General features: G+C 36.8%; 58 protein-coding genes (2 of these 58 cut by a window edge). 19 read left to right on the top strand and 39 right to left on the bottom strand.

Annotated elements, in window-relative coordinates; all coding sequences use genetic code 11:
* A protein-coding gene (gene serA, locus AADJ06_RS14330) for a phosphoglycerate dehydrogenase (RefSeq protein ID WP_341227160.1) crosses the window boundary here: on the top strand, positions 1-443 show its 3' end. 1,459 nt of this gene lie to the left of the window's left edge; the window shows 443 of its 1,902 coding nt (coding positions 1,460-1,902); the start codon falls outside the window, past its left edge; it ends in the stop codon at positions 441-443.
* Positions 444-477: 34 nt separating this feature from the next.
* The gene (locus AADJ06_RS14325; protein ID WP_341227159.1) at positions 478-1,296 is read left to right on the top strand and encodes an ion transporter; all 819 of its coding nucleotides are present in this window, start codon (positions 478-480) and stop codon (positions 1,294-1,296) included.
* A gap of 107 nt (positions 1,297-1,403) precedes the next feature.
* On the opposite strand, the gene AADJ06_RS14320 is transcribed toward AADJ06_RS14325, so the two are convergent.
* From AADJ06_RS14320 to AADJ06_RS14295, 6 genes are all read right to left on the bottom strand, one after another.
* Positions 1,404-2,645, bottom strand: a complete 1,242-nt coding sequence (locus AADJ06_RS14320; RefSeq protein ID WP_341227158.1) for an OmpA family protein — start codon at positions 2,643-2,645, stop codon at positions 1,404-1,406.
* A gap of 253 nt (positions 2,646-2,898) precedes the next feature.
* Positions 2,899-3,726: a purine-nucleoside phosphorylase gene (locus AADJ06_RS14315; RefSeq protein WP_341227157.1), complete on the bottom strand. Its 828-nt coding sequence runs from the start codon at positions 3,724-3,726 to the stop codon at positions 2,899-2,901.
* Between the two features lie 88 nt (positions 3,727-3,814).
* Positions 3,815-4,054, bottom strand: a complete 240-nt coding sequence (gene rpmB / locus AADJ06_RS14310; protein ID WP_111372246.1) for a 50S ribosomal protein L28 — start codon at positions 4,052-4,054, stop codon at positions 3,815-3,817.
* Between the two features lie 326 nt (positions 4,055-4,380).
* Positions 4,381-5,649: a hypothetical protein gene (locus AADJ06_RS14305; RefSeq protein WP_341227156.1), complete on the bottom strand. Its 1,269-nt coding sequence runs from the start codon at positions 5,647-5,649 to the stop codon at positions 4,381-4,383.
* A 42-nt stretch (positions 5,650-5,691) separates the two neighbouring features.
* Complete coding sequence (locus AADJ06_RS14300) at positions 5,692-5,991, bottom strand: type II toxin-antitoxin system RelE/ParE family toxin (RefSeq protein ID WP_341227155.1); 300 nt, start codon at positions 5,989-5,991, stop codon at positions 5,692-5,694.
* Positions 5,984-6,235, bottom strand: a complete 252-nt coding sequence (locus tag AADJ06_RS14295; RefSeq protein ID WP_341227154.1) for a type II toxin-antitoxin system ParD family antitoxin — start codon at positions 6,233-6,235, stop codon at positions 5,984-5,986. Before AADJ06_RS14295 ends, AADJ06_RS14300 begins: the two co-directional genes overlap by 8 nt.
* A gap of 166 nt (positions 6,236-6,401) precedes the next feature.
* On the opposite strand from AADJ06_RS14295, the gene AADJ06_RS14290 reads away from it, so the two are divergent.
* On the top strand, positions 6,402-7,769 hold the full coding sequence (locus AADJ06_RS14290; protein WP_341227153.1) for a hypothetical protein: 1,368 nt from the start codon (positions 6,402-6,404) through the stop codon (positions 7,767-7,769).
* A 201-nt stretch (positions 7,770-7,970) separates the two neighbouring features.
* On the opposite strand, the gene AADJ06_RS14285 is transcribed toward AADJ06_RS14290, so the two are convergent.
* Positions 7,971-8,486 (bottom strand): hypothetical protein, encoded by a 516-nt coding sequence (locus AADJ06_RS14285; protein WP_341227152.1) that lies wholly within the window; start codon positions 8,484-8,486, stop codon positions 7,971-7,973.
* A gap of 151 nt (positions 8,487-8,637) precedes the next feature.
* On the opposite strand from AADJ06_RS14285, the gene AADJ06_RS14280 reads away from it, so the two are divergent.
* The gene (locus AADJ06_RS14280; protein WP_341227151.1) at positions 8,638-10,920 is read left to right on the top strand and encodes a TonB-dependent receptor; all 2,283 of its coding nucleotides are present in this window, start codon (positions 8,638-8,640) and stop codon (positions 10,918-10,920) included.
* A 214-nt stretch (positions 10,921-11,134) separates the two neighbouring features.
* Here the strand turns inward: AADJ06_RS14280 and AADJ06_RS14275 are convergent, their stop codons facing one another.
* From AADJ06_RS14275 to AADJ06_RS14240, 8 genes are all read right to left on the bottom strand, one after another.
* Positions 11,135-12,406, bottom strand: a complete 1,272-nt coding sequence (locus AADJ06_RS14275) for an OmpA family protein (RefSeq protein ID WP_341227150.1) — start codon at positions 12,404-12,406, stop codon at positions 11,135-11,137.
* A gap of 266 nt (positions 12,407-12,672) precedes the next feature.
* Entirely contained in the window at positions 12,673-13,062 is a 390-nt protein-coding gene (locus AADJ06_RS14270; protein WP_341227149.1) for a VOC family protein, read from the bottom strand.
* Positions 13,062-13,754 carry a DUF4145 domain-containing protein gene (locus AADJ06_RS14265; RefSeq protein WP_341227148.1) on the bottom strand — a complete coding sequence of 231 codons (693 nt, stop codon included), beginning with the start codon at positions 13,752-13,754 and terminating at the stop codon, positions 13,062-13,064. Before AADJ06_RS14265 ends, AADJ06_RS14270 begins: the two co-directional genes overlap by 1 nt.
* A gap of 25 nt (positions 13,755-13,779) precedes the next feature.
* Positions 13,780-14,472 (bottom strand): TrkA family potassium uptake protein, encoded by a 693-nt coding sequence (locus tag AADJ06_RS14260; RefSeq protein ID WP_341227147.1) that lies wholly within the window; start codon positions 14,470-14,472, stop codon positions 13,780-13,782.
* A gap of 113 nt (positions 14,473-14,585) precedes the next feature.
* Complete coding sequence (locus AADJ06_RS14255; RefSeq protein WP_341227146.1) at positions 14,586-16,388, bottom strand: potassium transporter TrkG; 1,803 nt, start codon at positions 16,386-16,388, stop codon at positions 14,586-14,588.
* A gap of 40 nt (positions 16,389-16,428) precedes the next feature.
* Positions 16,429-17,697, bottom strand: a complete 1,269-nt coding sequence (locus AADJ06_RS14250) for an FAD-dependent oxidoreductase (protein WP_341227145.1) — start codon at positions 17,695-17,697, stop codon at positions 16,429-16,431.
* 251 nt (positions 17,698-17,948) lie between these two features.
* Entirely contained in the window at positions 17,949-19,013 is a 1,065-nt protein-coding gene (locus tag AADJ06_RS14245) for a 4-hydroxyproline epimerase (protein WP_341227144.1), read from the bottom strand.
* A 2-nt stretch (positions 19,014-19,015) separates the two neighbouring features.
* Positions 19,016-19,921, bottom strand: coding sequence for a dihydrodipicolinate synthase family protein (locus tag AADJ06_RS14240; protein WP_341227143.1), 906 nt, complete (start codon positions 19,919-19,921; stop codon positions 19,016-19,018).
* 91 nt (positions 19,922-20,012) lie between these two features.
* Here AADJ06_RS14240 and AADJ06_RS14235 point away from each other — a divergent pair, with 91 nt between their 5' ends.
* Positions 20,013-20,378, top strand: coding sequence for a CoA-binding protein (locus AADJ06_RS14235; protein ID WP_341227142.1), 366 nt, complete (start codon positions 20,013-20,015; stop codon positions 20,376-20,378).
* A 3-nt stretch (positions 20,379-20,381) separates the two neighbouring features.
* Here AADJ06_RS14235 and AADJ06_RS14230 read toward each other — a convergent pair whose 3' ends face one another.
* A complete protein-coding gene (locus AADJ06_RS14230) occupies positions 20,382-21,344 on the bottom strand; it encodes an NAD(P)-dependent alcohol dehydrogenase (protein WP_341227141.1) in 963 nt (320 codons plus the stop codon).
* A 174-nt stretch (positions 21,345-21,518) separates the two neighbouring features.
* On the opposite strand from AADJ06_RS14230, the gene AADJ06_RS14225 reads away from it, so the two are divergent.
* A complete protein-coding gene (locus tag AADJ06_RS14225; RefSeq protein WP_341227140.1) occupies positions 21,519-23,924 on the top strand; it encodes a Smr/MutS family protein in 2,406 nt (801 codons plus the stop codon).
* Positions 23,925-23,926: 2 nt separating this feature from the next.
* Positions 23,927-24,490 (top strand): hypothetical protein, encoded by a 564-nt coding sequence (locus tag AADJ06_RS14220; protein WP_341227139.1) that lies wholly within the window; start codon positions 23,927-23,929, stop codon positions 24,488-24,490.
* On the opposite strand, the gene AADJ06_RS14215 is transcribed toward AADJ06_RS14220, so the two are convergent.
* Positions 24,487-24,915, bottom strand: coding sequence for a DUF4783 domain-containing protein (locus AADJ06_RS14215; protein WP_341227138.1), 429 nt, complete (start codon positions 24,913-24,915; stop codon positions 24,487-24,489). The genes AADJ06_RS14220 and AADJ06_RS14215 overlap by 4 nt on opposite strands.
* A gap of 91 nt (positions 24,916-25,006) precedes the next feature.
* On the opposite strand from AADJ06_RS14215, the gene AADJ06_RS14210 reads away from it, so the two are divergent.
* From AADJ06_RS14210 to AADJ06_RS14200, 3 genes are read left to right on the top strand one after another with little or no spacing between them, the layout of a single operon-like run.
* The gene (locus tag AADJ06_RS14210; RefSeq protein ID WP_341227137.1) at positions 25,007-25,522 is read left to right on the top strand and encodes a phosphoribosyltransferase family protein; all 516 of its coding nucleotides are present in this window, start codon (positions 25,007-25,009) and stop codon (positions 25,520-25,522) included.
* Positions 25,523-25,534: 12 nt separating this feature from the next.
* Positions 25,535-26,059 (top strand): hypothetical protein, encoded by a 525-nt coding sequence (locus AADJ06_RS14205; RefSeq protein ID WP_341227136.1) that lies wholly within the window; start codon positions 25,535-25,537, stop codon positions 26,057-26,059.
* Positions 26,060-26,078: 19 nt separating this feature from the next.
* Positions 26,079-27,110, top strand: coding sequence for a hypothetical protein (locus AADJ06_RS14200; protein ID WP_341227135.1), 1,032 nt, complete (start codon positions 26,079-26,081; stop codon positions 27,108-27,110).
* Between the two features lie 3 nt (positions 27,111-27,113).
* On the opposite strand, the gene aroC is transcribed toward AADJ06_RS14200, so the two are convergent.
* Positions 27,114-28,190, bottom strand: coding sequence for a chorismate synthase (aroC, locus tag AADJ06_RS14195; protein WP_341227134.1), 1,077 nt, complete (start codon positions 28,188-28,190; stop codon positions 27,114-27,116).
* Positions 28,191-28,203: 13 nt separating this feature from the next.
* Positions 28,204-29,580 carry a hypothetical protein gene (locus tag AADJ06_RS14190; protein ID WP_341227133.1) on the bottom strand — a complete coding sequence of 459 codons (1,377 nt, stop codon included), beginning with the start codon at positions 29,578-29,580 and terminating at the stop codon, positions 28,204-28,206.
* A 102-nt stretch (positions 29,581-29,682) separates the two neighbouring features.
* On the opposite strand from AADJ06_RS14190, the gene AADJ06_RS14185 reads away from it, so the two are divergent.
* Entirely contained in the window at positions 29,683-30,681 is a 999-nt protein-coding gene (locus tag AADJ06_RS14185) for a YCF48-related protein (protein WP_341227132.1), read from the top strand.
* 61 nt (positions 30,682-30,742) lie between these two features.
* On the opposite strand, the gene AADJ06_RS14180 is transcribed toward AADJ06_RS14185, so the two are convergent.
* Positions 30,743-31,630 carry a dienelactone hydrolase family protein gene (locus AADJ06_RS14180; RefSeq protein ID WP_341227131.1) on the bottom strand — a complete coding sequence of 296 codons (888 nt, stop codon included), beginning with the start codon at positions 31,628-31,630 and terminating at the stop codon, positions 30,743-30,745.
* A 170-nt stretch (positions 31,631-31,800) separates the two neighbouring features.
* On the opposite strand from AADJ06_RS14180, the gene AADJ06_RS14175 reads away from it, so the two are divergent.
* Genes AADJ06_RS14175 through AADJ06_RS14165 form a run of 3 tightly spaced genes read left to right on the top strand, consistent with a single transcriptional unit; the run spans position 31,801 to position 33,798 of the window.
* Positions 31,801-32,814, top strand: a complete 1,014-nt coding sequence (locus AADJ06_RS14175; RefSeq protein ID WP_341227130.1) for a YHYH protein — start codon at positions 31,801-31,803, stop codon at positions 32,812-32,814.
* 1 nt (position 32,815) lies between these two features.
* Positions 32,816-33,481, top strand: a complete 666-nt coding sequence (locus AADJ06_RS14170) for a DUF6702 family protein (protein WP_341227129.1) — start codon at positions 32,816-32,818, stop codon at positions 33,479-33,481.
* Between the two features lie 17 nt (positions 33,482-33,498).
* Positions 33,499-33,798 (top strand): EF-hand domain-containing protein, encoded by a 300-nt coding sequence (locus AADJ06_RS14165; RefSeq protein WP_341227128.1) that lies wholly within the window; start codon positions 33,499-33,501, stop codon positions 33,796-33,798.
* Between the two features lie 320 nt (positions 33,799-34,118).
* On the opposite strand, the gene AADJ06_RS14160 is transcribed toward AADJ06_RS14165, so the two are convergent.
* Both AADJ06_RS14160 and AADJ06_RS14155 read right to left on the bottom strand, forming a co-directional pair.
* Positions 34,119-34,826: a DUF4386 domain-containing protein gene (locus AADJ06_RS14160; protein WP_341227127.1), complete on the bottom strand. Its 708-nt coding sequence runs from the start codon at positions 34,824-34,826 to the stop codon at positions 34,119-34,121.
* Positions 34,827-34,967: 141 nt separating this feature from the next.
* Positions 34,968-36,155: a phosphoglycerate kinase gene (locus AADJ06_RS14155; protein ID WP_341227126.1), complete on the bottom strand. Its 1,188-nt coding sequence runs from the start codon at positions 36,153-36,155 to the stop codon at positions 34,968-34,970.
* A gap of 282 nt (positions 36,156-36,437) precedes the next feature.
* On the opposite strand from AADJ06_RS14155, the gene rpsF reads away from it, so the two are divergent.
* The 3 genes from rpsF (at position 36,438) to rplI (ending at position 37,594) form a co-directional block, all read left to right on the top strand.
* Positions 36,438-36,815 (top strand): 30S ribosomal protein S6, encoded by a 378-nt coding sequence (gene rpsF / locus AADJ06_RS14150; RefSeq protein ID WP_341227125.1) that lies wholly within the window; start codon positions 36,438-36,440, stop codon positions 36,813-36,815.
* A 5-nt stretch (positions 36,816-36,820) separates the two neighbouring features.
* The gene (gene rpsR / locus AADJ06_RS14145) at positions 36,821-37,075 is read left to right on the top strand and encodes a 30S ribosomal protein S18 (protein ID WP_341227124.1); all 255 of its coding nucleotides are present in this window, start codon (positions 36,821-36,823) and stop codon (positions 37,073-37,075) included.
* Positions 37,076-37,138: 63 nt separating this feature from the next.
* Complete coding sequence (gene rplI, locus AADJ06_RS14140; protein WP_341227123.1) at positions 37,139-37,594, top strand: 50S ribosomal protein L9; 456 nt, start codon at positions 37,139-37,141, stop codon at positions 37,592-37,594.
* Positions 37,595-37,647: 53 nt separating this feature from the next.
* Here the strand turns inward: rplI and AADJ06_RS14135 are convergent, their stop codons facing one another.
* The 10 genes from AADJ06_RS14135 to AADJ06_RS14090 all read right to left on the bottom strand — a co-directional run bounded on the left by AADJ06_RS14135 (position 37,648) and on the right by AADJ06_RS14090 (position 47,216).
* The gene (locus AADJ06_RS14135) at positions 37,648-38,022 is read right to left on the bottom strand and encodes a hypothetical protein (protein WP_341227122.1); all 375 of its coding nucleotides are present in this window, start codon (positions 38,020-38,022) and stop codon (positions 37,648-37,650) included.
* Between the two features lie 115 nt (positions 38,023-38,137).
* Entirely contained in the window at positions 38,138-38,458 is a 321-nt protein-coding gene (locus AADJ06_RS14130) for a c-type cytochrome (RefSeq protein ID WP_341227121.1), read from the bottom strand.
* Between the two features lie 155 nt (positions 38,459-38,613).
* Positions 38,614-39,111, bottom strand: coding sequence for a GNAT family N-acetyltransferase (locus tag AADJ06_RS14125; RefSeq protein WP_341227120.1), 498 nt, complete (start codon positions 39,109-39,111; stop codon positions 38,614-38,616).
* 14 nt (positions 39,112-39,125) lie between these two features.
* Entirely contained in the window at positions 39,126-40,052 is a 927-nt protein-coding gene (locus tag AADJ06_RS14120) for a class I SAM-dependent methyltransferase (RefSeq protein WP_341227119.1), read from the bottom strand.
* Between the two features lie 22 nt (positions 40,053-40,074).
* Complete coding sequence (locus AADJ06_RS14115; RefSeq protein ID WP_341227118.1) at positions 40,075-40,815, bottom strand: DUF2625 domain-containing protein; 741 nt, start codon at positions 40,813-40,815, stop codon at positions 40,075-40,077.
* A 218-nt stretch (positions 40,816-41,033) separates the two neighbouring features.
* On the bottom strand, positions 41,034-41,567 hold the full coding sequence (locus AADJ06_RS14110) for a hypothetical protein (protein WP_341227117.1): 534 nt from the start codon (positions 41,565-41,567) through the stop codon (positions 41,034-41,036).
* 48 nt (positions 41,568-41,615) lie between these two features.
* On the bottom strand, positions 41,616-43,277 hold the full coding sequence (locus AADJ06_RS14105; protein WP_341227116.1) for a VRR-NUC domain-containing protein: 1,662 nt from the start codon (positions 43,275-43,277) through the stop codon (positions 41,616-41,618).
* A 221-nt stretch (positions 43,278-43,498) separates the two neighbouring features.
* Positions 43,499-45,883: an outer membrane beta-barrel family protein gene (locus AADJ06_RS14100; protein ID WP_341227115.1), complete on the bottom strand. Its 2,385-nt coding sequence runs from the start codon at positions 45,881-45,883 to the stop codon at positions 43,499-43,501.
* A 178-nt stretch (positions 45,884-46,061) separates the two neighbouring features.
* On the bottom strand, positions 46,062-46,826 hold the full coding sequence (locus AADJ06_RS14095; protein ID WP_341227114.1) for an MBL fold metallo-hydrolase: 765 nt from the start codon (positions 46,824-46,826) through the stop codon (positions 46,062-46,064).
* A gap of 15 nt (positions 46,827-46,841) precedes the next feature.
* On the bottom strand, positions 46,842-47,216 hold the full coding sequence (locus AADJ06_RS14090) for a response regulator (protein WP_341227113.1): 375 nt from the start codon (positions 47,214-47,216) through the stop codon (positions 46,842-46,844).
* Between the two features lie 313 nt (positions 47,217-47,529).
* On the opposite strand from AADJ06_RS14090, the gene AADJ06_RS14085 reads away from it, so the two are divergent.
* Positions 47,530-48,024, top strand: a complete 495-nt coding sequence (locus tag AADJ06_RS14085) for a YcxB family protein (protein WP_341227112.1) — start codon at positions 47,530-47,532, stop codon at positions 48,022-48,024.
* Positions 48,025-48,067: 43 nt separating this feature from the next.
* Here the strand turns inward: AADJ06_RS14085 and AADJ06_RS14080 are convergent, their stop codons facing one another.
* The 7 genes from AADJ06_RS14080 to AADJ06_RS14050 form a co-directional block, all read right to left on the bottom strand.
* Positions 48,068-48,250, bottom strand: coding sequence for a hypothetical protein (locus AADJ06_RS14080; protein WP_341227111.1), 183 nt, complete (start codon positions 48,248-48,250; stop codon positions 48,068-48,070).
* Between the two features lie 675 nt (positions 48,251-48,925).
* Positions 48,926-50,434 (bottom strand): response regulator, encoded by a 1,509-nt coding sequence (locus tag AADJ06_RS14075; RefSeq protein ID WP_341227110.1) that lies wholly within the window; start codon positions 50,432-50,434, stop codon positions 48,926-48,928.
* A 1-nt stretch (position 50,435) separates the two neighbouring features.
* Positions 50,436-51,572: an FIST N-terminal domain-containing protein gene (locus AADJ06_RS14070; protein WP_341227109.1), complete on the bottom strand. Its 1,137-nt coding sequence runs from the start codon at positions 51,570-51,572 to the stop codon at positions 50,436-50,438.
* Positions 51,573-51,576: 4 nt separating this feature from the next.
* Complete coding sequence (locus AADJ06_RS14065) at positions 51,577-54,063, bottom strand: PAS domain S-box protein (RefSeq protein ID WP_341227108.1); 2,487 nt, start codon at positions 54,061-54,063, stop codon at positions 51,577-51,579.
* Between the two features lie 7 nt (positions 54,064-54,070).
* Positions 54,071-54,607, bottom strand: a complete 537-nt coding sequence (locus AADJ06_RS14060) for a heme NO-binding domain-containing protein (protein WP_341227107.1) — start codon at positions 54,605-54,607, stop codon at positions 54,071-54,073.
* Between the two features lie 62 nt (positions 54,608-54,669).
* Positions 54,670-56,706: a tetratricopeptide repeat protein gene (locus tag AADJ06_RS14055; protein WP_341227106.1), complete on the bottom strand. Its 2,037-nt coding sequence runs from the start codon at positions 56,704-56,706 to the stop codon at positions 54,670-54,672.
* Positions 56,693-57,436 (bottom strand): DUF4184 family protein, encoded by a 744-nt coding sequence (locus AADJ06_RS14050; RefSeq protein ID WP_341227105.1) that lies wholly within the window; start codon positions 57,434-57,436, stop codon positions 56,693-56,695. Before AADJ06_RS14050 ends, AADJ06_RS14055 begins: the two co-directional genes overlap by 14 nt.
* Before the next feature lie 53 nt (positions 57,437-57,489).
* Here AADJ06_RS14050 and AADJ06_RS14045 point away from each other — a divergent pair, with 53 nt between their 5' ends.
* On the top strand, positions 57,490-57,671 hold the start of the coding sequence (locus tag AADJ06_RS14045; protein WP_341227104.1) for a response regulator. It continues 961 nt past the right edge of the window; 182 of the gene's 1,143 nt are visible here — the first part of the coding sequence; the start codon lies at positions 57,490-57,492; the stop codon falls past the right edge of the window.

The following is a 57,671-nucleotide window of genomic DNA, read 5'->3' as shown; positions in this document are numbered from 1 at the left end:
TTGATGTATTCCCTAAGGAGCCTAAAACCAATAAAGAACCTTTTGAGAGTGAATTAATGGGAATGGAGAACGTTATATTATCTCCCCACATTGGAGGAAGTACGGAAGAGGCTCAAGAGATGATAGGCCATTATGTGCCTGAAAGACTCTTAGAATATATGAATAACGGAAGTACTACAGGGAGTGTAAACTTCCCTGAGGTGCAGCTACCAATGCTCGGTGAAAGCCACAGACTGATGCATATTCATAAGAATGTACCTGGTATTATGGCAAAAATAAACAGCCTATGTGCCAAACATGACATTAATGTTTCTGGTCAATATCTGAAGACTAATGAGACCATAGGTTATGTAATTATGGATGTAAATAGGTCTTACTCGCCTGAGTTCTTAGATGAACTTAGAGAGATAGATAACACTATCAAGTTCAGAAAGCTCTTTTAGAGCATAATCGTCATCTTTCATTACATTTATGTTTATGAAAAGAGATTGGCGAGATAAAATGCATGAAATTATTTACGAAGCCGACACCAAAGAGGGTAAACTCTTTGATGTGGCTTTGTTGTGGTTAATACTCGCATCTGTAGTATTAGTGATGCTGGGTAGTGTTAAAAGCCTTGATACCAAATACCATAGCTTTTTTAATATTACAGAGTGGATTGTCACCATTTTATTTTCCATAGAATACATTTGCCGTATTATATGTATTAGGAAGCCTTGGAATTATGTCTTTAGCTTTTATGGAATTATTGACCTCTTTTCTACCATTCCCAAATACATCTCCTTCTTTCTTCTTAGTTCTTCAGGTGCATTATTAGCATTTCGTTCACTCCGATTGCTAAGGATTTTCAGGATTTTAAAGCTCGCGAAATATGTAGGAGAATCTAATAAGCTCAAAAAGGCCCTATTGGCATCTAGAACGAAAATACTTGTATTCTTATTTGCGATAGTTATACTCTGTACCATACTAGGTACCGTTATGTTTTTGATTGAAGATGAGACCTCTGGCTTCACCAGCATTCCAAAAAGCATTTATTGGGCTATAGTTACCATGACCACGGTAGGCTATGGAGATATTGCTCCACAAACAGTCCTTGGACAGTTTATCGCTAGCATTGTTATGATTTTAGGATATGGGATTATCGCCATACCTACTGGAATAGTAAGTTCCGAAATAACTCGTCAGAGCTTAAAAAGTGAGGATATTAAAACCGTTTCTTGTACAAATTGCTCTGCAGGAAATCACGCTAGGAATGCTACTTTCTGCTATAAATGTGGAGAGAAGTTAAACTCTTAAAGTTCAACCAAAGAAACACTTCACAAATAATTGTATTTTCAATAATTACTGAATTTACCATAAGAAACAAAACCCATCAAAATGGAGTTTTATGACATAAGCGTTTCCTATTTCTGAGTAACTCTAACTGCTATCCTTCTATTCTGAGTTTTACCTTCTTGGCTTTCATTACTAGCCACCGGATGAGCGGAACCATATCCTTCAGCCTCTAATCTTGATGCGTATATACCATTGGCCAAAATTGCAACCATAACTTTGTTCGCTCTATCCTGAGAAAGTTTCATATTTCCTTCTTCGCTTCCAGAATTATCTGTGTAACCTCCTACCTTCAAATTTACCTCTGGATAGGCATCCAGAATGACGGCAATATTCTTCACTTGCTCTGATGACTCCGCTGTTAAATTAGAGCTTCCTGACTCAAAATTTATTCTATCTAAATTAAACCAGCTGGTTTCATCCACCGTTCCATCCGATATGAAATTCAATAGATTAGCTTCCATACCTTCCGTAGGGATATTCAATTCAACACCGTTTGGTAATTTCACATTGAAAAATTCACTTAATTTCTTTATTTCCTTATCAGCAGCCGCAACACCGTCATCTACTGCACCACTTACATCCTCTCTAATTACATCTGCTGTATTTACGTCTACTTTAGAATAATTCTTATAGGCCCAAATTCCTATAATTATAATCAGAAGAGCCAATAGTACCTTCATCATGCTCTCTCCTCCAAAAATGCCTGCACCAATGTTCTTTATACCAGCCATAGCTGTGAAACTTCTCCCTTGAGCGTTTCCTAGCTGTTCAAAATTTAGCGAACTCGCCAAAGAAGATAAACCTGCCGGCATTTCAGCCTTAACATACTCTTTTTGTCCCATCAATAAACTTGCTAAACCAGAAAGGCTCAAACCGTCTAGTTTCACTTGCTTGCCTATCACACTCATTAACAATGGCGTCACAATGCTTAAAAGGGACGAGGTTGATGATTTTTTCAAACCACTAAAAGAAGCAATACTATCTATTACTGAACCAGTATTATTTCCCAAAACGGAAGAAACTAAACCTGAGCCATTATCCAACAAACCTTGAGACTGCGACTTATTTGTCAATAAACCTTCCAGATTACCCAAAACCCCTGAATTACTACCCAAGTTAATCAGCCCCATTAAGGAGGCTAAACCTTCTTCTGTAGATATTTTGTTAATTATTCCACCAAGAAGAATTGGTAATACTCCGCTAAGACCTCTACTTATTAAAGATGAGTTTTCTCCTAAAAATTCTGAGACTTGGTCGACAGCTTCATTTGATAGATAACCCTTGGTTAACTCCAGCAAATTGGTTGACATATAAATGGGGTTTTATTATTGAATAACCTATGCCAATAAAGGCAAAGTGGATGTTGATTGACTACGTAGGTTAGACTTAATAAATCAACAAAGTCACAAAAATATCCTATTTATCCAAATAACAAAACAGCTAATAGACTTATTTAAAAGCAATTAATAATAATCTCTTTTTCAATGAGGTTTAAGGTGTTGTTTAGCCGAACTGAGCCAGCTAAAAGGTTTTTCAGAATTTCTATTTAGTAAGCAAAAAATACTAGCCTATTCGCTCAAGTATCCCTTTAATAATAGTAGTCATTTGAGGCTCTGCCGCATAAGCTGCCTTCAAAATATCTTCAATATTTGCTTTGGTCAACGTTTCTGGAATACCCATGTCTGTAATTACAGAAATAGCAAAAACTTTTAAACCTATCTGAATGGCAACCAAAGCTTCTGGTACGGTGCTCATTCCTACGGCGTCTGCTCCCACTAACCTTAGTAGTCTATATTCTGCCTTACTTTCTAAAGCTGGACCACTTACGCTAACGTAAACACCTTGCTGTACTCGGTCAAAAGAGTTTTCAGCTGCTATCTCATGAGCCAACTGAATCATTTCTGCATCATACGGTGCCGACATGTCAGGAAACCTGTCGCCTTTTATGCACTCCCCTACCAGCGGATTCTCTGGTAAGAACAAAGAGATGTGATCGTCTATTATCATTAAATCAGATACCGCATAGTCAGGATTCATCCCTCCAGCAGCATTCGAAATAATAAGCCTATCAATACCCAAACTGTCCATCACTCGTACAGGAAAAGTAACCTGTTCCATGCTGTAGCCCTCATAGTAATGAAACCTACCCGACATGCATACCACTTTTTTACCTGAAAGCGTACCGAAAACAAGTTTTCCAGAATGAAACTCTACGGTAGCCTCCACGAAACCTGGGATATCTGAATAGGCTATTTCGTAAGCTACTTTAATGTCTTTCAGTAAGCCTCCAAGGCCCGTTCCCAAGATAACTCCAATTTCAGGAGTAAAACCGTTTGTTTTTTCTTTTAAGAAGTCGGTGGTGCTGATAATTTTTTCAGATAAGTTCATCATGGAAGTTTTAAAAAAATAAGGAGAATCTTAAACAACAAAAAAAGGGTCAAACCTTTCGGTCGACCCTTCATTTCTTACAAAATATCTTTTACAAAGAAAGAGTACCTTTTTTAGCTGCTTGTATTAAAGTAGCTTCAAGACCTTTCTTGTTAATAGTACGCATAGCTTGTGTAGAAACTTTAAGCTCTACCCAAATACCTTCTGACTCCAAGAAGAATTTCTGCTTCTGAAGATTAGGATAAAATTTTCTCTTCGTTCTATTATTTGCGTGAGAAACGTTGTTACCAACTCTTGTTCTCTTACCGGTGATTTGACAAACCTTTGACATAATCTCTTTCGTTTAGTATAATTCTGCTGCTTTCACGAAGCAACTCCTCAATTGGGGTGCAAATATCCTAAATCTTTTATTCAATTGCAAGAGGGGCTTTTCTTTTTTATCTGGAATTTAAACACTTACCATTTAGCCTTATAATTGACATAAATGACTTTAATATATGCTGTTAAACACATTGGATTAATATATTCCTTAAAACATTTGTCATAATTTTGGCTTTTAAGACCAAAATAACGCCAAACGAATTGGCCTTTTATCTCCAATTTCCTATTAACCTTTCGCTCCTCTGGAGCTTTTACACTGAATAACATCTAGTAATCCTAGTCAAACACTACCTCCATACCTCCAGACCTTAAAACCGTATTTCTAATACTTCCTGGTCCTTCAAACCTCGCATGAACACCCACAATTTCATTTACAGGGTTTTGTGTGGTGGCCTTGTAGGCCAAATTTCCATTTACAAAAAACTGTACCTCACGGTCTATACAAACCACTTTTATCTTTGTCCATTCGTGTAAGTCTGCACCAAACCCGCTTAGGTCTGCCGACTTGCTATCTGTACCAAAACCGTAGGCCGCCAAATACATATTACCGACACAGGCGGGCTGAGCTAGCGGAATTATCAATATATCATCTTTTGCTTGAAGCATGATTTGCATATTTTGACAAGCCGCTTTCCCTTCGGAAAAACTTGATTTCACTTCTATCTCAAACTCAAAATTATCCGTCTTAAAACCTTCCAAATCTTTTTGATTTGAAAACCAAATTAAAGGCAAGTCTGGAGTGAGCCCAATATCATACTTCTCCAAAAGTTCTTTACTGGCTACTACCGCATCTTTCTCATAAACCTCCTCCTTGCTAAAATAAAGCGGCATATCATTAGTGGTATTAGCTAAAACGCCAAGCCAACCATCCGTGATTATCTGAATATCATGTTCTTTTAATATATAATCGCCAGCCATTAGCTTTGCTCTATAATACCCAGGATAGTAATAAATGGAAGAATGATGCCTCTTATTTCTATCTACGGCAAACTTTCTCCTGACATCCCAATTTTGACTGATAAAGACAGTATCATTTTCATTTGCTGCCGTGGCATCGTAATCAAAAACTACCGAATTAGGCAAACCTTTACTCAGCATAGTTTTAGACGAAAACTGGAAGTCTTCTAGATTATATTTTGGCTTAGATTTTAAATAAAGAAAAAGTGCTGCCACTAAAAGCAAGACCAAACTAGAATACAGATAGGGTTTTAATTCAAAAGCCCTCTTTTCTACTGGCTTCTCTTCTTTTAAAGAAGGAATTATTTCTTCCGAGTTCTCTGAAGCAGCTTCCGTTTCAAAGCTTCGCCAATCTTCATAACCCACAAAAGCTGCCAGGGTGTTTAGTGTGGTAAAGGAAGGTTTATTTTGATATTTTACTTTGCCGAAAAAACGCTTTAAGGTAGAAACACTCAAACTAACCTCTGTGACTTCCAGAATCTCATCACTTAGTTTTTCAAAGTCATAATTACTCCAGCCTTCCGCAGCACCCCAATTCAGCCGAGCTTCAATTGCTTTTTTTAGTATTTGGATGGTTGGGTTTTTCATGATCATTTCTCTTCAACGCTTACTCGTCGAAACTCCTTTAATTTAATCCTTCAGCCTATTCTTTAAATCCATTCTTTCATGGAGAATTCTAGTCACTTCAATATAATCCTCACTCAAAATTCGATAGAAAATAATATGGTGATTCACTTTCATCCCGAAAAGCGATTCAGTAATACCCTCATAGCTTTTACCTATTCTTGGATTAATCGCAATCTCATTACATGTCGAAATGAAAGACTTATAATAAATATCTGCCTGCCGCTCCGACCATTCGTCAAAAGTATAATCCCAAATCTTACCTAAATCTTCAACTGCCTTATTTGTAAGATTAAACTTAGCCATTTGAGTGTTTTCTTGCTTTTAACTCTTTTAAATGTTTTGTAGCATCAAAGTCTTCTGCAATTCCACTGTCCATTCCTTCTTGAATAGCATTCCGTAAAGCAATAGCCCGACTTTCTTCTTCTTCCAAAAGTCTTAAGCCTGCCCTAATAACCTCACTAACATTTTTAAAGCGACCTTCGCTAATACTGCTTTGAACAAACTGGTCAAAATAATTACCTAAGGATACTGATGTGTTTTTACTCATTATCTAATTCAATAAACTATTCAAATATACCAAAAATTGGTACTATTTAAAGCAACTCTTTATAAAACAATCACTGAAACCACCTTGAACCAAAAATGAACAAATCCTGAACAGGCTATATAAGGCTGAATAGCCAATTTTGCGATACATTAAACATACAAGCAAAATGAAAAAGCTAATTACCTTAACCCTATTAGTCGCTGTGGTTTTCAGTGGCGTGGCACAGTCCATTGACCTAAAACCTGAGAACTTTGACTTTAAAGAGGGCAGCGTGGAATTCCTTAATTACAAGGGGAGACAGAGCATGAAGATTGCTCCTAATGCTAATCCTATTGAAATCAAAAATCTTAATTTCAAAAACGGAACCATTGAGTACGACATGGAACCAATTACCGGAGGTTTTTCTAGTAGCGTTTATTTCCATAGACAAGATGACAAAGAGCAGGAGATTGTTTACCTGCGAGTTTTTAAAATGAATGATAAACTTGCGAATGAGGCCATTCAATATGCTCCCTATATTGATGGGGTAAACATGTGGGATATGCTACCGCAATATCAGGCCGCTTCCGAGATTAAACCAGACTGGAATCATATAAAATTGGTCATTTCTGGTAAGCGAATGAAAGTGTACTGCAATAAGAAAGAAGTGCTGAACATTCCAGAACTGGAAGGAAGAATGGCTGAAGGTAAGATTGCTTTTGATGGTAATTCTTATATCTCAAACCTAATAGTAAAGCCTAATGCCACAGAAGGATTACACCCAGAGGCTCTTCCAGACCTAACAGACCATCAGTCTAATTTTATACGAAACTGGGCCATGACCTCTCCTATGCTCTTACCTAAAGGCACAGATATCACAACAGATAATTTACCAGACAATGGTCTTTTTGAAAAATCCATTTCGGCTGAAAGAATGGGACTTATTAACCTAACCAAAGTTTACGGTAAAAGTACAGAGAGACGTGTTATTTGGTTAAAGGCGGTGGTAGAAAGCAGTATAGCCAAATCGGTAGAACTAGAATTGGGCTTTAGCGATGAGTTATGGGTTTTCTTAAATAACAAAATGGTGTATGTAGACAAAAACCTTTACATGCAAGACATGAAGAAATACCCAAGGGGGCGTATTTCTACAGAAAATGGTTCTGTTAGATTAAATCTTAAAGAAGGTAAAAACGAAATAACCATGGCGGTAGCAAACGACTTTTATGGTTGGGGCATTATAGCTCGACTAAAAACGGTGGACGACCTTCTTTCTATTGAGAAGTTTACACCTATAGCAGAAGTGTCCATTGAGAACATTAAGCAGTATTTAGGCACTTACACTACCAAAGACATGCCCATCAAAATTAGTATTACGGAAACGGAGGGTAAGTTGATAGCTCAAGCCACGAATCAAGAGCCTCTAGATTTTAAGTATATCGGCAACCACGTTTTTGTAAATGAGAAGGAGAACATCAAATTGACTTTTAATATGGCTGAGAGCAAAGTTATATTGACCGAAGGTGGAAATGATTATTCTTTTTTGAAGAAATAGAACTTTCGATAGTCTTTAAATTACAAATTCTCACTTTTTAGAAAGGTGAGAATTTGTCTTTTATGGGGAGTATTGTTTGTCATGATTTTGGCTTTTTGAACCAAAATAACGCCAAACGAGCTAAAAATTCAATCTCGTTTCTATTAACATTTCGCTTCTCTGGAGCTTTCAAAAATAATGTTCTAATAAATTAAGAATAAGCTACTTCGTACTAAACTGATGGTCTTTGTCTTTGAAAAGGACATTGAAAGAGGTCATGGAGCCGTAGCATCGGGTAATGTATTGTTGGCAATCAACCTTGGCTTCGTCAGTTAAATCGCTGGCATTTACCTTTTGTTCTAGCACACGTAGTTTGTCACGCATCATCACTATTTTATGAAAGAATGTCTCTATTGGCATTTCCTTCGCAGCTAATCCTTCGGCTCCAGGTTTTAGAATCATGGTTCCTCCCTTCCATCTGTCACCTAAAGGCACAGTTTCGGTTTGCCCATTCCATTTTTGAAGAAGTTTAGTAAGTGTGAGTTCCACTTCATACATAGACACCATATCACTCTCGGTTTCTACATATTCAATTATTTCTAGTGGTTCTTCCAGCTCCACTTTTTCACTCCCTTGGTTATAAAATGTAATGTCATAATAGGTAGAATGCACATTCATTACCACGCCTAAGCCATATTCCTCATGTTTTACTCTGCTTCCTACTCCTAAAAATTTCATATTCGTCGGTTTTGTTTATTAGCTAATTTCAAAGGCTGTGCCAGTTTAATTTAACTGCTTCGAAAAGTTTATTTTAATTTTTTTAGACAAGCCTAAACTTTATTTTATATTTGTACGTAATTAAAAACATATATATAACTAATTTAATTATTTGAAACATCTACTTTACATACTGATAACCCTCGTTACCAACACTTTAGTATTGGCTCAGAATAATTCACTGACAGGTAAAATTCTCTCAGAAGAAGGTGAAAGCGTATCGTTTGCTACAATTTTACCTAACAATAGCGGTCAGGGCACCCAAGCTGATGAAAATGGAAAATTCACCTTGAACAATTTAGAGCCTGGGAAACTAAGTCTTAGTATCAGCTCTGTTGGTTTTGAAAACAAGAAGCTCAATACTGAAATAAGAGACGGAGAAACCAACTATTTAGAAATAATACTGCGTGAAAGTTCCTCTTCTTTAGATGAAGTAGTAGTAACTGGCACCATGAAAGAAGTAAGTCGATTAGAAACCCCCGTACCAGTAGAAATTTATACGCCAGCGTTTTTCAAAAGAAATCCTACACCTAACGTTTTCGAAGCTTTGCAAAACGTAAACGGAGTAAGACCGCAGCTAAACTGTAATGTGTGTAATACTGGTGATATTCACATAAATGGCCTGGAGGGCCCTTATACCATGGTTTTGTTAGACGGCATGCCTATAGTGAGTGGCTTGTCCACGGTATATGGTTTATCCGGAATTCCGAATTCTTTGATTGAACGTGTAGAGGTGGTTAAAGGACCAGCCTCTTCTTTATATGGCAGCGAGGCCGTGGGTGGTCTCATTAATATCATCACCAAATCGCCGCTAAAAGCTCCTAAATTATCTGCCGATGTAATGATGACCAGCTGGCAAGAATTAAATGTGGACTTAGGTTTCAAACAAGCCATAGGCTCAAAAATCCAAACTTTGACTGGCGTCAATTATTATAACTATCAGAACCCGATTGATAATAATGGAGACAACTTCACAGACGTAACTCTGCAACATCGTGTTTCATTATTTCATAAATGGAGTGTAAAACATAGCGGCGACAAATACTTTAATGTGGCCGCCAGGTACTTTTATGAAAACAGGTGGGGTGGTGAAATGGACTGGACAAGTGCCTTCAGAGGTGGAACAGAAAAATACGGTGAAAGCATCTACACCAAAAGGTGGGAAGTACTAGGAAGATATGAACTCCCTACTAAAGAAAAACTAGCTTTGACTTTCTCTTATAATAATCACGACCAAGATTCTTACTATGGAGACCTACCTTACTTTGCGAAGCAAAACATCGGTTTTGTTCAAATGACCTGGGATAAATCTCTAAAAAATCATGATTTACTTACGGGAATAGCGGCTCGTCACACATTTTATGATGACAATACTCCAGCCACCGCAAGCCCTGAAAACCTTGACATTACTGCTCCTGAAAATAGTTTACTGCCTGGTGTTTTTGTTCAAGATGAAATCACCTTAGACCAAAAACAAAAAATACTCTTAGGTTATAGATTTGATTATCATCAAGAGCATGGTGGCATTCACACACCGCGAATAGCTTACAAATACAATTTGAACAAATTCAATATTCTTAGACTTAATGTAGGTACAGGTTTTAGGGTAGTAAACCTTTTTACAGAAGACCATGCCGCACTTACAGGAGCTAGAACAGTAGATATATTAAGTGAGCTTGAGCCTGAGAAAAGCATCAATGCCAACCTTAATTATATGGCCAAAATCATTACAAAAAACAACGGTTTTATCGGCGTAGATTTCACGGCTTTTTACACTCATTTCAACAACCGAATAGTGCCTGATTATGACACAGACCCTCAAAAAATTATTTATGACAACCTAGATGGGTATTCGGTTTCAAAGGGTATATCTGCCAATGTGGATTTCAATTTTGCGAATAGCCTAAAACTTTCGACAGGTGCCACTCTTATGGATAACACTTTAATAGAAAATGGCGAAACCGAAAGGCCTTTACTGACCGAGCAATTCAGTGGAACTTGGTCTGCCTCGTACACCATTCCTCGTATAAATATTATGGTAGATTATACTGGAAACCTCTACGGGCCAATGAAACTGCCAGTGTTGGGTGACTTAGACCCAAGACCTGACACCTCGCCTTGGTGGAGTATTCAGAATATTCAGTTGACTTATTCGCCAAATAAAGGTTCAATACAAGTATATGGTGGCGTTAAAAACCTTTTAAACTTTACACCTGCGGCAAATAGCATTGCACGTTCTTTTGACCCATTTGATAGAGAAGTGACCTTTAATGATGCTGGAGATGTGGTTCCTACCGCAAACAACCCTTACGCCTTAACTTTTGACCCGAGTTATGTTTATGCTCCAAATCAAGGAATTAGAGGTTTTTTAGGGGTGAGATGGTCATTGGATTAATGAATTTACTCATAGGGAAAACGATTTATGAATTGTCAATAAAAACTACATATCACCCCTACGGGGTTTGTTAATTCTTTGCCAATATTATTTATCTACCAATGTTTCGCCCCGATGGGGCTTTGCATAAAGATGAAGTTGCTTTATACAGGGCCGATATGAAAGTAGGATTGGGTCATGACCCAATCCTACTTATTAACGACAAAAACAAAGCTTATTCGTTTATTATGACAATTTCTACACGACGATTTTTTTGACGCTCTTCTTTTGATTGATTTTTCTCAATAGGCTTTGTATCTCCCCATCCTTTGAAAGTAATACGCTTAGCTTCAATACCTTCGGCTATCAAATAATCTCTTACATTCTTAGCTCTATCCATGCTTAAAATCATATTAAGTCGGCTATCGCCTTGATTGTCCGTATGACCATCTACTCTGATTTCCATTTCTGGGTTTTCGTTCATCATCCTAACTACCTTTGCCAGTTCTTTATGAGACTCTTCCAATATATCTGCTTTACCAAGCGGGAAATAAACATTCTTCAATCGGAAGGTATTTTCATCAACCTCTTCTAACTCTTCCTCTTTAACAGGCTCTTCTATCACTTCAGCTATTTCCTCTTGTGGTGTTTCTTCCACCAAAGGCTCTAAAAATATGTCTCTATCAAACGATTTGGTCACCTTGCTCAAGTTCATATTTTCCGTAGTTAAAGCGTAACCATCTGCTTCTATTTTATAAACATAGGAATCAGGTTTTACTAAAAACTCATAGTAACCAGTTCTAGAGGTCATCACGGAATCAAAAGGAACATTGTCACCTTCAATAGTACAAGTGATTTTTGCCGCAATTGGTTTTTCAGTGGCCGCATCATAAACTTTACCACTCATGATAAACTCTTCTGCTGGGTTTTCAGGTATTGCTGCTAGAGCTTGAGTTTCACCAAGGGCAGGATTGTTAACTTCTACTCCATAAAAATTCCAATATTGAAAACCATCACGCTCGTCGTTTGGTCCTTCTACCAAGTCTACCGATTTAATGCCAGGCGACAACTTCTCAAAAAACACTTTGAAAAAGTACTTTTTATCGGGTTCTACATTTTGCCTTTCTGGTGCTACTGGAATATTACTGGCTTTGATAAAATCAAACTCCTTTCCATCTTTTGAACGTAAAAAGGAAGTTGGCTGAATGCTAATGGTACTTCCTCCCATTCCTCCCATCATTTGCTGTAAAAGCATATTACGCATCATAGGATTCATTCTACCTAGCTGCTCTTTTTCCTTTGGGTTGTTATCCAAATACTCTTTTAAGGCTTCCTTTGGCGATTTGCTCACATACTGCATAGAAACCACCGTATAGTCGTCTGTAATTTCAATTTTATTGATGAAAGTATCTTGAGTAGACTTCTTAGTGACTTTTGGATTTGGCGTAACTTGTGCCAGTGCATTTTGTACGCCAAACAAGAAAATGATTGACAGTATCTTATACATAGTATTTTAGTTTATTAGGTTCTAAATGGCAAACAATGCCCCTAATTTATAAGTTTAAACTGACTTGTTAAGAAGTGTTAAAAGCGATTCGTGAATATTGACTGCCTTTCAGGAGATTTTGAACTTGAATGTTTTATGATTTTTTCTCCTTGCGATAAAAAAGCGACCAAAGCGTGGGGTGATATCTCAAGGGTATTTTACCGAAGTTTTGTCCCTACAGGACATTCTTACGGCAAATCATCGCGTAAACGAATTCATATTAAGTATTAGTCCTCATAAAACTCTAGTGGCAAGCCATCAGGGTCTGCAAAGAAGGTAAAGCGTTTCCCGGTGATTTCATCAATTCTTATCGGCTCGCAGGTAACGCCCTTTCTGATAAGTTCTGCAATTGCGACTTCAATATTATCAACTTCAAAAGCTAGGTGTCTCAAACCTACGGCCTCTGGCCTTGAAACTCTCGGAGGAGGGTTTGGGAACGAAAACAATTCAATAATGTATTCGCCGTTTAGACCTAAATCTAACTTATAAGAGTCGCGTTTTTCTCGGTAAGTTTCTTTGATAATTTCTAGGCCAAGTACCTCCGTGTAGAATGTTTTTGACTTTTGATAATCGGAACTTATGATGGCTATATGGTGAACTTTAGTTAGATGTATCATCAATTGGTATTTTCTAAATTTTCAATTTCTCTATGTAACATTTCAATTCTATCTGGTAGTAGATAAATATATTCAATAAGATAATCCAACAAATCCAACATTTGAGTGGCAATTCTTTTATCAGGAGTTTTTACTAAATCAAAATGAGCCCCGAGATTCCCTCCTTTCCTCAATGCTTCAGCAAGAGTCAATATAGGTTCTTGTAAATCGATATGATTGGGCAAATCTTTCAAACTATTATAGAGAGTAGCCTTATTGCTCAGGTTTGGAATTAAATCCTTCGATATACCTTCTAAAAGCCTCCTACACAATACTGCAGTACCAACCCATTCGCCAATATTATATACGTTTATTGCTGATTCATAAGCCATTAATAAAGCTTCGTTCAGATTGGACTCCTCATGATTAGCACTAACGATTGAAGTTCTATTATTTGAATCTGGATGAATATATAGCTTACCTAGTTTACCCTTTTCTAATTCATAATCGATGTATATAAATTTCAGAAATTCATTACAGCCAGGACATTTCGATTTTGCACACATGCAAATATCATTAGAGTTTTGAGACCAGTTGAGCACAAAATTCACATTCCTAAAGCACTTAGGACAAAAATAATCTATTGAATAAACGTGAATGTATCCACGTGTTTCGGTCTTTTGTGAGATGTATTTTTCCTCTATTCTCTGCATGAACCTAATCTATATTTTACGCTATTTAATTTAAATCACTACCAATCATTTTTTGGAAATCTTTAATATTACCCATCATTACCAAAATATCTGATTCGTCAAACTCGTGGTCTGGGTCAAGATTCATGTCTACCGTGGCAAACTTACTCATCATACCTATGATGTTCTTTTTAGTCTCAAAACGCTTTACAGCTATCAATTTTAAACCATAAGTGCTAAAAAAGTCAATATTATCGGCTGTTCTGCCCAAATACCTTTTCGGTACTTCAATCTCCAAAATACTGCAATGGTCCGACAAATCGAATGATTCTAATACACCACTAAGTTCTAGTTGCTTCGCAAACTGTTCTGCCGCTATTTTCTCTGGATTAAATATAGTTTCAATACCAATAGACTCTAAAACCGTTTGATGTAGCGGATTAATAGCTCTACTAATAATAGACTTGGCGTTATGCTGTTTCAGAAGAGCGGTAGTCAAAATAGATGCTCCCACATCTTCCCCAATAGCCACTATAATTTGGTCTGCCTCTTGGATAGGAAGCGAGTTTAAGGCCCCTGGTTTTGAAGAATCTAAACAGATGGTATGAGTAATTTTATTTTTTAATTGCTCTACAATCTCCAAGCTATTGTCTACCCCAAAAACCTCATGCCCAATGGCTGTCAATCGCGAGCTAAGCGTTGACCCAAAATTCCCTAAACCTATAATAATGTATTTCATTCTTTTCTTAAATTTTCAATTGTTGAATCCCTCCCCCTATTTGTCGGAAGTTTGATGTCCTATGCTGGAAGTTTTCATCGAACCTCCGACATTCAGTATCCAAACACCCATCATCAAATAATCAAAACGTTTTCCTTAGGATATTGATGCGAACTGCTATGAATCTTCTTAAAGACGCCAAATAACAAAGTAAACATACCTACCCTCCCTAAAAACATGGTCACTATCAAAACGAGTTTTGAAGCCGTACCTAACTGAGGGGTCAAATTCATGGATAAACCTACCGTACTATATGCCGAGAAACATTCAAAAGCAATCTTGGTAAGTTCTTGCTGCGGTTCAAATGTACTTATGAGAAAAACTGCCATCCCGATAATTAAAAGCGAAAGAAATATTACAGCAAAAGCTCTATGAATGGATGAACCAGAAATTTCTCTTTTAAAAAGGTCAACCCTATCTTTTCCTTTGGCTAAAGCCACAATATTTGATATTGCAATGGTAAATGTGGTGGTCTTAATACCTCCACCCGTACTACTTGGCGAAGCACCAATCCACATCAACAAAAGGTAAATTAAGATAGTGCCCTGCATCAAACCTCCCATATCTACGGTGTTAAAACCAGCCGTTCTAGGGGTGACTGAACCGAAAAACGACTGCACCAATTTTCCGAACATAGTAGGATGCGGCTGCAATGAATTATTATACTCTGTGATAAAGTATAGGACAGTTCCTATCGCCAGCAAAATTCCTGTAGATGTAAGTACCAGCCTAGAGTGCACATTCAGGTTTCTGGCCATAAAAATGAACCGTTTCTTAAAAAACAACCAGCCTATCAAACTCCTCAGCAACTTCTTAAAAGTATCATAAAGGTCTATCACCACCGGAAAACCTATACCTCCCAAAATCACTAAAACACAAATAACGAGCTGAAAAGGATAATTAAACCGAAAACCGCCATTAAACAAACCATCAGGAAGCGTACTAAACCCTGCATTACAGAAGGCGGAAATGGAGTGAAAAACAGAAAACATCCATGAGTCATAAGAACTCGTGAAAAAAGTTTCATTACTGGTAAGATGAATAAAAAACACCCCTATAAGCTCAATAACAAAGGTGTAACTTACAATTTTAAGGAGCGTTGAGAATAATGAATTTGGTTTATCTGCCTGAATAATATCACTTAAAATAAGGTGATTTCTAAAAGACATTCCTCCTTTAAATAGAATGGCGAAAAAGTTGGTAAAAGTCATTAAGCCCAAACCTCCAATTTGAATCAAAATCAAAAGCATGTCTTGTCCAATGGCTGTAAACGTAGTGGAAGTATCTACCACTGTAAGCCCTGTTACACACACTGCACTGGTGGCTGTAAATAGAGCATCAATAAAAGATATTTTTTGAGAAGAAACGTCTGGAATCAAAAGAATGGCGGTTCCTACCAAAATCAACATCACAAAACTCACCACAAAAAGCACAGAGGGTGTCATGCCTTTTCCTCCGAAAATGGCACCTTCTCTCATGAGCCTCACCACAAAAAAGATACTCAATAAAATATAGAGAAACCAATTTTGATTTATTAGCTCAAAATTACCTTTCAGATAAAGAAATAGGTACAAAATACCTGCAAAAATCAGGTCTGGCAGGTGTGTTCTATCAAGAAGCTTAATTCTTTTTCTAATAAAGTTTTGAAGAATCCATTTGATGAAATATAAAAACATCACCGCAATCGGGATATCTATCAAAATGGTATCTACCCAGTTTTCTACGGCTAACTCTTTAGGAAAAGCTATTTGATAAATTACCAATGCAAAGCCCAAAAGCAGAGCACCAAAAATAGCCCAGTCCATTCTTTTAACCACTTTTTCTCTTATGAGAATAAGCTTATCCCAGAAATCTACCAGGTAGTGTTTTAATTTCACTTAGTATAAGTCTTTGTTATCAAGCTTCTAATTTAGGAATTCATTTATCAAATCTATGAATATCAAACAATCCTATATTTTGAGATACGTTTTTTTCAAGAATTAGTTTACTCACCATTTGACCCGATATAGGGGCTAAACTAATGCCTAACATAGCATGGCCAGAGGCTACCACTAAATTATCAAGGTGCTTTGCCTTCCCTATATAAGGCAAACCATCTGGTGAGCATGGCCTTAATCCGTACCAAATATCATCATCTTTTGGCATAGGTACTTTTACTTCCCCATAAAAATCTTCACCTGCTTTAGCTATCGCTTTTACACGTTTCTTTTTGATATTGGGGTTAATTCCTGCCAACTCCATGGTGCCTGCAAAACGTACTCTATTATCCATAAATGGCGTTACAGCCACTTTAGCTTCGCAAAGAATAGAAGGGTGTTGGATTTTTTTATTGACTTCTTGCTCTTGCAGAAAACTGTAACCTTTTCCTGCCTGCATTGGTATTTTAAGTTTAAATAGCTTTACCAAACCTTCCGACCAACTTCCTGCCGCTACCACTACTTTTTCTACTTTTATTTTAGATGGCTCCCCTTTAAAGTCTTCTAATGTAAGTTTGTCAACCGTGTTTCCATTAAAACTGGCGTCAATCACTTTGGTATTATAAGAAAACCGAACACCCTTACTAAGTAAAAACTTCTTAAGGCTTTTGACTAACTTTTGAGGATTACAATGGGAATCATCTGGGTAGAAAACTCCTCCTAATACATCTGGCAATGCTTCCGGTTCTAACTTATGTACACCTGCTCTATCCATAATCTCGGCCTTCATACCCAAATCATGTGCCTTAGATGCTACCTGAATTTCGTCATCTAAAAGATGTTCCGTTTTACAGAGAAGAAGCAACCCTTTCTTTTCAAAGTCAAAATCTAGTTCTTTGGAGGCTTCCAAATTAAGATACATGGCTCTACTTGCTACCAAAAAGTCTCTTAAAATCGGCATAGCTTCATCTACCTTTCTTTGATTGGCAGCTTGCATAAATTTCCAAGACCAGTTAAGCATAGACAAATCAAGTCGGGGTTTAACATAAAACGGGCTAGCATCATCTAACATCCATTTTAACGCTTTTTGTACCATTCCTGGAGTAGCCAAAGGGATAAAGTGACTTGGGGTAATCATACCTGCATTTTGAAATGAGCAGCCATCATCACCAGCGTATTGTTCAATAATCTCTAGCTCATGACCTTCCTTAACTAGGTAGTAAGCCGAGAAGAGTCCTATAATACCAGAGCCTATTATGTGAACTTTCATTTTTTGTTTTCTTACGCTGTTTTTATATTCATTTCTTTTTCTTAATCCCGCCTTTTGACGATAACCTCTTCTTTCGCTGCCTTATTCAGGCGGAACCTACCTTTTTTCATCTGGAAAAAAGTAGGCAAAAAAGCAGACAGGATTTAAACTCACGAATCTAAAATTGACTTTATCTTTTTTTTTTCACAAACCCTCTTTGATTTTAGCTTCGCTCAAACAGTAAATTCTGATGTAAGGGTCAATTACTTTTTTCAAATCACTTGAAAACCCTCTGCATAAGGGTCATCTTCTTTATTTATTGAGATTAGGTTTTCTCCGTACACTTTTGCCCATCCTTCTATGGAGGGTATGATGGCGTCGAAATCTCCTAATTTCGTTCTACCTTCTATTCTCCCTTCGAATTTACTGCCTATTATGCTTTCATGCACAAACACATCACCTGCTTTCAGTTTTCCTTTTGCGGCCCATTGAGCCATTCTTGCTGAAGTCCCTGTGCCACACGGCGACCTATCAATAGCTTTGTCGCCATAAAAGACCGCGTTTCTTGCCGTAGATTTTGGGTCAATAGTCTCTCCCGTCCACATGATATGGCTTAGTCCATTAATACTGGAATCTTCTGGGTGCGTGAAATCATGAGAAAGCCTAAGCAATGCTCTAAGTTCCCTTGCCCAAGAAATTAATTGCTCTGCTTTATAATGTTCTAATCCTTTAAAGTTTTCTTGACGGTCTACTATTCCATAATAGTTGCCGCCATAGGCTACATCTAGTTTTAGTTTTCCTAAAGGCGGAAAATCTACTTCTATGTTTTCCTTTGCCAAATAGGAAGAAACGTTTGTCAATCGCACACTTTCCACTTTCCCATCCGCATCTTCTGTATAAGCAATCTCCACCAAACCAGCAGGAGCTTCCATTCTTACCTTACCATTAATTTTAGGTTTGATAAGCCCGTATTCCAAACCCATGGTAATAGTACCTATGGTACCATGACCGCACATTGGCAAACAACCCGAAGTTTCTATAAAAAGTACAGCTACATCATTTTCAGGCTTATGAGGCGGATAAAGAATACTTCCCGACATCATATCATGACCACGTGGCTCAAACATCAGCCCTTTTCTTATCCAATCATATTTTTTAAGGAAATCTTGTCTTTTTTCAGACATGTTATTCCCTTCTAATGCAGGACCACCATGTGCAACCAAACGAACTGGATTACCACAGGTGTGGGCATCAATACAGTAAAAGAGGTTTCCTTTCAATCTCCTTTTGACAAAGAAACTTTCAGAAACCTCTAATTCTAATGGGTGTGTTGCCATTCTTAAAGTTCAGGTAAAACAGGTCTTGTTGCCAATGATTTTTCAATAATCGCCATTACTTCTGCTCTTTCCTCTCCTACCAATGGAAGTCTAGGCTCTCTCACCCATTCCGTACCCATGTTTACAGCAGCTTCAGCAAGTTTAATTTTCTGTACAAACTTGTTTCCAATATCTAAGGCCAACAGAGGGAAAAACCATCTATAAATTTCTCTTGCTTCCTCTATTCTTCCTTGTTTTACTAATTCATAAATTACTACCGTCTCTCTTGGGAAAGCATCTACCAGACCAGCTACCCAACCATCTGCTCCCATAATTAAGCTTTCCATGGCTAAATTATCAACCCCAGAAAGTATTTTATACCTGTCGCCTAATTCATTGATAATTTCTGTCAAATAACGAATATCTCCCGTACTCTCTTTCATGGCTTCAAAATGTGCGTTTTGAGCCAAATCTTTAAACATATCAATGCTTATGAAATTCCCGTAGGCTATAGGGTTATTATAAGCCATTACTGGCAAATCTGTGGCATCTGCTACTGTATGAAGATAATGAAGCGTTTCTCTATCGTCTGCTTTGTAACGCATAGAAGGTAAGAGCATAAAACCCTCTACACCAGACTTTTCACAATCTTGTGCAAAAGCTACCGACTCCGATGTGATGCATTCTGCAACACACATTATCAATGGCATTTTGCCATCAATTGCCTCCTTAGAAGCCTCAACCAAGGTCATTTTTTCTGCGGTGGTCAGTGTACCATTCTCACCGAGCGAACCGCAAATAATAATGCCATGAACACCCGCTTCTATTTGTTTTTCAATATTGGTTTTGAAAAGACCTAAATCCAAACTTTGGTCTTTATTAAAATTAGTAGTTACTGCTGGGTATACACCGTTCCAATCTGGCTTCATAATATTTGGGTTTTCTAAATGAATGTTTGAGGCTTCAAATTAGAACTATTTATTAGAATTAATTGTCCTTTCAATACTGATAATTTAGACCATGACTAAAAAGAAAACACTTATTTTAGGTGCTAGCACCAATCCAACACGGTATTCTTATTTGGCTGCCAACAGATTAGCCAAACATAAACACCCTATAACTTTATTAGGCATAAAAAAGGGTGAAGTAGCTGGTGCAACTATACAAAACAGTACAAATGGAATAGAACACATTCATACTGTCACCATGTATTTAGGGGAGCGGAATCAGCTTCAATACGAAGACTTCCTTTTGAATTTAAAGCCTAAACGTGTAATCTTTAACCCTGGAGCAGAGAATCCTTCTTTAATGAAACGTTTACAAGAGCAAGGTGTGGAAACCTTGGAGGCATGTACCCTTGTGATGTTGGGTACCGGGCAGTTTTAAAACTTAACCTATCTTAATAGCCACATTCCCTGTCTTTTGTCCCGCGAAAACGTAAGTAAAAGCTTCGCCGACTTTCTCTATAGGATATACCCTATCAATTACTGGTTTCATTTGGCCTGACTCCATTAGTTTTTTCACCAACATCACACTTTCCTTTATATTTAATGGTAAAGGAAACTTCACTTTTTTCCCGGAGCTAAATTTGCCAATTATTGGTAAGAAAATATTCTGCGACCAAGGTCCTAATTCGGATGAGATGTAGACACCCTTTGGTTTTAAAAGTGGCTTACATTTAAAAAATGTGCTTTTGCCTACGGCATCAAAAATAAAATCAAATGCTGTATCTAGTTTCGTAAAGTCTTCTGTTTCGTAGTTTATTACATTATCGGCTCCCAAAGATTTAAGCAATTCCAAATTCTTTGTATTCCCTACAGCGGTTACCTCCGCACCAAAATATTTAGCTAATTGTAAAGTGGCAGAACCTATCCCGCCAGTAGCTCCGTTTACGAGTACTTTATCTCCGGGCTTTAATTCTATTTTATTAAGAAAATTGAGTCCATAATGAGCTCCTTCTGTGCATGCTGCAGCTTCTTCAAAAGTTAGCTGACTTGGTTTTTTAGTAAAAGCTTCCTTTTCTGAAAGTACTAGATATTCCGCATGGGACTTTAAACCATTAGAGTTTAGTCCAAAAACCGCATCTCCTACTTTAAAATCATTGATACCATTCCCTACCCCCTCTATAATTCCAGAAAACTCTGTTCCTAGAATCATATTTTTTGGTTTAAAAAGCCCTGTCATAAAACGCATAAAGAAGGGCTTTCCATAGAAAATAGCACAGTCGGTTCTATTAACAGATGCCGCTTTCACTTTAATTAAAACCTCATTTTCTTTTGGAATCGGCTTAGTAATTTCTTCTAACTTAAGATGTTCAGGTTCACCGTATTTTAACCATTTTATTGCTTTCATATTTTAAAATTACATCTCCAAACGGGAAGCTTAATCCAATAATTTATCAATGGTTCAAAATAGTTTTAAATGGTTTGTTCATAAAAGAACCATTATTAAGTACCAGTCAAATAGCCTTAGACTAAGCTTTCCCAGTCCTTTTAGCTAATTTTGCAGCAGAACCAATATTAGTGCATGCTTTACCCGAAAAATTTAGAACAAAAACTCGGTTTTGACACCATCAAAGAACTTACCTCAGAGAGATGCGTGAGTGACTTAGGCAGGTCTTTTATAGACAAAATTAGATTTTCAGATAACTATACGCTCGTCAAAAAATTGGTAGGGCAAACTGCCGAGTTCAAACTTATCATGCAGCTGCATTCTGCGTTTCCTGAACAAAACTATATTGATGTTACAGATTCCCTCCAAAATGCACAAACGCCCGGTGCTTATCTCTCTGAAGAATTATTCTTTGACCTAAAACTATCTTTGACCACCATTCTTCAGATTCAGCAGTTTTTTGAAGGAAAAGAGCTTCAATTTCCTCTTTTGGTTGACATGGTGAAACAGGCCATTGCAGAAGATTTAGACTTAGAAGAAATCGTTTCTAATATTGATGGGATTATTGACGAACGTGGGATAGTGCGTGATAACGCATCAAAAGAGCTATTTCAAATAAGAAAAAGAATACTTTCAGAGCAAAGTTCAGTTAGAAGAACGTTAGAACGCATCTACAAAATGGCCAAAAACTCTGGCTGGATTGGAGAGGACATGTCATTAACCGTGCGAAATGGCCGTTTGGTGATTCCATTACTAGCGGAGCATAAAAGAAAGATGAAGGGCTTTGTTCATGACGAGTCTGCTACAGGGAAAATGGCTTTTGTAGAGCCTTCTGAAGTCTTAGAAGCCAATAATGAAATTCGTGATTTAGAGATTAAAGAGCGAAGAGAAATCATTAAAATCCTTAGAGATTTAACAGCAGATATTCGTCCACATATTTTAGAGTTGAAGCGAGCCTACTTCTTATTAGGTTTAACAGATTTTATTAGAGCTAAAGCAAAGCTTGCGGTTGACTTAGATGCCACAGCCCCATTACTGGTCAATGAAAGGCTCATGGAGTGGACTTTTGCGAAGCATCCTATTCTGTACCTTGCTCATGAAAAATTAGGCAAGGCTACTATTCCATTAACCGTAGAACTTAACGATGATAATAGAATATTGATAGTTTCTGGACCAAATGCCGGAGGTAAGTCTGTGATGCTGAAGACTATTGGCCTTATTCAGTACATGGCTCAGTGCGGTTTTTTGGTACCAGTTTCCCCTGATTCAAAAATAGGAATTTTCAGAAACTTGTTTATTGACATTGGTGATGAACAAAGCATAGAAAACGATTTGAGTACGTATAGTTCTCATTTGACTAACATGAATTTCTTTTTGAGCCATGCAAATAAAAACACGCTCTTTCTAATTGATGAATTTGGAACTGGAACAGAGCCAAATTTAGGTGGTGCCATAGCTGAATCTCTTTTAGAGGATTTTGTCAAATCTAAAGCCAAAGGGGTAATCAATACACATTATACCAACCTTAAAATCTTTGCTGATAAAAACCGTGGATTACAAAACGGAGCTATGAAGTTTGATGGCGAACAGCTGGAACCCATGTATATTTTAGAGATGGGTAAGCCAGGGAGTTCATTTGCACTGGAGGTGGCAAGTAAAATTGGCCTACCGCCGTACATCACCAAAAGAGCAAAAAAGAAACTAGGAACGCAGCAGGTTGATTTTGAGAAAATGCTGAAAGAACTAGAAATAGAAAAGAAGGTATTTGCTGAAAAAAATCAAGAGTTCATAGAACAAAACGCTCTGCTAAAGCAAAAAATGGAGCAGTACACTGGCCTTAAAGACTTCTTAGATGGCGAGCAAAAAAGAATAATAAACGATGCTAAAACCGAAGCCAAAAAGCTTTTAAAAGACAGCAATAAAGCCATAGAAACGGCTATTAGAGATATAAAGGAAAACAAAGCGGACAAAGAAAAAACAAAGGTTATTCGTAAAAAGCTTGAGGTATTAAAGGAAGAAGTACTAGAAGAAGAAGTGGCCGAAGAGCCTAAAGACGTTTGGCACACTGAGCAAGGAAAAATAGAGATAGGCTCTTTTGTAAAAGTAAAAGGCCAAGAAACTATAGGGGAGGTTATAGCCATTAGAGGTAAAGATTTCGAAGTGGCTATAGGCCAACTGAAAACTAATATTAAAGGCAATAGACTTGAAAAAGTTAGTAAGAAAACATTCAAAACTGCTACTAAAGAAAAGCCTAGAGCCAAAGTCACCGGAGTAGACATGACTGAGAAAATGGCCAACTTTAGCTTCAACCTCGATATTAGAGGAAAAAGAATGGAAGAAGCCATGCTAGAGTTAGATAACCTCATGGACGACGCCATTATGTTAGGTTATAATGAACTCCGAATAGTTCATGGCAAAGGAGATGGAGTTTTGAGAAACCTAGTCAGAAATCACCTAAAAGAATATAAGCAGGTAAAGGGCTTTAAAGACGAACATGCTGATAGAGGTGGACACGGGGTTTCATTAGTGAGTTTAGTTTAATTATGAAATCAGACAATAGGCAAGAAATAAAGAAATTCTGGGCTTGGTTAGTTAAAAACGACCAGCTGATAAGAAGAGTATTAGAAGAAGGTAGTGATGCTAAAAAGAAAGAGCTAAGTAATTACTTTGACGAAAAAATCTTATCCTTTGGGCATTTTACTTGGGAGATTAATGATGGTTTTTCAAAAAGTTACCAATTGGTCATTTCACCAAATAGAGAATTTGAACTGCTTCAGCTTTCTAAAAAGATAATTGCAAATGCTCCTAAAATGGAGTTTTGGGAGTTTGCTTATGCCAAAGCCAAGGTAAAGTATATTGAACCCTTTAAGATATACGACGAGAACTTAGATGCACATTTGATAAGCACCAACACATGGGAATTTAAAACAGAGGGCGACACTTTCTATGCATACGCTCCTAATTTGGTAGAACTAGACAAAGAAACAGAACAGCACATACTGGACTTAGTGGGCACAGCGGTACTGGGTGAAGAATACAGAATATTAAATATTAAGAATTTAGTCAGAGTTGAAAATACAGAAGGTGGTGATTTTACCAGCCTTTAATCTTCTCTCATTTGTAAGGTTTTTATACCATAATGATGCCCTGCATCTTCCTTAATAAGCATATAGATTTTAAACTCCTTATTTTTACTCTTATAGTTTGCCACCGAATAACGTAAAGTTTTAGAGGTAGTTCCTTGGTAAACGTAGCTAAACTCAACAGGAGGATTAGTTTTAAAGAAAGATGACAAAATATAACTAGCTCGCTCTTTTGAGATTTTAGCAAACTCAATTTTTTCAGAGTCTATAACTAACTCTAACTCATCGGCCAATAGGTCTCCAAGTAAATCTGCATTTCCACGGCTAAAGGAGCTTTCTATTAAACCCGCAATTTCATTTAAAGAGGCTTGCTCTTTATCGTTGTGATTGATAAACGCAACTGAATTCGTCAAAAACAGACAAAGCAGTAGACCGTAAATGTATTTCATGTTTTTTATGTGAAGATTGATACTCCTGACAATTTATATATTGATTAAATTTGCATAAACTGTGCCAGAAACACCGATATACGTAAAGAATATGTTAGATATAAAAGAAGTACAATTACTACTAAACACTGAACAGACTAAGCAGAAGATCAGGAGGATGGCCTTTCAAATATTTGAAGACAATTTTAAAGAAAAAAAACTGGTTATAGCAGGGGTTAATGGCCAAGGTTACCATTTAGCCGAGGCTATTGTTAATAACTTAAAAGAGATATCAGATAAAGAGATATTTCTTGCAAAAATCATATTAGACAAGCAGGCTGAGAGCCAACCAGATATTCAAATTGAATGTGAAATAGATACGTTCAAAAAGAAAACCGTGATATTAGTAGATGATGTCTTAAACACTGGAAGGACTTTAGCTTACACTTTTAGGCCTTTTATGTCTATCCCTCTAAAAAGACTTCAGGTAGCAGTACTGGTGGATCGAGACTATTTAAACTTTCCTGTTAGAGCTGACTATGTCGGTTATAATTTGGCTACCACACTAAATGACCACGTAAAGGTTATTTTAGATAACAAGAAAGAGTACGGGGTTTATCTGTATTGATAAAAAGTATCCATGAAAAAACTACTAAAAGTATTGACACTACTTTTAATGCTACTTTGCTGGCATGGCACAGCACACTCTCAGGTAATAAAAAACCTTGGACTCACGGTCAATTATAATTACGGTGTTAAGAATGCTGGTGTGGGTTTACGCTATTACGTAGCACTAACTGAAAAGCTTTCCATTGTTCCACAGGTAAGATATCAGCCTGCCTTTAACACCATTCATGAGGCGTATGCTGGGCTAATGTTGCATTACTCCATTTATGAAAACAACTCCCTCGGCATTTATGCTTTGGCAGGTGGTGAGGTGAACTATTGGCTAAATTACGCCCCTACTGTAAACCCTAAAGCAAAGGAGGTCAATGCCTTACCCGAGCTAGGTGCCGGAATCCAAATCCCATTAAACAAGTTTATTATTTTTACTGAATTGAAATATAACCCTATTTGGAATGAAGCCTTCTCCGAATTAGGCATTAGGCTTACACCTAATAAAAGACGTAAAAACAAACAACTAAAATGCCCTAAATTCATTTAAAATACTCATTATCAATCCGATGAAAAACAAAATCACGTTCTTCCTTTTTTTCATATTTATTTGGGGCTGCTCGGATGACCGACTAAAACCTTTGGAGAAAGAAACCGCTGTAGAAGTGGAAATTCCCGAAACAGGCTCAGAAACTGAAGGTGAGCCTGAACCAGAGCCAGAAGAAATTGATTTTAAAAATAATACGGAGGCATCTAATCTCTTTTTAGCTCAACCTGCAAAAATCCCTGTCAATATAGATAACAGCATGCCATTTGTCAGTGTAAATGGCACTCAGGTTTATGTAGAGGTAGAAAAGTTTGTCAAAAAGAAAGATAATTCTCCTGTTAGTTTTCCTGTGAATATAGAACTCATTGAACTTTTTAGCCCTGGCGATATTATTTTGAATGGGAAGCCCACCGTTTCTAATGGAAAGCTTCTGAAAACTGGTGGTGAAATTTTTATAAGAATCACAAAAGATGGTGATGAAGTAATTCTTAAGGATGACCATTACCTAAGAATAAAAATTCCCACAAAAAAACCTGACAATCAGATGAGGCTATTTACTGGCGAAGAAGATGTGGAGGGAAACTTAAACTGGGAAGAAGAACCTCAATGGATAACCTATGAATGTAATTCTGACAAAAGGCAACCAGGTATTGATAGTAATTGCTTTAATACAGAGAGAGTGTCACTAACCGTAAATGACAATAACTATGAATTCTTTACTGGTGATTTAGGATGGATTAACTGCGACCGTTTTCTTAACGATGAAAGCCCTCTAACTACCATTAGTTTTGAGGCTAAAAATGCACCATTGAATGCTATCCTTTTATACTTGTATTTTCCTGATATAAATTCAATTATAGCAGTAAAAAATGGAGTCTCTTTAGAAGTACCTATAGGCCAAAACTACACCTATGTAGCTTATGCTGTATCAAGTAATGACCTCGTGTATGCTGAATGGAAAGAAGGTTTAACCGTGGCAAAAAACCAAAAAATCGAGTTAAACTTGGTGGAAACTACCCCCGAAGCCTTACTCGATTTTTTAGATGGTTTATAGTTTTTATTTATCTGCCTTGGCTCTCAAATAAAAGTCAACAAGCACTAAAGCTGCCATGGCTTCTACTATAGGTACAGCTCTTGGCAGCACACAGGGGTCATGTCTTCCCTTGCCAGATACTGTTACAGACTCACCATCGGCATTTACACTATCTTGGTCTTTCATGATAGTGGCAGTAGGCTTAAATGCAACGTTGAAATAAATATCTTCTCCGCTGCTAATTCCTCCTAAAATACCTCCGGCATGGTTGGTTTTAGTCTTTACCTCACCAGCTTCGTTGGTAAAAAACTCATCATTATGCTCTGAACCGTACAGCTCAACACCGTCAAAACCACTTCCGTATTCAAAACCTTTAACGGCATTGATACTTAACATAGCTTTACCAAGTTCTGCATGAAGTTTATCAAAAACTGGCTCACCCCAGCCTACAGGCACTCCTGAAGCTACACAAGTTATCACGCCACCAATTGAGTCCCCTTTTTTTCGGGTCTCATCTATGTAGTCAAACATTTCTTGAGCCATAGCGGCATCAGGGCATCTTACTGCGTTATCATACCTTTTTGATAGGTCTAAATCTTCGTAAGACTTGTCAAGCTTTAACCTTCCTACCTGCTTCACGTATGCCGCTATTTCTATGCCCATGTCACTCAAAATAGTTTTGGCAATAGCTCCTGCAGCTACTCTAGCAGCTGTTTCACGGGCCGAACTTCTTCCCCCGCCTCTGTAGTCTCTATTTCCATATTTAGCTGAATAGGTATAATCTGCGTGAGAAGGCCTGAATTTATCGGCTATGTGGCCGTAGTCTTTACTTCGTTGGTCTTGGTTGTTTATCACCAAAGCTATTGGTGTTCCTGTGGTTTTACCCTCAAAAACTCCTGATAGCACATCTACACTGTCCGCTTCTTTTCTTTGTGTAGTTATCCTAGACTGACCTGGTTTTCTTTTGTCTAATTCGGCTTGTATAAATTCCTCATTAAACTCCACACCTGCTGGGCAGCCATCTATCACCACGCCTATGGCCTTACCATGTGACTCTCCGAATGTAGAAATATTGAAAATTTTACCGTAAGTGCTTCCCATTTTTTGTGGTTTGTTATTCGCGTCGCTGTCTTCTAAAATCAAAAATAAAGAGCATTCCTACCAACATCAAAAAAAGTAGCACATTGATAGAAACTTTTACTATGCTTCTATAATTAATACTACGCTCAGAAATGCTTCTTTGCTCTAAATTATCGTACACCCCTTTTGAGTTTACTGCCGATGTTTCTATCCGCTCTCCAGTAACTATTAGACTCTGTTTAGCCTTTAAAGTGTCGTATTCTTGTTTTTGAGTATTGTAATAAACCCAATAGAAATAGTTACCCATGTCAAAATAGCCCGAGTCTTTAGGAAAAACTTTAAAGGTGAATGTTTTTTCACCTGAAATATAGCCTTCTGTTTGAGAATACTCTGTTTGTGGTGGGTAGAAATCAAAATTCTTATCGTTTTCAGGTTTATCAAAAAGCATGGTTTTGACATTTCCTTCTCCTTTGATATTGATACTGTAGCTTAATATTTTCCCTGTTTTAACTGCACCTACTTTACTTAACTCTTTCAGCTTAAACTTTCCTACCGCTACCCTGTCCTTTAGAGGGTGCTCAGGTAATGCAGATACATTCACCGTATAACCTCTGCTAAAAAACGAACGAACCTCCACTACCCTGCTGCTATCTGCCCCAATAGAAACCTTGTCCATATTTAATCTTGCAGAAGATAATTCAATGCTTTTTTGCGATAATGGATAATAGACGCTTTCAAAAAACTTATACTTGATATAGTTTTTTCCCTTTACCACCGCTGGTTCAGGTTTAATATCAATTATCTCTCTTCTACTCTCCAAACAATTATCTGGCTTGAGTTGATTACTAATTTGATTAATTTGCTGTGTCAAATTCTTTGGAAACTCCCAAGAGGCTGTATTGTCATCAGAAACATAAAAAGCCAAATTTACTCTAAAGCCCTCTCCCACTACAATGTTTGATTTATCTACAAACAAAAACAACAGAGCGTCTTCATTTGTTATCAAAGTATCTACCAGCTCGGTATCTAAAGGGTTTTCAGAATTACTCACGGTAAGCTCTTCGGCATCTAACATGAGTACTTTTCCATTGACCAAAAATTCATATTCCGGTAGGTCAAAAGTGCCCCACTTTACAGCTCTATAGTTTTGCGTAACTATATGCTGCAAAATAGTTTTGTCATCTATTTTGACATTTGCATGAGAAACAGACCTTCCCTCTTTTTGAAAACCTTCTATTTGAGGAAAGGCTTTTACGTTTGAGTTTTGAGAACCTCTGATGTTGATTTTTATACTAAAAACATCACCAACCTCCATGACCTTTGAAGACGTAGATATGCTTATATCGGCTTTCTCTTGGCAAATACCAGAAAGACTAATTAGAAGTAATAAGCACGTATGTATCCAACGCATCACGCAAAATTAGTGAAAGCCTTAAAAATCTATTACTTTAAAAGTTTTAATTGTGCATTAATAACGATACTGCTCTAAAAGCATGTCAATTCTTTACAAAAAATGAGATTCAAGTTTCTACTTCTCTGTCTTATAACTAGTCATGTTACTTTTTCTCAATGGGAAAAGCTTGATATTGGCACCTCCGCGTCATTCCGCTCCATGGATGTGTTTAGTAAAAAAGTAGTTTGGGCCGGCGGCTCAAACAATACAGTAATAAAAACGCTTGATGGAGGAAAAACCTGGCAACAGTATGCTGTCAAACCAGAAGTAGCTTTAGATTTTAGAGGCATTAAAGCCATTGACAAGAAAACTGCTATTATAGTAAGTGCGGGTTTAGCCGAAGAAGACCAAGCCAAAATATTTAAAACTGTAGATGGTGGACTATCATGGCAACTCGTTTTTGAAACTAAAGAAAAAGGTGTTTTCTTAGACGGCATAGCCTTCTTTAACAAATTACATAGCTTAATAATAGGCGACCCTATTGACAATGAAGTTTATATTTTAGAAACCAAAGATGGTGGTAACACCTGGGAACGAATGTCAACCGATTTGTTTCCAAAGCCAAAGAAGGGTGAAGCATCTTTTGCAGCTAGTAATAGCTGCTTGGTAACTTATCAAGACGAAGCTTGGTATGCCTTTCAGAGTAGGATACTTCACACGCCTGACCAAGGTAAATCTTGGGAGGTTTTAGAAAGTAAGTTCCCTTCCGGAGCTACCAGCGGCATATTTGGTTTACATTTTTGGTCAAAAAATAATGGTGTACTCTTGGGTGGCGACTATAAAGACGACAAAACGGAACAAGTCAATTTTGCTAGAACCGTAGATGGTGGAAGAACTTGGAAAACGCAAGAAATCAATCCACAAGGTTTAAAAGAGTCGGCGGCTTTAAGTGGTGAGAAATTGATAGTAACTGGTACTTCTGGAACTTCCGTTTCTTCAGATTTTGGAATTTCTTGGAATGTTATTGACAAAACTCCATACCATGTGGTTCGCTGTGTGGGGAAGCATTGCTACGCTGTTGGTGCCAAAGGTGAATTTGCCAAAATGGCCTTAAAATAAAAACCGAGACAAAGACCATAATAGCCTCTATCTCAGTTAAGAAAAGTCACGTAACTTTGTCCTACGCCAACTTCTCCCTAAAAAAGTTTACAGTCCTTTTCCAAGCTAAATCCGCAGCCGGTTTATCAAACCTAGGGGTGGTATCATTATGGAAACCATGATTAGCACCTTGATAAACAAAAGCACTATAACCTTTGCCATGTTTCTTTAAAGCCACCTCATAATCTGGCCAGCCAGCATTTAATCTGGTATCCAAGCCACCATAATGTAATAGTAAAGGAGCGTTTATTTCGGCCACATCCTCTTTATCTGGTTGTCCGCCGTAAAAAGGTACACTTGCAGCTAAATAGGGCACTTTAACCGCCATCATATTAGCCACCCAACCTCCAAAACAAAAACCAACTACACCTACTTTTCCATTACAGTCTTTATGACCTTTTAGGTAATCTGCGGCAGCAATAAAGTCTTCTAACATTTCGTCTCGGTCTCTTTGCCTTTGCAATGTTCGTCCTTCGTCGTCCGTTCCAGGGTATCCGCCTAATGGCGTCAAAGCATCGGGTGCTATAGAAATGAAACCGGCCAATGCCGCTCTTCTTCCAACATCTTCTATATATGGGTTTAGCCCTCTGTTTTCATGCACCACTACTACACCTCCTAGCACATCTTTGGCTTCGGCTGGCATAGAGAGCAAAGCCTTAATTTCTCCTCCTCCTTTTGGCGAATTATAGGTTATAAAACTTGATTTTATTCGGGGGTCGTTTTGTTTTATTTGTATCTGCCCTATGTAATCAGGCATCAAAAAACTCATTAAAGACGCTACCGTAACTGAGCCTACAGCATATACCCCCAGCTGCTTCATAAAACCAGTTCTGTCTATTCGGTTATGAGCATAATCGTCATATAGGTCAAATACTTCCTGCTTGATATCTTCTTTTTTTATCTTTTTCATAAGGCTGTATGTTTTATATAGGTAATATAATGATTTTCCAGCTATAAGGCAAAAAAAAGCACCTAAAATAATAGGTAAATCTAAGGCTCGAAAAAACATTTCCCCTCTAGAGAGCAAGTTTTCTTTTCCTTTTTCATCAAAGAATTAGAACAACAAAAAAAACAAAATCTATGAAAATATTCATAAGTGCCATCTTCTCCTTAGTCTTAATGGCGAAGTCTTGCAAATCAGACTCCTCCGCAGAGCCTGGTGAAACTGTACTAGGAGTAGATGCCTCTTTATTTTTAAGTGATGCTATTTCGGTAACACTAGTAGACTGCATATTATCAGATGGTTCTAGTGCAGAATGCTACCAAATAGTTTCAAACGGCTTAGCCTCTGACCACGAAATGGGACCATGGTGCCCTACTACTATAACAGATGATGCTACTGCCGGTGGCATCTGGTTAGAAAACGGTAACGTATACGATGTAGATGGCGAGTTTGTGAAAAATATGGCCACATTTTACAATGACAATACATGGAAAATGTATGATGCCGATGGTAAGATTTACAAAACAGAAACTTTAGAAGACTGTAATAATGCCGCTAACCCAAATGTGGGTGCAGAATATGCCAACTTCTGTGTAGAATGTTTGCCTTCGTACATCTCAAACATTAACCAAACTTACCTTATACCCAAAACTCCGAAATTGACATCCGAAACTACACTATTTGGAGCAGCTGGCGGACCACCCGACGGAGGTGCAGGAGGCCCTCCTCCAGGCGGAGATATGGGCGGCGGACCACCTCCAGATGCTATAGGCGGCCTTTCTGCTCGTGGTATAGCCTTTAACGGAATTCCTTTTGACGCACCTGCTCCTACTGATGCTATTCTTGGTGCTTATACACTTGCTCCTTTTGATGACGCCGGCGGTCATATTAACCTAAATGCGGGCTATCATTATCATGCTGCCATGGGCAAGACTACCAAGTTTAATCAACCTGATGGGCATGCAGCCATGATTGGTTACGCTATGGATGGCCATGGTATTTATGAGCAATTAAACGAAGATGGCACCGAACCAACAGACTTAGATGAATGCCGTGGACATACCGATACCACTAGAGGGTACCATTATCATGTTTCGTCTCCTGGAACAAATAATTTCTTCAACTGCCTAAAAGGTGCTTACGTTAATTGATATGGAGTTACCAAAATTAAAATACGCCTTTAAAAGAGCCCTCATCTTGATTTTATTGTCAATATCAATGGTTACCTGGGCACACCAGCCTGACGTTTCTTCCACAATGTTGGTTGAAAACGAAAACAGCGAATGGATTTTAAGAATTACATGCTCTGCCTCGGCTTTAGAATATGAAGTAAAGAAAACATTTGGTGCTGATTCTTATAAATCAAAGGAGGAATTTGAAAGCTTAGCTCTTAAGCTTGTTAGAGAGAATTTAGCACTAACTGCAAATGATAATGAGAAATTAAACCTAAGTGCCGACATGGTAAAATTAGGTCATGAGACTCAAATTCTTTTCAAAGTATCAGAAATGCCTCAGGAGTTCAACTCTATTACTGTTAAAAACAGCTCTTTTAAAGACATCCATCATCACCAAAGTGCTTTGATGGTTTTAAGAAAAGGTTTTGAGAAAAAGCAGTTTTTATTAAACAATGAAAACGACAATACCCTAAAATTAACAGCCGAATCTAATAAATGGGTAATGGCATCAAACAATGACTTTCAGATAGCAGGCCCACTGAAATTAATTGGCGTAGCTATTATTTTATGCATCATAATACTTAGTGGCTATAAGTTTTATAAAAGTCGCGATTACACTCTATCAACAAACAAAACAATTTAATTACACTTATTATGAAAATGACAAAATCGAAAATAGCATTCTTAGCACTTCTAGCTTTAGGAGCTTGTAAAAGCACAGAAAAGAAGCAAAAAAGCTCAGGAGGAAACAATCAAGCTGAGAAAATGTTTTTACAAATGGATGCAAACAAAGACGGTAAACTTTCAAAGTCGGAAGTAAAAGGTCCTTTAGCCAATGACTTCTCTAAAATTGATCTTAATAATGATGGCTTTATTTCAAAAGAAGAATTTAACAAAGCTCCAAAGCCGAATGGAGCACAGCAAGGAGGTGGTAGACCTCAAGGCCCTCCAAGAAATTAATACATAGCTAAAGCCTACCTAAAAAAGAAAAGCCCAAGGCGTCGTAGTGGCGTCTTGGGCTAAATTTATGATAAGAGGCTTGTTAAGATTTACTCTTCTTTAAACGCTTCTCCTCTTTTTTCTCCTTTGGAGTTTTAACTGCTACTTTTTTTACGCTCTTTTTGGCGTCTTTGCTTTTTGCCATAATTTTTCAATTTAAAATTGGTTCAAAGGTGGTAATTATTCTCGAATTAAAACTAAAATCATTTCAGCTTTATTTTTCAAAATAATTCTAAAAGCAAAAGACAATATAGAAGACTCATAAATGCTCTATCTATATGCTAAGAAACTCGTTTTAAATACTTTGAAAAGCTAAAGGTTCTAGCTCCAAATATTATTAGCCAAAGGCATATTCCAAACTCCCCTATTTGCGAAGGCAAACCCGCCATATCAGAAAGAATAGTATCGTAATAATTCTCTATAAATAATCTTCCGGCAAACTCCACCAGATAACCCGCACAACCTAGCATCAGAAACACACCCAGAAACTTTGGCAGGAATCCCGATTTAAAAACCAAATAACCAAACGGAAAAAGCCATAAACCCCAGAAGATGGAATTAACCTGTACTCCTTTATTAAATGAGGTTAAATGTGACATTAGTTGCGATTTAAGAATATCACTGCTGATTTGTTCAGGTTTCTCCAAGAGTGCTAAAATCTCAAACCTATGAAGTGTATACGAAAAAGAAAGTGTTACACTTATGGCTACTAAAAGCACTAAAACTGCGGCTTGACTTCTGTTTACTTCGTGAAACAACTTATATAGAACAAGTGACAATGTTAGAAAGAATAAAGCCATCAACAGACCTGAAACTATACTGAGTTTAAACAGCACTAAATTTCCTTTGATGTTTTCGACAGTTTTTGCGGCATTTTCCCAATCTATTAATTGATTAGGAACATACATTAAACTGAAAATCCCTGTTATAATAAGGCAGAGGTAAACAATGCCCGCGAGCCTAGCGGTCTGATTTTGGGTAATGCTCATTAATTCTTGAAACTTTTGTTTTAGTCCAAGATGTGCATAATACTAGCGAGGTTGCATGGGAAAATTCACAAAAAAAATCGACTCCTCCGATAATTATCGGAACTGAGTCGATTTTAATTCAATATAAAAAAAGCTAAAATTTTAGCTAAGGGCAGCTACACCTGGTAATACTTTACCTTCCATGTATTCTAATAATGCTCCACCACCGGTAGACACATAAGATACACGCTCACCCATACCTGCATTATTAATAGCAGCTGCAGAATCACCTCCACCTATTAAAGAGAATGCATTATTTTCTTCGGTAGCTTGAACTACCGCATCAGCAATAGCATTAGTTCCTTTAGCAAAAGTTGGGAACTCAAAAACTCCCATTGGGCCGTTCCAAAGAACAGTTTTTGATGTTTTGATAGTTTCTGCAAATAGCACAGCCGACTCAGGCCCGATATCTAAACCTTCCCAGCCTGCAGGTATTTCCCCTCTTTTAACCACTTGCGTATTGGCATCATTACTAAAGTCATCAGCAATAAGGTTATCTAAAGGCATTATTATTTTAACACCTTTCTCTTTTGCCTTCTCTAATATAGAAAGAGCCAACTCTTGTTTGTCTTCTTCTAAAAGAGAATTTCCTATTTGACCACCTGAAGCTTTAGTAAAAGTATATGTCATACCTCCACCTATTATAAGGTTATCTACCTTATCAAGTAGTTTCTCAATAATTAAAATCTTATCAGAAATTTTGGCACCACCCATTATAGCGGTGAAAGGCCTTTCAGCGTTTTCAAGAATATGCTGAGCATTGTCAATTTCAGCCTGCATTACATAACCACAAACTTTGTCAGTAAAGAACTGACCTATTACTGCCGTAGAAGCATGAGCTCTGTGAGCCGTTCCGAATGCGTCATTAACCCAAACGTCACCTAGTTTTGAAAGCTTTTCAGCAAAATCAACATCACCCTTAGTTTCTTCTTTATAAAAGCGAAGGTTTTCTAACAATAGAACTTCGCCAGGTTTTAAAGCTCCTGCTAATTCTGAAGCTTGCTCTCCGATACAATCATCTGCAAACTTTACAGAGACGCCTAAAATCAAAGATAAAGCTTGAACGATATGCTTTAAAGAATACTTTTCAATAGGTCCGTCTTTTGGCCTACCTAAGTGTGACATCAAAATACAAGAACCACCATCTTCCAGAATCTTTTTGATAGTTGGTACAGTAGCTTTAATCCTGGTGTTATCCGTTATTTCAAATTGGTCATTTAAAGGAACATTGAAATCAACACGAACTAAAGCTTTCTTGTCTTTAAAATTATACGAGTCAAGTGTTATCATATTGGATTAGAAATCTTGTTTTGTTATACTCTTTTTTCGAGGAAACAAATATAATTCTAAGCTTTAATCTTGAAGAAGATTGCTCTAGCTAATTAAGCTTACCTCACTAATTCTATTTATATTGTGCAATAAATTGTATAGAAATTTCTACTTCTCACCCATATACATAAACGACATTACTATAAAAGCTTAGTAATAAATAACTAAATGATTGTATTCACCGCAAAAAGTCGTACTTTTGCACCTCATTTTTGAAAATAATTAATAACAAACAAAATTATCATGTTTCAAAACCAGTACGAAACAGTGTTCATTTTAACTCCCGTTTTATCTGAAATTCAGATGAAGGACGCTGTGGATAAATTTAAGAAAGTGCTGACTGATAATGGAGCTGAGTTAGTAAACGAGGAACATTGGGGTCTTCGAAAACTAGCATATCCCATTCAGCATAAATCAACGGGTTACTACCAGTTGTTTGAATTCAAATCAAACACAGACTTAGTGGCTATTTTAGAATTAGCGTATAAGCGTGACGAACGCATCTTGCGTTTCCTAACTACTAAGTTAGACAAACATGCCATTGACTACGCCGACAGACGTAAGAATGGTAAAATAGGAAAGAAAAATCAGGACGCACCTAAAGAAACTCAAAACGCTTAAGCATTATGTCATTAGTAAACGAAAGAGTAGAACGTAAAGATAGAGTACAAAAAAAATACTGTCGCTTCAAAAAAGCAGGTATTAAATATGTAGACTATAAAGACCCAAATTTCCTTTTGAAATTTGTGAATGAGCAAGGTAAAATACTTCCTAGAAGATTAACTGGTAACAGTTTAAAATTCCAGAGAAAAGTATCTGTAGCTATCAAAAGAGCAAGACATTTGGCTTTGATGCCTTATGTAGCTGATGGCTTAAAATAAGATTAGTCAAGAGAAAGTCTGATTAGACTTTTCGCTTTTAAAAATTTTTAATCAAGTATTACAATGGAAATTATATTAAAAACGGATATTGCGGGTCTTGGCTACAAGAATGATGTTCTTGACGTTAAGCCGGGTTACGGTCGCAACTATCTTATTCCTCAAGGTTTTGGTGTTTTGGCAACTTCGTCAAACAAAAAAATCCTTGCAGAGAACTTAAAACAAGCTGCTCACAAAGCAGAAAAAATACAAACTGCTGCTGAAGAAATAGCTGCTGGAATTGGCGAAATGGTAATTACTATTACTATGAAAGCTGGTGAGTCTGGTAAAATCTTTGGTAGAGTTACCAATACGCAGGTTTCTGACTTCTTAGCAGAAAAAGGTTTTGATGTAGACCGTAAGAAAATCACTATGGACGACGTAAAAAGCGTTGGTGAATACAAAGCGGTTTTAGACCTTCACAAAGAAGTGAAACACGAAGTAAAAGTAGCTGTAGTAGCTGAAGCGAAAGCAGAAGCTTAAGTTTTATTTATCTTCTTATAAGGAAAGACGAATCGAAAGGTTCGTCTTTTTTTTTATTTAAAGTAGTTGTACCTAAATGCCACATCAACATATAAATACGATTTACCAGTTTCAGTTGCAGTAGGTATGTATTCAATCTTTAATTTGTTAGCATAAAAGTTGCTCATAAATATTGTGGTATCAATACGACCCACTATCCCTATTGATTTATTATGATATTGATTTTGTGGAACACTGCTCAGTTTTATTGTAGTACTGTCAGTTGTGAATCCAATAATTCTAAGTGCCGCGACAGGAGGGCCGCCTAAAATACCCTTACTGATAGTATGGCTAATTTTCTCCGATCCATGAAATTTATAGATTTTGTCTCCTGTTCCCCAACAACCAAAGCAAATAAGCCCAACAAATAGGATATACAAATGCCTCATTAAATGAAATTAGTTTAATAAATCAAACAAAAAAAGTCGGACACAAAAGCATCCGACTTCCAATATCAATCATCCTTTAACAGATAACCGACAAATATTTCTAAAAAGCTTTCGCTTACTTCAAGCTAGCAATCCATTTTGCAATGATAGCTGCTTCGTTTTTAGGCACCTGAGCCATTGGTGCCATTGGTGGGTAACCAGGCCAGTTCTTAGGATTTGGCTTGTAGATTAAAGCTACAATTTCGTCTGCCTTATATTTCTTTTTCTTCATCACCTCTTTATACGCAGGCCCTACTAATCTCTTATCAGCGTTATGACATGCTAAACAAGTATTTTTTTGAAGCAATTTCTGAACATTTGGTGGAATACGAGTTTGACCGTGAGATAATGTCGCGATACTTCCGATTAACAATAAGGTTACTAATATTTTTTTCATTCTGAGAGACTTTTAAAATTTTGAGATGCAAATATGGTTGATAATTCCTTAATCCAAAAACTTGTTTCAAAGATACCAACGCTTTTCAAATATTAGACGCTTAAAGTAGGCCTAGGGTTGTTAAGAGGGTGTTAAGGAATAAGGAATTTTAAGCATTACACTAGTTTGGCGTACTTGTGCTCATCCCACATCTGCTCTTTTTTAAAAATGGCTTTTCTAAAGATTCCTTCCTTAACAAAACCATTTTTCTCTAAAACTTTCATAGAAGCCAGATTATATTCAAAAACACTGGAAAATAGTCTATTCACATCTAAACTCTCAAAGGCATACTCAGTAATTAATTTAACCGCTTTGGTAGCAATACCCTTCCCCCAAAATGGCTCCCCTATCCAATACCCCATTTCGGCCGACTTTCGGTAAACATCGGTTTGCACATTGGCAGAAATCACTCCACAAAAATCGCCATTATAAGTAATCGCGAAATTTTCATTGACCGCCATTTCTAAACTATGATTAATAAACCACGCCGCATCTTTCTCTGTGTAAGGAAATGGAAAATAATCTCGTACATCTTCCCATATTTTCTGGTTATTGGCTAAGCTAGCTAAATCGGAAAGGTCGGTTTGCTTTAGTGGTCTTATATCTACATGCATATTCTTAGAGGCTTCTAGTTAAACTTGTATTCCTGCAAAATTGATTTTTCGGTAACCTGCTCTTTCACCAAAGTTAAACCATAGTGAGAAATAATATCTTCCAAATGACCAATAGGGATGCTTTTAGAGCAATTGGCGTCTATATATTCCATAATAAAAAGACTACCGTCTAGCTTTAAAGAAGCCTTTATACTTTCCAACATTTCCTCTCTTTTTTTAAAATGATGGAATGCGTTTCTTATAATTACCTTATCAAGCTTAACTGGCAAATTAGCATCGTCTTTTTCACCCAAAACCACCCTATAATTCTCGTAGCTTATGTACTTCTGATTATCAGAAAGAGTTCTATTAATACTGGTTACATAGTAAGATCTAATCTCGTTAACTGTTATTTTCAAGTCCAAACCCGTAAGCCCTAGAAACAAACTAAACATACCATCTCCTGCTCCTAATTCTGCGATTTCCTCTCTTTCATGTAAATCGTAAAACTTAAGCTCTTCCATGAGCTTCTTGATATATTTTAATCGAAACGGAGGTCTTGGGTCTATCACCTCTTCTAGCAAAAGCTCTCTTATTTCACGGAACCAAATAAACTTAGTAAATTCTTCATCTGTGACGGCAGATAGCCAAGGGGAAGTATATCCATTTTTAGCCCATTTTTCAGCTACTTTTTCAACCTTTCTTGACCGATAAGTTCTCCTAAACAGAAGGTCATCAAACTGCGACCTGAGTGAATCTGAATTAGGCTCTATCAATTCCCACTTACGCCAAATGGCAAATAATTCATCTACTCTTTCAGCATTATCAAGCAAAAGGTTCGCTCTGTATTCTGATAGGTTTTTGGTGTATTCTAATTCATCAAAGACCCTTTTCTGAGCTTTTAATGAAAAAGCCGAGAAAATAAATACAAAAAGTATCAACCCAAACTTTGGGATTTTCATGAAGTTGTGTTTTAAATAGTAATTACTCCTTCTCCGTACTAAGTAAAGCCTTTTTTACTTTCATCTGAATTCCCCATATCTCTTCTACGGAAACAGGTTTTCTCTCAAGTTTTTCTAAGTCAGTGAATTCAGACCAAAGAAACGGCGTAAAACTCATAGATTTATCTGCTCCCATACTTTTTATTTCCTCTTCCCAATCATTCCATTTTAATCCTTTATAAAAGTCGGTAACATCACCTGTAAAGGCCCAAAAGATAAACTCTGAGTAACCTATTCCTAAGGACTCCCACTTTAAATGGTCCGGGGCAAAATAGAATATTTTCCCTAAATCTTCCTGACCAAACTCTCCACCATTCATAGCATAAAAGCCTCCTGCCGCATCATCTGCTATCAAAACATAGGTCATTCCTTCTCCATACTCCTGAAATGATTTGCCTTTGTTCCATTCTGGTAAGTTGCGTTGTAGCTTTTCTGAACCCGAGCCCAAGATTCTTAGCCAGCCTTTATCCACCAATATTCCGCCGGTTTCGTAAATCACGCCACCCATTAATGAGTGTGTGCTTACTTGAGTTCTATATAAAGCTAAACTGGCTTGGCTAGAGTCTCTTTCTAAAACTTCTATTTCGTTTTTTGCATCTGACAACCAAGGCACCACCAAAGCCCATCCTGGGTCTTCAGTATCAATCAATTCTTCCAAAGGCTTCATTTGACCGATGGCCGTTTGACATATTACGAAAAGAACTAAAAGCGTTATATATTTCATTTTTGATTATTGGGCTTTAATGTTTAGTCTAAATTATGAAAACAAGTATTAATCTGTACGGGAAACCCACTCGCATTTATCTCTTTCTCTACAAAATAGTTGAATGAGTAGAGTTAGGGGTTTTAGAAATTATTATTGGGTTATTTTGTTTGAGAAAAGTAACAAGAATAACCAAACAGAGTCCCTTGGCGAGACTCTGGTTGATGGGAAAAAGAATATTATTTAGTTAAATAGAAGAACTCCCTCTCCAATTCATGCTTTAGCTTCATGACGCTTCTCCTTATTAAAAAGTATGGTACTCCAAGCATAAAAACTGCATGAATAAACATTAATGGTAATATATAGCCTTGAAAATCATTTCGGATATCTCCCGAAACAAAAAAGTCGATAAAAAATAAAGCGTAAAATAGGAACACTACACCTAAGAAAAGAATCATGATTTTATGAAATCCATTTATTTCAGTGTGAACCATTAATTTACTCTCGTACTGTGTAAAACTTCCAGTTGCGACAGCCAAGCCATTATTCATTTCAAATAATCTCTTCCTTCTCTTAATTCTAAACCCATCAGAACTAACCTCGCCTTTATATTTATTTTTACTAGAAATAAACACATCGAAGCTATCCGATATAATATCAATTCTTCCTATATCCACAATACGGCTCAGTCTGATTACAAAATCCTTTTTACCAATTTCCAATTCGGTATCTAGATAATCCAGTAGCTTTATTTTCTTTAAGAATTCTCTCATTCTTTTTTTATAATTTATTAAACATACTTAAAAATAAATCACAATGGTTCACTCCTTAAAAAACACCCTAAGCACCTTGGCATTTATGCCTTTTTCTTCAAAATAGTTAAGCCAGTACAACTGGCGGTTTGAGAGATTATCGGTGGGTGATTTTACTTCTACAAACTCATAACCGTTTTCGTCCCACACAAACAAATCTGGGAAGCCTCTAGAGTTTTCTACTATGTCTTTGCAGATATGCACTAAAATCTCTTTGATAGGCTCTAAGCCTATATATTGCGTAGCTATTCTGATGCTTTCCCACATTCCTTCCATCCATATCACAAAGGGATTAGCGATGCCCTCATGGTCAGTAAATTTTCTTCCCATAAAAAGCAGCAGACTCTCCATGTCTTCAAAACTTTCTAAATGCTCATGAATATGTTCTTTCCGTTTTAGGTAAAAGTCAGGTAAGTGTAAATCTGAAGGACGTCGCTGAAAAGGATGATGGAAAGCTACCAAACTTGGGTCAAATATAATATCCCAAAACACAAGTCCAAAAATGCCACGCCACAGGTGATTTTCAGAAAAGATGGCGTATTTACCTTCTTCTAAGTAATAATCTATCGTTCCCAATTCCACATTACCTCGGTACATGGCATCTATATAAATTCGCTCGGCTTCGTGTAGTTTTTCAGTGGTGAGTTTCTTCTTTCTTTTAGATTTTGAAAGAATTCGCTCTGAAAAATCTTTGGCAAAAAAGTGTTCGTCGGCATTGGTGCTATTGGCTATCATGTCTTCACATAAAGCCAGGGCTTCTTCATTATGTTTGAGCTTTACCAAACAGCGTACACGTCTTTCTTTTGCCTGGGGCAATGCACACATCTTAAAAACTTCTACCGCCAGTTCTTCTGCCTTTTGACGCTCTAAATGCCTACCAACTTTAAGTGTCAGTCTCTCTAAGGCTGGCTTCGCTATTTCTGAGAGTTCCTTTACGCTGTCTGCCATGGTATCAAACCAGTCATACAAGGCTTCGGGTGTTTCTGTTTTTTTGAGTTTTTCAAAAAGGTCGGTTTGGTCAGAAATCATCCATTTGTCTTCAGCGTCTTTTCGCGTTTCAAAACGAGCTACCAGCTTATCTTCGTCATGAGAGAAATACTGGATAAAACCCAAGTCTCGTACCACAAACTCCGTCATATCCATGTAACGGTTTCCAAAAAACAAGAATTTGAAAAAGGTGACTTCGTACTCAAAGTTGACCTTGACCAGCGGCTGACTTAAAGCTATTTTTTCTACTACCTGCTCAGGCTCTAAATTATCTCTTATCCAATCCGATAATTCACCTTTTGGTTTTGTTCTAAAACCTTTTTCAGGAATAAGTTTTAGCAACTCTGGTTTGGTGCATAAATGTAACAATTCCAAAAGAAAGTCAGCATGATTGACGGACAGGTCTTCCACAAACTCACGCGAAAGCAGCTCTTCCAAAGCTTCTGGAATGTTTTCTATTTCCTCATATTTGAGCCGTTGGCTCCTAAAAAAAAGACCTTTACGGTTAGTGAAGCGAATAAAAAGGCACTGAGCATCTTCAGAAAGACCGTAGAATTTCCTAAGGAAACGCCACTCCTTTTCTTCCAAAATATGCTTGTACTTGTCTTTGACGAAGTCAAGCAGATAATTAAAATAGTCGAGGTAATACTTTGGTGGAAGTACTATGTTTTCATTTTCTGACACTGTGCAATTTATGGTTTTCAGCCGAATTACACATTAGAAAATTTAGGTTACTAATGGTTTATGTTTGTCACAAATTTTGCTTTTTGATGCCAAACGAGGGGTTTCACCCCTCGTTATTAACATTTAGCTCCTCTGGAGCTTTCATTTAGTCAGAATTTAAATAGAGTAATATGTGAAGTTAAACTGCCATTTTTCTAAAAATATTAGCAATAAAAAATCACTTAAAAACGTCTTCTAGCTCCTGAGTACTCCATGGCTTCTCCTTTTCCGAAACCGTAACTAAAGCCTAAGGCTATGAAACGACCTCGCTGCCTGCTGCTGTAAACGTAAAATTCAGGCTGTACCGTTTCTGATTTTCCTATCCTAGAAGCTAAAACATCTCTCACGCTCAAGTTAACTACGCCTCTGCCTTTAAGAATCTTCTTTCTAATACCAAAGTCGGCATAAACTTGGTGAGATTGCTCTCCTTGAAGTGTTCTTACTTTTGAGCGGTAATTACCGCTAACTTCCATGTCTATATCTTTTGGCAAGCCGATTTTAGCATTCAACCTTGTACTCCATTGGTCTGCACTAAAATCAAACAATACCGCTTCTAAAGAACCTTCTCTTTTAAACATGCTATAGTTAAAGTCACCATTAAAAGTCAACCATTTCGCAGCGGTTAACTTTCCATTTATTTCTAGACCAGTAGACTTGTTAGTACCAATGTTAGTAGGCTTGGTGTATGTAACGCCATCTTCAAAAGTAGAAATACGCTCTACCACATCATCTGTTAGTCTGTAATAAATGGCTCCGTTAAGCGAGAGCTTGTCTAATAAGTAAATGGCCGTAAGTTCATAGGAATCTGTATATTCCGGTAATAAATCTGGATTACCTGTACGTACATTAAAATTGTTTCTAATGTTAAAGAATGGGTTCAAATCCCATAGTCTAGGTCTGAAAATTCTGCTAGAGTATCCCGCCTGAACAGAAAATTCTTTTGACACTTTAAGGGTAGTATGTAAACTAGGAAAAAGGTTATTATACTTCTGTGTATTTGAAACATCGGTAGTGGCTAAATAAGTATTTAAGTCTGTGCTTTCCATTCTCAAACCTAGCTTTACCCCCCATTTTTCTCCTTCGTAAGCACCAGTAGAGTAAACTGCAAATACCTTTTGATTATATTCAAAAAGATTAGTCAAAGCAGCGTTTTCTACGTAAACACCATCTATCTGGTCGCTTACGGAGTAGTCGTTACTGACATCATTAATAACATACTGCGAACCCAGTTCCCAAGTAAAGGCTTCAGAGAACGGATGCGTATAATCAACTTTGAAAAGGTTTTCAGCTTCTTTGAAATTTGTTCTGGTTTGTTGGTCGTTCAAATTACCGGTGCCAAACGTGTAAGTATTTCCAAACTGAGACGATTGGTCTTTTCCAAAAAAACTACCTACTGCAGATGCTAGTAGCGTGTGGTCTTTATGGTCTTTAAAATCTCTTTTATACTGAAAGTCGTATTGATATTTTGGGTTATTGGCTTCTGTGGCTTCTTCTCTATACCATTCTGAAACCACTTGATTTTGGGCGTCTAGCAGACTGAAATCTGTTCTAGAAGGGCCATCTTCTATTTCATAAGCAAAGTTTCCTGAAAGTGTGAAAACGTTGTACTCATTTAGGTGATAGTCGGTTCCTAAAATGAAGTTATAAAAGGTCTCATTTCTGTACTCCGTACCTTTACTGTTAATAATCTCATTGTTTATTAGGTCTTGATTGATGTTTTCCATTTTGTTTGGTAATGACCTATACCCCGCTCCAAGCTGAGAAAACAAGTTAAATTTCTCTGTTCTCCTGTTTAAACTAATACCTATACTATGGCTATCTGGAATACCTGTATTTAAGGAAACAGAACCGTTAAACCCTTTTCTTTCATCTTTTTTGATAATGATGTTGATAATTCCGCTCGTACCTTCGGCATCGTATTTGGCTGAAGGGTTGGTAATAACCTCAATTTTCTCAATCATGTCTGCCGTGATAGTACCTAAAGCATTTCCTTCTCCAGAAGCCATTACCGATGGCTTACCATTGATAAGAATTTGAACACCTCCACTACCTCTTAGGCTAATTTCACCTTCTATACTAACATTGACCGAAGGCACATTATTTAATATTTCCAGTGCACTGGCTCCTGTGGTAGACAAGTCTTTACCAACATTAAAAACTCGCTTATCAAGCTCGAATTCTGTTTGAGATTTCTCGGCTCTAATTACCACCTCTTCCAGAAGCATGTTATTTTCAGTCAGCTTTATCTCCCCCAAGTCTATTACACCATCTTTAATGCTGTAGTCTTTGATTAATTTATTATCAAAACCAATAGAACTAACCTCCACCACAAAGGTTTTAGCAGCCGTTTGAATTTCAAAGGCTCCTTCTAAATCGGCGGTGGTACCTGTGATAGGTTTCTTGGTAGCTTTTTCAAGAAGAGCTACAGAGGCAAATTCAATGGCAAGGCCAGACTTACTATCTAAGACCTTTCCTTTAACGGTAGTTCCGCTCTCTTGCCCTTTTAGGCTAACAAGAGAAAGAAAGAAAACAGAAAAACTTAGGACTATTTTATACAAAAATTTCATAGGGGAATAAATTACTCTATTAAGAGCAATAGCTTTTGGTTGTAATACAATTACAAAGAAAAGGCTTATTTAGATCCCATGTAGACCGAATCGGCAAATGCTTGTATATAAACGACAAATGGGCTCGATTATCTAACCGGTCGGAATATAGGATAGAAAAATGTAGATAAAAGTAGGACTAAAGGGAAAAACTAAGCCCATCATAAGCAAGAGCCATACCTTCTGGCAGCTCTTTATTTACTTCATCATGCAGGCCCATTTTATGGGAAATGTGGGTAAAATAGGTTTGCTCGGCTCCTACTTCTTTTGCTACTTCAATGGCCTTCTCTAAAGTGAAATGAGAAATATGAGGCGTTTTTTGAAGTGCGTCTAGCACTAAAACTTTTGAGCCTTTGGCTTTTTCCAGTTCCTTTTTAGAAATATAATTGGCATCTGTGATGTAACTGAAGTCTTTAATACGAAAGCCAAAAACGGGGAGTTTATGGTGCATCACTTCAATAGGAATAATCTCTAAATCAGAGATGGAGAATGGCCTATTCTTAATTTCTATGGTTTTAATAAGTGGAACTCCGGGATAAGACTCTTCCAAAAAAGCATAATGAAACTCTCTTTTCAGCTGCTCTAAAACACTTTCTCTTCCGTAAATATTCAGGTATTTTTTACCGTTTAGGTAATTAAAAGGCCTTACATCATCTAAGCCTGCCGTGTGGTCTTTGTGCTCATGTGTAAAAAGAAGGGCATCTAGTTTAGCGATACCTGAAGGCAAAAGTTGCTGTCTAAAGTCAGGGCCTGAATCTATAACTATATCTAATTCAGCAGTTTGTACTAAAACTGAAACTCGGAGTCTTTTGTCTTTTGGATTAGTAGAGGTACAGACATCACAGCCACAAGTAAGTACTGGCACGCCAGATGAAGTACCAGTACCTAATATTGTGATGTTCATATTAACAAAAAACGCTTATTCTTCCGTAAGGTCTTTTACTACTTTCACTAGTTTGTCAAAGTTTAATGGCTTCATTAAGACTTCGTTAAAACCAGCTTCTTTATACTCTTCTTCGGTATAGTTTCTTGCATTACCAGTGATAGCTACTACGGGTAATTTAGCTGTTGCTTCGTTTCCTCTTATAGCTTGTACACACTCAATACCGTCCATTACTGGCATATTGATATCTAACAACACTATATCAAATGGCTCTTTTTCAAGCAATTGAATTACTTGTTCGCCATTTTTAACAACAGTGATTTTGAAATTTTGAAACTCAAGAATTTTTCTTGCTAAGTTTTGGATAACTGAAGAATCCTCAGCAATTAGAACGTTTTTCGGTGACGACATATTAATTTAAAAAGATTTCGCTTTAACTTGATTCGTAAATATAGAACAGAAGTGCTTTACTTCATTTGTAATACAAGGTTTTTTCTATAAAGTTCCCGAGAATTATTAAAAACTAAGATAGTTTCAGCCGAAAACAAAGTTAGAAGCACTTAGTTTAAGCCTGGTTTTAAATTTCTAAGCTAAAAAGAATTTCTTTAAAACAAGCGGTCAAACAACTTTAGAATACCCAAATGGGCATTCTGCCAAGAATTGAAATATTGTTCGGTATTCTTCCTAGCCTTTTCTATTTTTGCAGCTTCATTAAAAGTGAAAAATGATAGTTAAAACAAAGAAATTTGCCCTCGATAAGAAAAAGTACATCAATTTGGCCTTTACACGTCAAATAAAGAAAAGCTGGCAGTGGCTACTTATACCACTTGCTGTTATGATTCTTGGTGTAGGTTTACACTTCTCTGGTGTTTATAAAAACTGGTGGATTTTAATCACAGCATTTATTGGAGGATTGCTCTATATAGCGTTTTGGTACATCCAGTTTTATGCAGCTACCCAAATGGAGCAAAACGCTCAGATGTTTGACAAGTTTGCTTACGAAATAGATAGCAGACAAATCATGATTAAGGTGAACAAAAGAGAAGGTGGCGTAATAAAATGGGATACCATTCAGTCTGCCGAGAAACTTGAAGATTCGGGATTTCTACTAAATATAGCTCGTGGTCAATTCTTACATTTTCCTAAAAATGTATTTAACAGTGACCATGATTTAAAGCTAATGGATAATATCCTAAGACGTAAAGGACTTATTGATTAACAAAGGATGGTTAACAAACCATTCTTTTGTTAAGCTCAGCAACTTACATATCTACTAAATAATCTACCATTGACATTTCAATGGCTTGCTGTGCTGTTACACCCTCTTTCAGATAGAAAAGACAAGACTTCAAAAATTCCAACTCATCATCCTTGGTGAAAACGTCTTTACTCATTTCCATTACTTGCTCTATATATTCTGCAGGGACAAAAGTTTTAATTTTCATTCTTTTTTAAGTATTAAGTTCTAGTTTAAATGCAGCAAAAAAAGTGCCAAAATAGTACAATTTATTTATAGAATTAATTTATACCCAAACAACAGTAAAACGCCCTAAAAAGCCCAAAAGCACTACCTTAGGGCACTTTTGGCATGATTTTATTTTTAAAGCCTCCTCTACAATACAGCAGCTCACTTATTAGAATAGTACAATTAAAGTACAATCAATATAGTTTTCGAAAAACGTTGATAAAACATTCGTAAACAAGTTTATGCACTCTTTGTGATACCCTTCAATAACTTTCCACCCGAAAGGAAATCCTTCTAAAAATTAAATATATACCGAGCAAGGTACATTTGAGGTCTTCTGTATACTTCCTTGCTTACCAACACTGAAAATTCGAAAAAAGTCAGGGTATTTCAGTAATTCCCACTATTCTAAAGCCAATAGCAGGAGCTTCTGAAAAAATTATTCATGGCGGCCTGGCATTATTTAACGCGAACGTATTAGCTCATACGATCTAAATTGGCTATTTCTAAACTCCTTTAAATTCTATCTGATTGATGGCATTACTCTCTATTACTTAAACGTCCTTGGGCAAGAGGAAAAATTCAAGCATTTTGACATGAATTAAAAAAAAGCCGATTACAGCCAACATATTATTAACTATGCTAAGCAGTAAGTTTACTCATTGTAGATAGCTCTTTGTAAAGCTCGTTTCAAATCCTTTGGGTTAAAGGGTTTTGTTAGGTAATCGTTCATCCCACACTTCGTTACCTCTGTTTGTGAATCTACCGACACAGAAGCCGTCAAAGCTACTATAGAGGTTTCAACACCCATTTTTCTAATATTCTTAGTAGCTGTGAAACCATCCATTACAGGCATTTGTAAATCCATTAGAATGACGTCGTACGTATTTTCTGCAGCTTTATCTACCGCTATTTGTCCATTCTCTGCCAAGTCCACCGTCATGCCCCAGGCCTGAATCATTCGCTGGGCCACTAAAACATTAAATTTGACATCTTCTACCAACAATACGCTTTTACCATCTAAGGGATATTCTATATCAGAATTTCCACTTATAATTTTGGTTTCATCTTCCTTTTTAAGGTTTGAGAAAGCCAGTGTAAAGTAAAATCTCGCACCTTTACCAAATTCACTTTCTACATAAATTTCGCTGTCTTGAAGATTTAATAGCTTCTTAATTATAGTTAAACCTAAACCTGAACCTCCAAATTCTCTTGTGGTGTTGGAGTCGGCTTGGGTAAATCTTTCAAATATTTTCTCGATAGATTCTTCTTTTATTCCTATACCTGAGTCTTTGACAGAAAAATTTACAAAAACTTTCGTTTGTTCTATGCGATCTAAAGAAACGTCCAAATATACATTCCCATTATGCGTAAACTTTAAAGCGTTAGACATCAAATTATTAAGCACCTGGTTTAACCTTACATCGTCTCCTAAAAGTACGGCTGGAATATCTTCTGATACATTAACTATAATTTCATTTTCATGCTCAGAAGCCTTAAACTTATTAGTTGCCTTAACTGTTTCTGCAATGTTTTTAAGGGAAATAGGTTTTTTGACAAAATTAACTTTCCCTTCTTCTATCTTACTAAAATCTAAAACATCATTCACAAGACTTAAAAGGTTAAAAGCTGAGACCTGCAAAATGTCAATAAAGTCTTCTTGAGAAGGTAAATGAGGCTCTTGCTTCAGAATATGAATATTCCCAATAATAGCATTCAGAGGGGTTCTAATTTCATGACTCATAACCGATAAGAAATTAGACTTAGCTAAGGCTGCTTTCTCGGCGTTATCTTTAGCAGCAATGAGCGTAGTTTCTAATTCATTCTTAATATGAACCTGCTCTTGCAAGAAGTCAATAATCTCGATAAGGTCTTCACTTTCACGTAAAAAAGGGGCATTTCTACTATCTAGCTCTATCAAAGTCTGCTTGACTTTCTCAATAGAGGCTATCTTTAACTCGTTCTCTTTTTTGAGATTATCCATCACCTCTTGGTACTCCCTTTCGCTTACTTCAAAGGCATGTTCAGTGATTTTTTTATCTCTATCAAAAGAAGCATAGCTGTTATTAATAGCAGTCAGGAAGTCTTCTAAACCATCTAGGTTTACCTCATCTAAATCTACATATTTCCTAATTTGCTTCTGCAGTAATTTATGCCTTTCCATTTTAAATTTCAGTTAATGTGGTAATTGTCATGGTTTGATTCATTAGCTCACATTTGGCCCTTTCTATCATTGGAGAAATTTCGCCATAAGAATAAAACCCCGTCAAAAATGCATCATCGCCAAAGATGCTTTTAGTTTTTTCCAATTCTTCTTCTACTCTTTCATTTAAGACTAATTTTCTTCCCACACAGCTAATCAAAATGGCTAACTCGGGTTTAGTTTTTGAAATATCAAGAGCACTTTCTGCCGCTCCTGAAGCCGCATCAATAAGCTTATCAAAATTGGCTTTCATAAGCCTTACTTTACTGCCCACTGGCATATTTCCTGCAAAAGTCATGGATTGATTTTCTTCATCAATCGACAGAATAGTTCTTACATTCTTAACGGCATCTCCCTCCGCTCCTATTGAAAGTGGAAATAAAAGTGCAGAAGAAGGCAATTCTGCGGCATAATCTCCAAGGTATTCCTTGTATAGTTTCAGAGCACTTTTACCATCTAATTCAAATAAAACGTTTTTCTCTGCTTTGGTAATGGTTCTTTCATGCCCAAAAGCGTCCCAACCACCTAGAGACCCATGCCCCACTTTTATATTATTACCATAAAAGCCAATAAGTACTACATTGCCTTCTTTTATATCTTCATTCAGACCTACTAAAGTGGACTCAAAACGTGCACCATCCCCGGCCAAGCCTCCCGTAATTAAGACTCCTGTACTATTTTCACTCCTTATTCCTTCTACTAGTTCAGAACCATTAATAAGGTTTCCATCAGAAATAACCATGACATACTGAAGACCTTCTTTCTCCACGTCTGCCATTAAGTTTGAGCCAAGTTCATTACTGTTTTTGTAAGAATTTATATTACCTAGCTTAATCTTAATTTCCGTTTTTTCAAGTTCAATTGCGGTAAGGGAAATACTACCATCATACATGCAATCATCAAAAACTTCCCCAGATGTGGTCGCGGATATTACAGCGGCATTTGGATACTCTTTTGTAAGAGACTCAATGTTTTCAGGATTTAGTAACTCTTTACCACAAAAAGCCAGTACTAACTGTGCATTTTCACTAATAAAGCCATCCTCTTTCCTTTCCTCTTTCCACTTATTTCCCCTAAATAACTTTTGAAGAATTTTCATAATCTTACATTTGTGTTAGTTCCTTTTGAACAAGGTTTTGATACATTGGAAGCTTAGCCAAAACCTCGTTTATTAAAGTTTCTAAACTTTCGTTTATGCCTTCCGTTTTTATTTCGGATTCTATTTTTCTTAACTCTTCTTCACCTTCAGACAAACCTACCATACCAAATGCAGGTTTCATTTTATGAGCTAATTGACCAAAATCAGCCCACCTCTTTGATTCATTCAGGTCGACTAATTCTTCAATTTGTGAGGGCAGTTCTTCTACAAACATTTCGAAAACCATTTTCTTAAAATCCATATCATCGCCATAAATCTCTACCAGACGAGCATTATCTAATTCGGTCATATCTATTTCTTTTTCTTTCGGTATTACTGCCTCACTACGCTGAGCAATATTCAAGTATTTATTTAAAACCGCTTCTAGCTCTGGCGGTGTAAAAGGTTTGGTCAAAATATCATTCATACCTGCATCTAAAGCCTTATTCTTTTCAAAAGACATGGCAGAAGCTGTAATAGCTACAATAGGGGTATCTTGATTAGGGTTTGAAACATTTCTAATTCCTATAGAGGCTTCATAGCCGTTTAAATTAGGCATTTGAATATCCATCAAAATGAGGTCATACTTTTCTTTATTTGACATACTAATGGCCTCTAAGCCATCATTGGCATCAAAGATTGTCAATTCCCATTTTTTCAGTAAAGTGCTAGCATATCGCCTGTTTAAAATATTATCTTCTACCAAAAGAACCTTTAGGCCGCCGTAGGAGGCATTTTCTTTTTCTTTTCTCTCCAAAGGCTTTGACCTTTTTATACTTGTATGCCCAAAAGGAAGTTCAAAAGAGAAAATAGTACCTCCTTCAGGATTTCCGGCTACTTCAATAGATCCTCCTAGAATATGAACAAGCTCTTTGACAATGGCCAACCCTAATCCAGTTCCTTTTGTTTTTGAGTTTTCTTTCGTTTTTACCTGCTTAAATTTTTCAAAAACAAGTTTTTGTTTCTCTTCATCAATTCCTATTCCTGTATCAGAAACAGTAAATTTAAACCAGCTTTTGTTGCCTTTTTTCTTTACTACTTGGGTTTCTATTTTAATGTATCCCTTTTCTGTAAACTTCTCAGAATTGCCTACTAGATTTAATAAAATTTGATTTAAAAGCGTTTCATCTCCATTAACCAAGTAATCTAGGTCAGCGTCATAAATGTTAATAAACTCAATGGGCCTATTACCTAGTTTTAACTCGAAAGTTTTCTCAACCGTTTTTAAAAGCCCAAGTAAATCAAATGGCTCATTTTTAGATTCCATTTTACCTGCACCTATCTTAGCCATGTCTAATACATCAGAGATAAGATGGTGAAGGAAGTTTGCCGAATTATTTATAACTTCAAAATACTCAACTTGCTCAGGGGTAGGTCTGGTGTCATAAAGTAAATGAGACATACCAATAATGGCATTCAGTGGGGTTCTAATTTCATGGCTCATATTGGCCAAAAATTCTTTTTCTACTCGTTCTGCTTCCTCCGCTTTTTGCTTAGCTTCAGATAGTTCCTGCTGTACTTTCTTTTGTTCAGTAAGGTCAAAATGAATTCCAACAGAGCCTATCATTTTTCCTCTAGTATTATAAACAGGCCCACCACTTATTAATACCCAAAGTAATTCTCCGCTTTTCTTTCGAATTTGAACCTCAAAGGAGTTAGCAACTCCTTCGGCACGTAGAATCTCATTATCACTAAAGACTTTTTGAAACTTATCTACTCCTAAAACAGCCAAGGCACTTTTGCCTAGGAGCTCACTTTCTTTATAACCGGTCATAACGCAGAACCTATCAAAGGCTCTTACAATATTTCCATTTAGGTCAACTTCCAGAAAACCCAAATCCATATTTTCCATGATTCGGCGGTATTTCTCTTCACTTAACTTTAATTGCTCTTGAGCTACATGTTTTTCTGTTATGTCTCTAGCTATGGCTCTAGCACCTACAAATGAATTTTCCCCATTTAAATTAACAAAATCATACTGGGTGCTTTGACCAAGCCATATTTTTTCGCCACTTTTTTTAACTACTTGATACTCTATATAAGCTTGCTTAATACCATTTTTAACGCAGTGAACGAAGGAATCTATTATGGGCTGTATGTGGCTTTCCTCCAGCAGGGAAATAACAGATTTACCTATCAGTTCCTCTTTAGAAAGCTCTAATGCTTTATAAGCTATAGGATTGGCATAAAGTATTTTACCTTCAGCATCTAGTTCATAAATTATTTCATCTGCCGACTCTACAAACTGTTGATACCTCTTTTTACTTAACTTAAGGTCTTTGGTTCTTTTGTCAACCTCTTTTTCTAAGGCTTCATTTAATCCTTGAAGTTCGGCATTGGCATTGTAAAGTTCCAGAGCTTTTTCTTCTAGAATAAGCTCAGCAGCCTTTCTAGCATCCTTTTCTCTCTGAATCCTTCTTTTTAAAAGCTCTATTTCTTTATGGCTTTCCATACCCTACTCACTTAGAAACTATAAATCGAACTTTAGAACCATCTTCCAGTAAATTTTCCATCTCCACTTCAGCCTCTTCTTTAAAATGATTTAGGCAACCTTTTATAAGGCCCAAGGCCAAATCACCCATTCTTCTATCTGAGGAATAGTCTAATACCAATTTATTTTCTCCCTGTCTTTCAATCTTAAAATGAGGTAATTCTGCATCAGGATAAAGTTTTCTAACCTGCACATGTATATAACCTTCTATAGATTCTAACATATCAAAGGCGTTACTAATCTTAGAAAACATGCTACCATAAGCCTTGAAAAGCCCATGGAATAAATATTCTCCGAAGGTTTCTAAAAGGATGGGTAAGGGTATTTCTGTTTTTTCGTGAAGATTGACTACTAATGTCACCATCTCCGTGTGTGAATATGTTCCTACACCGGAATAAACACCTTTTGAAGGAAGCTCTTTCATGGTAAGAATGTCGTCCACCATTTCATAACTAAACTTCTCCTCTACCATCTCCAAAAACTCTGTAAACACAATTCCCTTCATTTTTTCTTTAAGTTTATTGATTTGAAAGTATTAATTTTTTCCTTGTTCAGAAAATTACGGAACTATAGCTTTCTAAACGGTATCACCCATTTAGTTTTCACACCCCACTCATTATACGTAAAACCTTGAACACTGGAAGCGGCCGAGTTAGATTTCATATAATACCCCATAAGCATAAACCTAGGTGAAAACTTCCATCCTGTTTTAATATCGAACCGATAAATACCTTGCGACTTTTCAGTGCTAATTTGCTGCAATCCTCCCGCAAAAATTGCCTGATAAATCCACTTAGCGTTTTCCTCATTTACATTTTCCGCAGCAACAAAAAGCTCATACCCTCTAAACACGTCAGGGCTAAAATAAACAGCAGGAAGCTGCTTCTTAAAAGAAAAATAACTGTAATTAAAACCAGCTTTTACCACAGGAGACTGCTTAATATCATAGTATAATGACGCAAACCATAGATTACGCACATTACCATCTGAAACTTGGGTATGAATCATTTGAGAATAGGCACCAATTTTAGATGGTAAACTCAAATTATAATTAAGTGTAATATTATCTAACTTAAGATTGCGGTCAATCAGTTCTGAAGTAAACGTCTGCATTTCCTGATTATACTTCAACTGAAACTGCTGAAACTTGCCCACATTTAGGTCGGCCTGTAACATACCTAATACTCTTTCGTATTGTGAAGTATTAAGAAATCCTATTTCTCCACTTACCTTCAGTTTACCATTCACTTTGTAAGAAAGCCCTGGGCTAATAGTTGAAACTGCTATTTTCTGATTAGCTATTTCTCCAACCGAACTTTTTGCAGAACGTTGGTAATAAGTAAGCGATGTTCTGAATCTAGGTGAAGGGTCATAGGTAGCAGATACTTGATAATTCTCTGAAGTATTGCCTCCATTATCCTTACTGAAATAAATATGAGAGCTTATAGAAGGGTCATGTGCTACATGTAGCTTTTCTAAAAACTTTAGAGCGTCACGCTGCTCATCATAATATTCTAAGGTTTTTCTTACGTATTTAAAAGCTACATCATCAAGGCCCTGAGCATGATGAGCATCTGCGTAACCTAGATTGCCATCAAATGAGCCTGGCTTGTCTTTCAGTAAATCTTTAAAATAACCTGCTCCTTTTGCGAAACCTTTACTCCAAATATTTATTCTCCCAAAACCAGCCAATACATCTAGGTTATTAGGATATGCTGTTTTCAAATCATTCAGAAGTGAAAAGGACTCATCAAATTTCTTATTCCAAGCCAGTGCGTTTACTTTACCTAAACTTGCTTTTAAAACTGTGCTACTATCTGTAAAAGTCATGCCTTCTTCTATCAGCTTAAGGGCCTCTTTGGGCTCTTTTTGAAGATTGGCTATTCTTGACATTCCTAAATAAGCATCTACTTCTTTTCCCGAAACCGTTTTCAAAGTTTCAAAAACTTCGTTTGCCTCTTCATACTTCTTTATTGAGATTAAAGCCTGAGCCTTATTAATAAGGGCATCGGGGTCTTTAGGGTTTTCATCCAAAATTAAATCGAAATAACTAATTGCTTCTTCAAATTGACCCACATAGGAAAATTTAGACGCTTTACCCAAACGCATATACTTTCTACTTACCATGGCATTGGCATTGCCTGGCATTATTTCTAAAGCCTTCTCTATATATTTAAGAGCATTATCATATTCTTTATTTTCAGAATAAGCATTTGCAAAACCCAAAACGGCTGCAAAACTTGTACTATCTCGTTTTACCAAATCTGAATATAACTCTAATGCAGTTTTAAAATCTTTACTCCACATATGAGCTTCTGCCATATTTAGATCAACTTCATAATTCCCTGGAAATCTCTTTTGAAGCTTCCCAAAAACCTCCTTAGCCTCCTTCGTATTACCAGCCAAGCCAGTTCCTCTACCAAAACACAAAAGTGCCGTTTGGTTTAATGAATCTGTTTTAAGATAATCTGCGAAAAAGTCCCGAGCCTTTTCAAATTGCCCACCCTCTAGCATTTTAAAACCAGGGTCCATAGGAGATTGGGCATAAGTTATAGCGTAACCTATGACCAATAAAAACGTAAAAACAACTTTAAGTTTGTTCATTTTTTAATAGTTGTGATATCAAGCTAATACTAATTAGCAAAGCACTTATTGAAACTACAATAATCTGTCCAATTGGTTTTTCATCAGGCACTCCGATAAGATATCTAATTATTATTACAAGACAAAAAACTATAGCTACCCAAACCCAATATTTTAACCTCTTAGTATAGGATATACCGTTCAAACTCGTATCTCGTGGTATTTTTAACAAAAAATACACAAAATATAGCATCCCAAAAACTGAGCTTAAGACCTGCAAAATACTGTATAATGCTATAGGTTTTCCATTCAATAAAAAAACATGAGAAAGATCATCAAAATAAAACGGGAAGGTATAATTGGGCTCATGCGTAAAATTATCCCATAAAAAGTGTGTTAAAACCCCAATTAAAATTGAAAAAAAAACTTTTAACCAATTAGCCTTAAAATAAAAATACCAATCTAAGTTCTTATATTTAGCAAGACGTTGATGCAAAAAGGGCGGCAAATGGTCTATTAAGCTTCTTTTCACATAAATATGAAAGAAAAGACAAAGTAAAATAGAGACCGGTAAATTGAAAAACAATACACCCCACCAAGTATGCCCCCATATACCATAAAGCGTTACCCTTAAAAAAAATTCAAAATCTGGTGCCATGCTACCCATTAAAAGACCGGAAATGGAAAGGTATTTTGACAAAAAACGACGGAAAGGTAAAATAGCAGCAGTATGTGCAAGGGTAAAAGGCATTTACGGTATTCTTTTTGCTTACAAATTTATAACACTCAATCTATATAACATATATGAGAATTCTTACGGCTGATGATCAACCAATCATTTTAAAGTCTATCAAGTACAAACTGGAGCAAGTTGGCTTTGACGTAATAGCTACTTCAAATGGCCTAGACGCCATTGAAATGTTTGATATTAATAATCCGGACCTAGTCATCTTAGACTTAAATATGCCTCAAAAGTCAGGCTTTGA

It is taken from the genome of uncultured Arcticibacterium sp. (assembly GCF_964021845.1).
GTDB lineage: Bacteria > Bacteroidota > Bacteroidia > Cytophagales > Spirosomataceae > Arcticibacterium.
This window is presented reverse-complemented; position numbering and strand designations above follow the sequence as displayed.

Coding starts and splice junctions, on each gene's coding strand:
- AADJ06_RS14060 (WP_341227107.1), bottom strand. CDS start 54,607: ATGAAGGGAATTGTGTTTACAGAGTTTTTGGAGATGGTAGAGGAGAAG.
- AADJ06_RS14215 (WP_341227138.1), bottom strand. CDS start 24,915: ATGAAATACATTTACGGTCTACTGCTTTGTCTGTTTTTGACGAATTCA.
- AADJ06_RS14065 (WP_341227108.1), bottom strand. CDS start 54,063: ATGGAAAGCCATAAAGAAATAGAGCTTTTAAAAAGAAGGATTCAGAGA.
- AADJ06_RS14135 (WP_341227122.1), bottom strand. CDS start 38,022: ATGAGGCATTTGTATATCCTATTTGTTGGGCTTATTTGCTTTGGTTGT.
- AADJ06_RS14260 (WP_341227147.1), bottom strand. CDS start 14,472: ATGAAATACATTATTATAGGTTTAGGGAATTTTGGGTCAACGCTTAGC.
- AADJ06_RS14075 (WP_341227110.1), bottom strand. CDS start 50,434: ATGGAAAGGCATAAATTACTGCAGAAGCAAATTAGGAAATATGTAGAT.
- AADJ06_RS14100 (WP_341227115.1), bottom strand. CDS start 45,883: ATGAAATTTTTGTATAAAATAGTCCTAAGTTTTTCTGTTTTCTTTCTT.
- AADJ06_RS14205 (WP_341227136.1), top strand. CDS start 25,535: ATGAAAAAACTACTAAAAGTATTGACACTACTTTTAATGCTACTTTGC.
- rplI (WP_341227123.1), top strand. CDS start 37,139: ATGGAAATTATATTAAAAACGGATATTGCGGGTCTTGGCTACAAGAAT.
- rpsR (WP_341227124.1), top strand. CDS start 36,821: ATGTCATTAGTAAACGAAAGAGTAGAACGTAAAGATAGAGTACAAAAA.
- AADJ06_RS14050 (WP_341227105.1), bottom strand. CDS start 57,436: ATGCCTTTTACCCTTGCACATACTGCTGCTATTTTACCTTTCCGTCGT.
- AADJ06_RS14175 (WP_341227130.1), top strand. CDS start 31,801: ATGAAAATATTCATAAGTGCCATCTTCTCCTTAGTCTTAATGGCGAAG.
- AADJ06_RS14240 (WP_341227143.1), bottom strand. CDS start 19,921: ATGAAGCCAGATTGGAACGGTGTATACCCAGCAGTAACTACTAATTTT.
- AADJ06_RS14110 (WP_341227117.1), bottom strand. CDS start 41,567: ATGAGAGAATTCTTAAAGAAAATAAAGCTACTGGATTATCTAGATACC.
- AADJ06_RS14165 (WP_341227128.1), top strand. CDS start 33,499: ATGACAAAATCGAAAATAGCATTCTTAGCACTTCTAGCTTTAGGAGCT.
- AADJ06_RS14290 (WP_341227153.1), top strand. CDS start 6,402: ATGAAAAAGCTAATTACCTTAACCCTATTAGTCGCTGTGGTTTTCAGT.
- AADJ06_RS14080 (WP_341227111.1), bottom strand. CDS start 48,250: ATGAAAATTAAAACTTTTGTCCCTGCAGAATATATAGAGCAAGTAATG.
- AADJ06_RS14230 (WP_341227141.1), bottom strand. CDS start 21,344: ATGAAAGCAATAAAATGGTTAAAATACGGTGAACCTGAACATCTTAAG.
- AADJ06_RS14170 (WP_341227129.1), top strand. CDS start 32,816: ATGGAGTTACCAAAATTAAAATACGCCTTTAAAAGAGCCCTCATCTTG.
- rpmB (WP_111372246.1), bottom strand. CDS start 4,054: ATGTCAAAGGTTTGTCAAATCACCGGTAAGAGAACAAGAGTTGGTAAC.
- AADJ06_RS14190 (WP_341227133.1), bottom strand. CDS start 29,580: ATGCGTTGGATACATACGTGCTTATTACTTCTAATTAGTCTTTCTGGT.
- AADJ06_RS14250 (WP_341227145.1), bottom strand. CDS start 17,697: ATGAAAGTTCACATAATAGGCTCTGGTATTATAGGACTCTTCTCGGCT.
- AADJ06_RS14270 (WP_341227149.1), bottom strand. CDS start 13,062: ATGATACATCTAACTAAAGTTCACCATATAGCCATCATAAGTTCCGAT.
- AADJ06_RS14125 (WP_341227120.1), bottom strand. CDS start 39,111: ATGCATGTAGATATAAGACCACTAAAGCAAACCGACCTTTCCGATTTA.
- AADJ06_RS14160 (WP_341227127.1), bottom strand. CDS start 34,826: ATGAGCATTACCCAAAATCAGACCGCTAGGCTCGCGGGCATTGTTTAC.
- AADJ06_RS14185 (WP_341227132.1), top strand. CDS start 29,683: ATGAGATTCAAGTTTCTACTTCTCTGTCTTATAACTAGTCATGTTACT.
- aroC (WP_341227134.1), bottom strand. CDS start 28,190: ATGGGAAGCACTTACGGTAAAATTTTCAATATTTCTACATTCGGAGAG.
- AADJ06_RS14090 (WP_341227113.1), bottom strand. CDS start 47,216: ATGTCGTCACCGAAAAACGTTCTAATTGCTGAGGATTCTTCAGTTATC.
- AADJ06_RS14155 (WP_341227126.1), bottom strand. CDS start 36,155: ATGATAACACTTGACTCGTATAATTTTAAAGACAAGAAAGCTTTAGTT.
- AADJ06_RS14265 (WP_341227148.1), bottom strand. CDS start 13,754: ATGCAGAGAATAGAGGAAAAATACATCTCACAAAAGACCGAAACACGT.
- AADJ06_RS14095 (WP_341227114.1), bottom strand. CDS start 46,826: ATGAACATCACAATATTAGGTACTGGTACTTCATCTGGCGTGCCAGTA.
- AADJ06_RS14320 (WP_341227158.1), bottom strand. CDS start 2,645: ATGTCAACCAATTTGCTGGAGTTAACCAAGGGTTATCTATCAAATGAA.
- AADJ06_RS14235 (WP_341227142.1), top strand. CDS start 20,013: ATGACTAAAAAGAAAACACTTATTTTAGGTGCTAGCACCAATCCAACA.
- AADJ06_RS14210 (WP_341227137.1), top strand. CDS start 25,007: ATGTTAGATATAAAAGAAGTACAATTACTACTAAACACTGAACAGACT.
- AADJ06_RS14130 (WP_341227121.1), bottom strand. CDS start 38,458: ATGAAAAAAATATTAGTAACCTTATTGTTAATCGGAAGTATCGCGACA.
- AADJ06_RS14300 (WP_341227155.1), bottom strand. CDS start 5,991: ATGGCTAAGTTTAATCTTACAAATAAGGCAGTTGAAGATTTAGGTAAG.
- AADJ06_RS14305 (WP_341227156.1), bottom strand. CDS start 5,649: ATGAAAAACCCAACCATCCAAATACTAAAAAAAGCAATTGAAGCTCGG.
- AADJ06_RS14120 (WP_341227119.1), bottom strand. CDS start 40,052: ATGAAAATCCCAAAGTTTGGGTTGATACTTTTTGTATTTATTTTCTCG.
- AADJ06_RS14055 (WP_341227106.1), bottom strand. CDS start 56,706: ATGAACAAACTTAAAGTTGTTTTTACGTTTTTATTGGTCATAGGTTAC.
- rpsF (WP_341227125.1), top strand. CDS start 36,438: ATGTTTCAAAACCAGTACGAAACAGTGTTCATTTTAACTCCCGTTTTA.
- AADJ06_RS14085 (WP_341227112.1), top strand. CDS start 47,530: ATGATAGTTAAAACAAAGAAATTTGCCCTCGATAAGAAAAAGTACATC.
- AADJ06_RS14225 (WP_341227140.1), top strand. CDS start 21,519: ATGCTTTACCCGAAAAATTTAGAACAAAAACTCGGTTTTGACACCATC.
- AADJ06_RS14325 (WP_341227159.1), top strand. CDS start 478: ATGAAAAGAGATTGGCGAGATAAAATGCATGAAATTATTTACGAAGCC.
- AADJ06_RS14070 (WP_341227109.1), bottom strand. CDS start 51,572: ATGAAAATTCTTCAAAAGTTATTTAGGGGAAATAAGTGGAAAGAGGAA.
- AADJ06_RS14295 (WP_341227154.1), bottom strand. CDS start 6,235: ATGAGTAAAAACACATCAGTATCCTTAGGTAATTATTTTGACCAGTTT.
- AADJ06_RS14315 (WP_341227157.1), bottom strand. CDS start 3,726: ATGATGAACTTATCTGAAAAAATTATCAGCACCACCGACTTCTTAAAA.
- AADJ06_RS14245 (WP_341227144.1), bottom strand. CDS start 19,013: ATGGCAACACACCCATTAGAATTAGAGGTTTCTGAAAGTTTCTTTGTC.
- AADJ06_RS14200 (WP_341227135.1), top strand. CDS start 26,079: ATGAAAAACAAAATCACGTTCTTCCTTTTTTTCATATTTATTTGGGGC.
- AADJ06_RS14285 (WP_341227152.1), bottom strand. CDS start 8,486: ATGAAATTTTTAGGAGTAGGAAGCAGAGTAAAACATGAGGAATATGGC.
- AADJ06_RS14180 (WP_341227131.1), bottom strand. CDS start 31,630: ATGAAAAAGATAAAAAAAGAAGATATCAAGCAGGAAGTATTTGACCTA.
- AADJ06_RS14115 (WP_341227118.1), bottom strand. CDS start 40,815: ATGAAATATATAACGCTTTTAGTTCTTTTCGTAATATGTCAAACGGCC.
- AADJ06_RS14275 (WP_341227150.1), bottom strand. CDS start 12,406: ATGTATAAGATACTGTCAATCATTTTCTTGTTTGGCGTACAAAATGCA.
- AADJ06_RS14220 (WP_341227139.1), top strand. CDS start 23,927: ATGAAATCAGACAATAGGCAAGAAATAAAGAAATTCTGGGCTTGGTTA.